The 55,720-nt window shown below is 70.3% G+C and carries 55 protein-coding genes and 1 pseudogene (1 of these 56 cut by a window edge); 20 read left to right on the forward strand and 36 right to left on the reverse strand.

Translation table 11 applies throughout. The features are described 5' to 3' along the window. The 8 genes from ACIBK6_RS32975 to ACIBK6_RS33010 form a co-directional block, all read right to left on the reverse strand. Nucleotides 1-1,029: the 5' portion of a CpaF family protein gene (locus ACIBK6_RS32975; RefSeq protein WP_399055528.1), read on the reverse strand. 537 nt of this gene lie to the left of the window's left edge; only the first 1,029 of its 1,566 coding nucleotides appear in the window; the start codon lies at nt 1,027-1,029; its stop codon lies off the left edge, out of view. Continuing rightward, nucleotides 1,026-1,847, reverse strand: coding sequence for a hypothetical protein (locus tag ACIBK6_RS32980; protein WP_399055530.1), 822 nt, complete (start codon nt 1,845-1,847; stop codon nt 1,026-1,028). Before ACIBK6_RS32980 ends, ACIBK6_RS32975 begins: the two co-directional genes overlap by 4 nt. After that, complete coding sequence (locus ACIBK6_RS32985; RefSeq protein ID WP_399055532.1) at nt 1,847-2,542, reverse strand: SAF domain-containing protein; 696 nt, start codon at nt 2,540-2,542, stop codon at nt 1,847-1,849. Before ACIBK6_RS32985 ends, ACIBK6_RS32980 begins: the two co-directional genes overlap by 1 nt. A gap of 19 nt (nt 2,543-2,561) precedes the next feature. Beyond that, nucleotides 2,562-3,512 carry an ATP-binding protein gene (locus ACIBK6_RS32990; protein ID WP_399055534.1) on the reverse strand — a complete coding sequence of 317 codons (951 nt, stop codon included), beginning with the start codon at nt 3,510-3,512 and terminating at the stop codon, nt 2,562-2,564. Then, nucleotides 3,506-4,084, reverse strand: coding sequence for a hypothetical protein (locus tag ACIBK6_RS32995; RefSeq protein WP_399055536.1), 579 nt, complete (start codon nt 4,082-4,084; stop codon nt 3,506-3,508). Before ACIBK6_RS32995 ends, ACIBK6_RS32990 begins: the two co-directional genes overlap by 7 nt. A 466-nt stretch (nt 4,085-4,550) precedes the next feature. Then, on the reverse strand, nt 4,551-5,075 hold the full coding sequence (locus ACIBK6_RS33000) for a hypothetical protein (protein WP_399055538.1): 525 nt from the start codon (nt 5,073-5,075) through the stop codon (nt 4,551-4,553). A 340-nt stretch (nt 5,076-5,415) separates the two neighbouring features. Then, nucleotides 5,416-6,378: an MBL fold metallo-hydrolase gene (locus tag ACIBK6_RS33005; RefSeq protein ID WP_399055540.1), complete on the reverse strand. Its 963-nt coding sequence runs from the start codon at nt 6,376-6,378 to the stop codon at nt 5,416-5,418. A gap of 67 nt (nt 6,379-6,445) precedes the next feature. Continuing rightward, entirely contained in the window at nt 6,446-7,318 is an 873-nt protein-coding gene (locus ACIBK6_RS33010; protein ID WP_399055542.1) for a helix-turn-helix domain-containing protein, read from the reverse strand. Between the two features lie 2 nt (nt 7,319-7,320). On the opposite strand from ACIBK6_RS33010, the gene ACIBK6_RS33015 reads away from it, so the two are divergent. The 3 genes from ACIBK6_RS33015 to ACIBK6_RS33025 all read left to right on the forward strand — a co-directional run bounded on the left by ACIBK6_RS33015 (nt 7,321) and on the right by ACIBK6_RS33025 (nt 10,552). Further along, entirely contained in the window at nt 7,321-8,289 is a 969-nt protein-coding gene (locus ACIBK6_RS33015) for a helix-turn-helix domain-containing protein (RefSeq protein ID WP_399055544.1), read from the forward strand. A gap of 39 nt (nt 8,290-8,328) precedes the next feature. Then, nucleotides 8,329-9,033 (forward strand): beta-ketoacyl-ACP reductase, encoded by a 705-nt coding sequence (locus ACIBK6_RS33020; protein WP_399055546.1) that lies wholly within the window; start codon nt 8,329-8,331, stop codon nt 9,031-9,033. A gap of 277 nt (nt 9,034-9,310) precedes the next feature. Beyond that, complete coding sequence (locus tag ACIBK6_RS33025) at nt 9,311-10,552, forward strand: hypothetical protein (RefSeq protein ID WP_399055548.1); 1,242 nt, start codon at nt 9,311-9,313, stop codon at nt 10,550-10,552. A 95-nt stretch (nt 10,553-10,647) separates the two neighbouring features. Here the strand turns inward: ACIBK6_RS33025 and ACIBK6_RS33030 are convergent, their stop codons facing one another. The 4 genes from ACIBK6_RS33030 to ACIBK6_RS33045 form a co-directional block, all read right to left on the reverse strand. Next, a complete protein-coding gene (locus ACIBK6_RS33030; protein ID WP_399055550.1) occupies nt 10,648-11,022 on the reverse strand; it encodes a hypothetical protein in 375 nt (124 codons plus the stop codon). Continuing rightward, nucleotides 11,015-11,959 (reverse strand): hypothetical protein, encoded by a 945-nt coding sequence (locus tag ACIBK6_RS33035; RefSeq protein WP_399055552.1) that lies wholly within the window; start codon nt 11,957-11,959, stop codon nt 11,015-11,017. The genes ACIBK6_RS33030 and ACIBK6_RS33035 overlap by 8 nt, the downstream gene beginning before the upstream one ends. A gap of 17 nt (nt 11,960-11,976) precedes the next feature. After that, nucleotides 11,977-12,675: an HNH endonuclease family protein gene (locus ACIBK6_RS33040; protein WP_399055553.1), complete on the reverse strand. Its 699-nt coding sequence runs from the start codon at nt 12,673-12,675 to the stop codon at nt 11,977-11,979. Between the two features lie 110 nt (nt 12,676-12,785). Beyond that, a complete protein-coding gene (locus ACIBK6_RS33045; RefSeq protein ID WP_399055555.1) occupies nt 12,786-13,403 on the reverse strand; it encodes a hypothetical protein in 618 nt (205 codons plus the stop codon). Nucleotides 13,404-13,830: 427 nt separating this feature from the next. On the opposite strand from ACIBK6_RS33045, the gene ACIBK6_RS33050 reads away from it, so the two are divergent. Continuing rightward, nucleotides 13,831-15,309 carry a hypothetical protein gene (locus tag ACIBK6_RS33050; RefSeq protein ID WP_399055557.1) on the forward strand — a complete coding sequence of 493 codons (1,479 nt, stop codon included), beginning with the start codon at nt 13,831-13,833 and terminating at the stop codon, nt 15,307-15,309. A gap of 424 nt (nt 15,310-15,733) precedes the next feature. On the opposite strand, the gene ACIBK6_RS33055 is transcribed toward ACIBK6_RS33050, so the two are convergent. Then, nucleotides 15,734-17,404 (reverse strand): DNA cytosine methyltransferase, encoded by a 1,671-nt coding sequence (locus ACIBK6_RS33055; RefSeq protein ID WP_399055559.1) that lies wholly within the window; start codon nt 17,402-17,404, stop codon nt 15,734-15,736. A gap of 336 nt (nt 17,405-17,740) precedes the next feature. On the opposite strand from ACIBK6_RS33055, the gene ACIBK6_RS33060 reads away from it, so the two are divergent. Further along, entirely contained in the window at nt 17,741-17,893 is a 153-nt protein-coding gene (locus ACIBK6_RS33060; RefSeq protein WP_399055561.1) for a hypothetical protein, read from the forward strand. A 104-nt stretch (nt 17,894-17,997) separates the two neighbouring features. On the opposite strand, the gene ACIBK6_RS33065 is transcribed toward ACIBK6_RS33060, so the two are convergent. The 3 genes from ACIBK6_RS33065 to ACIBK6_RS33075 all read right to left on the reverse strand — a co-directional run bounded on the left by ACIBK6_RS33065 (nt 17,998) and on the right by ACIBK6_RS33075 (nt 21,009). After that, the gene (locus ACIBK6_RS33065; RefSeq protein ID WP_399055563.1) at nt 17,998-18,591 is read right to left on the reverse strand and encodes a hypothetical protein; all 594 of its coding nucleotides are present in this window, start codon (nt 18,589-18,591) and stop codon (nt 17,998-18,000) included. A gap of 180 nt (nt 18,592-18,771) precedes the next feature. Beyond that, the gene (locus ACIBK6_RS33070; RefSeq protein WP_399055565.1) at nt 18,772-19,110 is read right to left on the reverse strand and encodes a hypothetical protein; all 339 of its coding nucleotides are present in this window, start codon (nt 19,108-19,110) and stop codon (nt 18,772-18,774) included. A 594-nt stretch (nt 19,111-19,704) separates the two neighbouring features. Further along, entirely contained in the window at nt 19,705-21,009 is a 1,305-nt protein-coding gene (locus ACIBK6_RS33075) for a helix-turn-helix domain-containing protein (protein WP_399055567.1), read from the reverse strand. A 215-nt stretch (nt 21,010-21,224) separates the two neighbouring features. Here ACIBK6_RS33075 and ACIBK6_RS33080 point away from each other — a divergent pair, with 215 nt between their 5' ends. The 7 genes from ACIBK6_RS33080 to ACIBK6_RS33110 all read left to right on the forward strand — a co-directional run bounded on the left by ACIBK6_RS33080 (nt 21,225) and on the right by ACIBK6_RS33110 (nt 28,598). Further along, on the forward strand, nt 21,225-23,126 hold the full coding sequence (locus tag ACIBK6_RS33080; RefSeq protein WP_399055569.1) for a nucleotidyltransferase domain-containing protein: 1,902 nt from the start codon (nt 21,225-21,227) through the stop codon (nt 23,124-23,126). Then, entirely contained in the window at nt 23,123-24,226 is a 1,104-nt protein-coding gene (locus ACIBK6_RS33085; RefSeq protein ID WP_399055571.1) for a hypothetical protein, read from the forward strand. Before ACIBK6_RS33080 ends, ACIBK6_RS33085 begins: the two co-directional genes overlap by 4 nt. Then, nucleotides 24,207-24,995 (forward strand): SDR family NAD(P)-dependent oxidoreductase, encoded by a 789-nt coding sequence (locus tag ACIBK6_RS33090; protein WP_399055573.1) that lies wholly within the window; start codon nt 24,207-24,209, stop codon nt 24,993-24,995. The genes ACIBK6_RS33085 and ACIBK6_RS33090 overlap by 20 nt, the downstream gene beginning before the upstream one ends. Nucleotides 24,996-25,027: 32 nt before the next feature. After that, nucleotides 25,028-25,471: an NUDIX domain-containing protein gene (locus ACIBK6_RS33095; protein WP_399055575.1), complete on the forward strand. Its 444-nt coding sequence runs from the start codon at nt 25,028-25,030 to the stop codon at nt 25,469-25,471. 711 nt (nt 25,472-26,182) lie between these two features. After that, nucleotides 26,183-27,676 (forward strand): hypothetical protein, encoded by a 1,494-nt coding sequence (locus tag ACIBK6_RS33100; RefSeq protein ID WP_399055577.1) that lies wholly within the window; start codon nt 26,183-26,185, stop codon nt 27,674-27,676. 70 nt (nt 27,677-27,746) lie between these two features. Next, nucleotides 27,747-28,220: a hypothetical protein gene (locus ACIBK6_RS33105; protein ID WP_399055579.1), complete on the forward strand. Its 474-nt coding sequence runs from the start codon at nt 27,747-27,749 to the stop codon at nt 28,218-28,220. A 3-nt stretch (nt 28,221-28,223) separates the two neighbouring features. Next, on the forward strand, nt 28,224-28,598 hold the full coding sequence (locus ACIBK6_RS33110) for a hypothetical protein (protein WP_399055581.1): 375 nt from the start codon (nt 28,224-28,226) through the stop codon (nt 28,596-28,598). 11 nt (nt 28,599-28,609) lie between these two features. Here ACIBK6_RS33110 and ACIBK6_RS33115 read toward each other — a convergent pair whose 3' ends face one another. The 12 genes from ACIBK6_RS33115 to ACIBK6_RS33170 form a co-directional block, all read right to left on the reverse strand. Continuing rightward, complete coding sequence (locus tag ACIBK6_RS33115; RefSeq protein ID WP_399055583.1) at nt 28,610-28,738, reverse strand: hypothetical protein; 129 nt, start codon at nt 28,736-28,738, stop codon at nt 28,610-28,612. A gap of 704 nt (nt 28,739-29,442) precedes the next feature. After that, a complete protein-coding gene (locus ACIBK6_RS33120; RefSeq protein WP_399055585.1) occupies nt 29,443-29,892 on the reverse strand; it encodes a hypothetical protein in 450 nt (149 codons plus the stop codon). 100 nt (nt 29,893-29,992) lie between these two features. Beyond that, nucleotides 29,993-30,898, reverse strand: a complete 906-nt coding sequence (locus ACIBK6_RS33125) for a hypothetical protein (protein ID WP_399055587.1) — start codon at nt 30,896-30,898, stop codon at nt 29,993-29,995. A 166-nt stretch (nt 30,899-31,064) separates the two neighbouring features. Continuing rightward, the gene (locus ACIBK6_RS33130) at nt 31,065-31,355 is read right to left on the reverse strand and encodes a hypothetical protein (RefSeq protein ID WP_399055589.1); all 291 of its coding nucleotides are present in this window, start codon (nt 31,353-31,355) and stop codon (nt 31,065-31,067) included. 774 nt (nt 31,356-32,129) lie between these two features. Then, nucleotides 32,130-33,248, reverse strand: a complete 1,119-nt coding sequence (locus ACIBK6_RS33135; RefSeq protein ID WP_399055591.1) for a helix-turn-helix domain-containing protein — start codon at nt 33,246-33,248, stop codon at nt 32,130-32,132. Nucleotides 33,249-33,486: 238 nt separating this feature from the next. After that, nucleotides 33,487-34,446, reverse strand: a complete 960-nt coding sequence (locus ACIBK6_RS33140; RefSeq protein ID WP_399055593.1) for a hypothetical protein — start codon at nt 34,444-34,446, stop codon at nt 33,487-33,489. Between the two features lie 125 nt (nt 34,447-34,571). Continuing rightward, entirely contained in the window at nt 34,572-34,928 is a 357-nt protein-coding gene (locus ACIBK6_RS33145; protein ID WP_399055595.1) for a hypothetical protein, read from the reverse strand. A 25-nt stretch (nt 34,929-34,953) separates the two neighbouring features. Beyond that, on the reverse strand, nt 34,954-35,361 hold the full coding sequence (locus ACIBK6_RS33150) for a hypothetical protein (protein ID WP_399055597.1): 408 nt from the start codon (nt 35,359-35,361) through the stop codon (nt 34,954-34,956). A gap of 49 nt (nt 35,362-35,410) precedes the next feature. Next, complete coding sequence (locus ACIBK6_RS33155) at nt 35,411-36,037, reverse strand: TetR/AcrR family transcriptional regulator (RefSeq protein WP_399055599.1); 627 nt, start codon at nt 36,035-36,037, stop codon at nt 35,411-35,413. Between the two features lie 123 nt (nt 36,038-36,160). Further along, entirely contained in the window at nt 36,161-36,622 is a 462-nt protein-coding gene (locus ACIBK6_RS33160; RefSeq protein ID WP_399055601.1) for a hypothetical protein, read from the reverse strand. An 18-nt stretch (nt 36,623-36,640) separates the two neighbouring features. After that, entirely contained in the window at nt 36,641-37,111 is a 471-nt protein-coding gene (locus ACIBK6_RS33165) for a hypothetical protein (RefSeq protein WP_399055603.1), read from the reverse strand. A 93-nt stretch (nt 37,112-37,204) separates the two neighbouring features. Then, nucleotides 37,205-38,968 carry a hypothetical protein gene (locus tag ACIBK6_RS33170; RefSeq protein ID WP_399055605.1) on the reverse strand — a complete coding sequence of 588 codons (1,764 nt, stop codon included), beginning with the start codon at nt 38,966-38,968 and terminating at the stop codon, nt 37,205-37,207. 1,379 nt (nt 38,969-40,347) lie between these two features. Between ACIBK6_RS33170 and ACIBK6_RS33175 the strand changes: the two genes are divergently transcribed. Next, complete coding sequence (locus ACIBK6_RS33175) at nt 40,348-40,491, forward strand: hypothetical protein (protein ID WP_399055607.1); 144 nt, start codon at nt 40,348-40,350, stop codon at nt 40,489-40,491. A gap of 13 nt (nt 40,492-40,504) precedes the next feature. Continuing rightward, nucleotides 40,505-41,374, forward strand: a complete 870-nt coding sequence (locus tag ACIBK6_RS33180; protein WP_399055610.1) for a methyltransferase domain-containing protein — start codon at nt 40,505-40,507, stop codon at nt 41,372-41,374. A gap of 473 nt (nt 41,375-41,847) precedes the next feature. On the opposite strand, the pseudogene ligA reads toward ACIBK6_RS33180, so the two are convergent. The 3 genes and pseudogenes from ligA to ACIBK6_RS33195 form a co-directional block, all read right to left on the reverse strand. Next, nucleotides 41,848-43,909: pseudogene (gene ligA / locus ACIBK6_RS33185) on the reverse strand (NAD-dependent DNA ligase LigA). A gap of 217 nt (nt 43,910-44,126) precedes the next feature. Further along, nucleotides 44,127-44,537, reverse strand: a complete 411-nt coding sequence (locus ACIBK6_RS33190) for a hypothetical protein (RefSeq protein ID WP_399055612.1) — start codon at nt 44,535-44,537, stop codon at nt 44,127-44,129. 13 nt (nt 44,538-44,550) lie between these two features. Further along, entirely contained in the window at nt 44,551-44,760 is a 210-nt protein-coding gene (locus tag ACIBK6_RS33195; protein WP_399055614.1) for a hypothetical protein, read from the reverse strand. Between the two features lie 62 nt (nt 44,761-44,822). Between ACIBK6_RS33195 and ACIBK6_RS33200 the strand changes: the two genes are divergently transcribed. Beyond that, a complete protein-coding gene (locus tag ACIBK6_RS33200; RefSeq protein ID WP_399055616.1) occupies nt 44,823-44,996 on the forward strand; it encodes a hypothetical protein in 174 nt (57 codons plus the stop codon). A 466-nt stretch (nt 44,997-45,462) separates the two neighbouring features. Here the strand turns inward: ACIBK6_RS33200 and ACIBK6_RS33205 are convergent, their stop codons facing one another. Beyond that, on the reverse strand, nt 45,463-46,020 hold the full coding sequence (locus tag ACIBK6_RS33205) for a hypothetical protein (protein ID WP_399055618.1): 558 nt from the start codon (nt 46,018-46,020) through the stop codon (nt 45,463-45,465). 137 nt (nt 46,021-46,157) lie between these two features. Beyond that, nucleotides 46,158-46,724, reverse strand: coding sequence for a hypothetical protein (locus tag ACIBK6_RS33210; protein ID WP_399055619.1), 567 nt, complete (start codon nt 46,722-46,724; stop codon nt 46,158-46,160). A gap of 1,092 nt (nt 46,725-47,816) precedes the next feature. Here ACIBK6_RS33210 and ACIBK6_RS33215 point away from each other — a divergent pair. From ACIBK6_RS33215 to ACIBK6_RS33225, 3 genes are all read left to right on the forward strand, one after another. After that, a complete protein-coding gene (locus ACIBK6_RS33215; protein ID WP_399055621.1) occupies nt 47,817-48,188 on the forward strand; it encodes a hypothetical protein in 372 nt (123 codons plus the stop codon). A 145-nt stretch (nt 48,189-48,333) separates the two neighbouring features. Further along, entirely contained in the window at nt 48,334-48,948 is a 615-nt protein-coding gene (locus ACIBK6_RS33220) for a hypothetical protein (protein ID WP_399055623.1), read from the forward strand. A 116-nt stretch (nt 48,949-49,064) separates the two neighbouring features. After that, entirely contained in the window at nt 49,065-49,379 is a 315-nt protein-coding gene (locus ACIBK6_RS33225) for a hypothetical protein (protein ID WP_399055625.1), read from the forward strand. Nucleotides 49,380-49,581: 202 nt separating this feature from the next. Here the strand turns inward: ACIBK6_RS33225 and ACIBK6_RS33230 are convergent, their stop codons facing one another. The 3 genes from ACIBK6_RS33230 to ACIBK6_RS33240 all read right to left on the reverse strand — a co-directional run bounded on the left by ACIBK6_RS33230 (nt 49,582) and on the right by ACIBK6_RS33240 (nt 54,122). Beyond that, entirely contained in the window at nt 49,582-50,640 is a 1,059-nt protein-coding gene (locus ACIBK6_RS33230) for a hypothetical protein (protein WP_399055627.1), read from the reverse strand. Continuing rightward, nucleotides 50,637-51,077, reverse strand: coding sequence for a hypothetical protein (locus tag ACIBK6_RS33235; protein ID WP_399055629.1), 441 nt, complete (start codon nt 51,075-51,077; stop codon nt 50,637-50,639). The genes ACIBK6_RS33230 and ACIBK6_RS33235 overlap by 4 nt, the downstream gene beginning before the upstream one ends. Before the next feature lie 96 nt (nt 51,078-51,173). Further along, nucleotides 51,174-54,122, reverse strand: coding sequence for a hypothetical protein (locus ACIBK6_RS33240; protein WP_399055630.1), 2,949 nt, complete (start codon nt 54,120-54,122; stop codon nt 51,174-51,176). Between the two features lie 206 nt (nt 54,123-54,328). Here ACIBK6_RS33240 and ACIBK6_RS33245 point away from each other — a divergent pair, with 206 nt between their 5' ends. Next, a complete protein-coding gene (locus ACIBK6_RS33245) occupies nt 54,329-54,973 on the forward strand; it encodes a hypothetical protein (protein ID WP_399055632.1) in 645 nt (214 codons plus the stop codon). A gap of 46 nt (nt 54,974-55,019) precedes the next feature. After that, nucleotides 55,020-55,637: a hypothetical protein gene (locus ACIBK6_RS33250; RefSeq protein ID WP_399055634.1), complete on the forward strand. Its 618-nt coding sequence runs from the start codon at nt 55,020-55,022 to the stop codon at nt 55,635-55,637. Nucleotides 55,638-55,720 lie beyond the last annotated feature (83 nt).

Below are 55,720 nucleotides of genomic sequence, written 5' to 3' on the forward strand. Positions count from 1 at the left end.
GAAGAGGTCGCTGAGGGTCAACTCGCCCTGGAGCTTGCCGTCCGCACCGCGCTCGCCGTTCGACTCGCGGCCCTCGTAGGCGACGACCTCGGGGCCCTCGGGGTCCTCGTGGAGGTAGAGCTCGTATTCGCTCTCCAGCGTGCCCACGCGCTCGGTGCGGGGGATTTCACGGGCCATCGCCCGCAGCAGAGACGTTTTTCCCACGCCCTGGGAGCCCACCACGACTACGTTTTTGCGGCCCTTGACCGCTGCGCGCAGGAAGTGGGCGAGCGTGGAGTCGATCGTGCCCCAGTGCACCAGGTCGTCCAGACCCTGCCCGCGGGTGCGGTGCCGGCGGATGACGATGTTCGGCCGCGGCGTGACCCAGGCGGAGGCGGCCAGGCGGGAGCCGTCGGCCAGGCGCATGTTCAGGTTGGGTGTCGCGGGGGTCAGCGCGCGCTCGCCCTGCCCCTGCATGCGCGCGATGTGATTGATGAGGTTGATCAGGTCGCGGTCGGTCTTCGCGATCGGGTCCCAGGAGCGAGTGGGGCGGTCGGCGTAGTCGACGCGCACCTCGTCCCCGTTGATGATGATGTTCTCGACGTTCGAGTCGTCCAGGAGCGGCTGGAGACGGCCGGCGCGGAACAGCTCGTCGAAGACGGCCTTCTGTACCGCCCGCTCTTGATCAGGTGTCAGGGGCGTCGCGCTCGCCGCGTACTTGGTCGCCCACTGCGAGACGACCTGCGTGATGATCGACTGCCCGCGCTGGCGGCGGTCCTGCTCGGTCATGGACGCATCTGCGCCCGCGGCCTCGCCGATCCGCATGCTGGCCTGGGACCGCAGCTCGGCGAGCACCTCGTGGCCGACCGGCAGCGTGCCCGGGCCAGCGGCGTCCGCGGTCTGCAAGGTGCTCTCCGTCAGCCTCGCCGGGGACACCCGCGAGGGCACCGGCTTGAGGACGGGGGCGGGAGCGGCCGGGGCCTCGTCCAGGGCGCGGGCGAAGAGCATCTCGAGGTTGGGGGCCGGGTTCTCGGGCCTGGTGTCGGTCATGATGCCCTCCCGGCAACCGTGGGTACGCCGGCCGGCTGCAGCTGGACGCGGCGCTTGGTGACGAGCTCGTTGATCGTTTGGTGGGCCGTCCGCGCCGAGCGCAGCAAGGTCCGCGGCATCCGCTTGTACGCCCCGTGCGTGAGGACATCGGCGGTGTCGGCATCCCACGCGAGCATCCCGACGACCGGCGTCTGCAGATGCTGCTGGACCTGGCTGGAGGTGAAGGAACCCTCCTCGATCAGCAGCAGTCCCAGCGCGTCGGCGCCGGTGCCGTGGTGTGCCAGCTCTTCCCGCAGGACGCGCACGGCGGGTGCCGCCGCCGCGATGGATGCCTGGGTGGTGCGCACCACCATCAGCACCGCGTCGGCGCGGTGCAGCAGCGGTGCCGGGTACCGGGTCGTGCTCAGCCGGGTCTCGGACTCCGTCACGAGGCGGCCCGCGTCGATGATCACGTCGTGCCCGGCCTGGTCCATCACGCTCAGCAGACGGGCGATCTGCCCCCAGGTGCGGGCGAGCGACGGTGCCTGCGTGGGGTCGGTGAGGCCCGGCAGGAGCAGCCGCTGCCCGCTGTGGTCCCGGTCGAGGCTGACGAAGTGCTGGGAGAACTCACGGGCGAGCGTGCCCTGTCGGTCCGCGGCGGCCAGACGGTGCAGGCCGACGGCCGCGCTGCCCTCTCCTCCCAGATAGCCGGTCCGCACCGTGCCGCCGGCCGGGTCGGCCTCCACCAGCAGGGACGGCTTCGGAGAGGCGAGAGCGAGCGCGAGCGCGGAGCAGGTGACGCCGCTGGACTTGCCCGACACGAGGGCGATGACCGCCATCAGCTGGCCTTCAGAACGAGGGTCACCGCGCCCTTGGCGGTCCAGGCGGCCAGCGAGGCGCTGTTGGTCCCAGCGACGGCCACATCAACGACGACCGCCCCGTTGGCGTCGGGCGCCGCGACGCCGGCGATGACGGCGGTGATGCTGTCGGGTGCCGCCTGCGTGGCGGACTTCGCCGCGCCGGCGTCGTCCTGCGGCGTGTGGACGAGCATCACCGTGTCACCGGAGTGCAGCTGCTGCGCGGGCAGTTGCCCCGGCTTGGCCAGGATGCCCACGGTGTCGCGGCCCCGGGCGACGGGGCTTCCGACGCGTACGGAGGCATCGGTGACGAGTGTGCCCTTGGGCAGGTCGGAGGCCGCGGTCTTGCCGACGATGTCGCTGCTGCGGCTGACGGGGACCGGGGCGAGCGCGGGGTCGGGTGCGACCTGTGCCACGACGAGATCGCCCTTCTTTACGGTCTCGCCCGCCTTGACGTCGTGGGCCAGGGCGATGACCGACACGCGGTTACCGGCTTCGTCGACCTGCCATACGGCGACAAGAGCCCCGACCGCCGCAAGCGCGAGCCCGGCTCCCACGACCACGGGACGGCGGCGCCGCCGCGGTGCCTCCTGCGTGATCGGGACGGGTCCGGCCGGCACCGTGGCCGCAGCACCGGCGCCCTTGCTTGACTTTCGAGTGGAGAAGGTCGTCGACATCGTCTTCGTGTTCCTCGTGCTAGTTGACGACCTGGAGCTCGCCGACGCGGGCCGTGGTCGAGGAGTTGCGGGTGGCGTCAGGGATCGTGCCGGTCTCGCCGTTGGTGGCAGTCCAGTTGACGGCCCAGGTGCTGGTGGCCGTGACCGTGTACTCGCCGACCTTGGTGTAGCGGTGGCCGCAGTCGGGGGAGTCGGCGTTGCCGAAGCTCTTCTGGTACGGCGTACCGGGCTTGGTGCAGGTCACGGTGGAGCCGTCGCCCATGGACCAGGCGATGTTCCTCACCGTGGCTGTCACGGTGACCGACAGGCCGCCGGCGGAGACGGTCATCGACTGCGGGCCCCAGGTCTGCGGTGACTGCGCGGTCCACAGCCATACGGGGAGCCCGACCAGGCCCTTGGCGTCGGCCGGGGGAGCCGAGCCAATCTGCGCTGCGTCCAGGCGCATGCGGTCGAACGCCTGCTGTGCGAGTTCAGCCGCCGTGGGGCCGGTATTGAGCGGGTTGGTCGGTTGCCAGCGAGCACCGCCGCCGTTGTGGCCGTTAGGCAGCTCTCCGTTGGTCTCGCCTAGGCAGACGAAGAAGTAGATGGCGCCGGTGGACTGGCCCTGCCAGACCGGGTCCGACTTCGGCGGCTGCGGGTCGGCAAGGCTGACGTAACACCCCTGGCTCTCGACGAACGTTCCGACGCCGTCGATGTGACAGGGCCACACGCCCCAGTGGGTGGCCCCCGTAGCGCACGTCTTCTCCGACGAGCCGCCGCCACCGCCACCACCGCCCGGCTTACCCGGCTTGCCCGGCTTATCGGAGGTGCCGGGGGTGCCGGGTACCTGGACACCGCCGCAGACGAAGTCGTTGTCGCAGTGGCCGACGTCCGTGCCACCGCCGTCCGCGTTGGCGGGCGTGGTCAGCACCAGCACGCTCAGCAGCGCTGCCACGACACCCAGAAACGCGGCTATGCGCCGTCTCAGCATGCGCGGTCCTGGCGCGTCAGCTCGACGACCTTCCACTCATCGCCGACGGTGCGTGCGGTGGCGCTGACGACGAAGCGGGTGAGCCGGCCCTTCGGCAGCTCGAGTTCCTTGCCGGTCTTGGCGTCCACGAGCGTCCACTTGGAGACGTCGACGCAGTCGGTGATGGTCGCCTTCTTCGGTGTCTCGTCCAGGCTCACCGCCGTGACTTGGGGCTTGATCTGCGGGGCGCCGCGCATAGCGCTGCCCTTGATCTTCATGTTCGCCACGTCGGCGAGAACCTTGGTGTAGGCCTGGTCGAAGCTGTACTTCTCCAGGCCGGTACCGCGGGCGTCGACCTTCTCGAACGCCTTGGCCTGGGCGTCCCAGTAGCTGCGGTACGTCTGCTCGACCGCCTTCTTCGCCTCCGCCTGCGGGTCGGCACTCTGCGATGTGCTCGGGCTTGCCGAGGCGGCAGGCTTCTTCTCGCCGCCCGAGCAGCCGGCAGACGTGACCGCGACGCCAAGAGCCGTGGCCGCGACCACCGTTCGGCGCAGCCAGCGGTTCGTGCCGGAAGCGGCGCTTGAGATCGACACTGCGTATCCCCCTTGTGAGTAGTGGTGACGGCTTGGATCGTAGGAAAACGGCGCGGGTCCCCAGCTCAGGACACGGCCGAAGCACGGTGGACACGAGAAGACTCCACGGCAGGGCGGACCGTCCGGCCCGCACCTGCCGAGCGCCGGCGCAGGCGCCGGGCGGCTGATGCGGGACGGATGGCGCATCCGATTCCGGGCTGTGGCGTCCGGCAGGCCGACGCACCAACGCGCGCCGGGACCTTTCCGGATATGCAGCCGACGTCCTTCTTCGTGGAGTCGGCGGTGGTCTGCAACAACGCGACACTCCCCCTCGCGGTCCAGGACCGTGCATCTCCCACAACGCAATCGGTCCGAGGCCGATTCTCGCCACGAAGATCAGAAGCAGCTAGGCCCGGTTTTTTCCGGTAGAGGGACTTCCGGTATATGCCATTGGCTCGGGCCGCTCCTGTTTACCTAGGTCACGGCCTCAGGGATGCACCAGCAAGGCCGGGCCCGAGGGCCTGAGTGCCTGCATGGCAGCCTCCCTGTCGCGGCCGGCGATGGCTGTAAGCCGCCGCTCGACGAAGAAGGTTGAGGGGTGGTCAGGGCCGAAAACCGATCGCAGCAACGTTCGGAGCGCGGTGCCGGTCCGGACCGCCTGGACCGAGTCGGAGACCGTGAGCCAGAAAGCCGCGGTGTTGCACGCCTGCCGGCGGACCTGACGGTGCTCACCGGTCAGCAGATGCTGCCACCCGGCGGCGGCCTGGGCCGAGACCTCCGTCGCGGCGACGGGACGGCCGGCGAGCTGCGCGCAGAAGGCGACGAGCTCAAGGGCGTGCAGGGTGTAGGGGTGCAAGGGGCCGTGGCTCTCGGCGAGTTCGCCGCTGATGGCCCGGGCCAGGGCCAGGGATTCCTCCCGCCGGCCGGCGCGTGCCGCCTGGCGGACCGCCTCGACGCGGGGAGTAAGGAACTCGGGGACGGGCGCGGGGACGGGCAGTGCGGCGGGGCTCATGGCTTCTCCCTGGAGCGAGAGCGAGGGGGCTTCGAGCGGATGCCGCCGCCGGGGGGCCGGCGGCGGCATCCGGAATCGAGTCCAGCAACGCAAGGCGTGCTGCTCGACCGCGCACGTCAACGGGCGTGGGAGTGCCCTCGGTGCCTGGGCGGCGCTCCCCCGTGCGTACACGACGCGCCGACAGATGCACTCCACCGCGGGGACCGGCCGCAGGGCAAGCCGGAACAGGCCGCCGCCAGTTCATATTTCAATGATCGGAATGGGTGCGGGGCTGCTGTTCCATTGGCCGGAATAGGCACAGCCCCCGACCGGCCGCACGCCGGGCAGCTCAATCCCCTGGTCACGCGGTAGACGAGCGCTCCCACGCGATACGCGCCGCATTGTTCATCAGCGCGACCATGTCCGGAGTCGCGGAGCCCCCGTCGAGGTGGCGGAACTCCGTGCCGAGGGTGATCGCCAGCCGCTCCGGGAGACCCAGACCGGGGTAGCGGTCCTCCTTGAGCAGGATGCGGACCGCCTCGATCGCGGTGCGGCCCTGGGCGTGCATCACGTCGGCCTGGTCGGCGAGGTCGTCCAGATAGGCGAGGTAGGTCCGTACTTCGGCGGGGGTCATGAGCGGTCCGTGGCCCGGCACGATCCATTCCGGGTCGAGCGCCAGGATCCGCTCGCAGGCGGCGGAGATGTTTTCCAGCGGACCTGCCCAGTGCGGAGGGTGGTCACCGGCGAAGAGGATGTCACCGGCGAACACCACGCGCTGCTCGGGCAGATGGACGATCAGGTCGCCCACCGTGTGTGCCGGGCCGACCTCGTGGAGCTCCACGGGTATCGAGCCGACCTCCAGGTCGTACCGCCCGGTGAACGTGATGGTCGGGGGCAGCACCTGTATGTCCGAGAAGTCGAACCGGGCGAAGTGCTGACGGAAGTACCAGCCCAGCGGCTGGCTGGGGTCAGTGTCACGGATCAGGACTTCGAGCTGCTGAGGCGTCGGCTCCACGCACTGGTGCTCCAGCGCGGCGTGGGTCGCCAGGACTTCGGCGCCGGGCAGTTGCTGCAGGCCCCAGGTGTGGTCGCCGTTGGCGTGGGTGACGGCTATGCGGTTCAGTTCCGCGTCGGGGCCGGCGGCCGCGCGGGCCGCGTCGAGGAAGGTGTCGGTCAGGGCCGGAGTGTAGGGGGTGTCGACGAGCAGAGTCTCACCCTGGGAGCTGACCAGGCCGCAGTTGGCCAGTCCCCAGGCCGCGTCCTGTCCGGGGAGCCAGGCGAAGACGCCGGGGGCGATCGGTTTCATCTCAGATGCAGGTGCCATGGGGATGAATTGTGCGGGTGGGCGGCGGTCCGGCGAAATCGGGTCCGCCGGACTCGCCGTTACCTCGTCAGCGCCAGGGCTCGAACACCAGGAAGAAGAACCGTGCCCCCGGGCTGCCGAACGGCTGCGCGGCGCACATGGTGACGTGGCCCAGCTGGGAGGCGGAGTGCCGCTCGCAGCATCGGTCCCGCTGGTCGGGGGAGCCCTGCGGGACGGTGAAGCCGGCGTGGCGCATGATGCGGGTGTCGCCGTCGGGGTGGACGTAGGCGAGGTTGTGGTTGCGGTAGATCGGCCCGGCAACGGGATCCTCGTTGACTTCCTCGTGGAGCCGCTGGAGGTCCTCGTTGTCGGGATGAGCGGCCAACGCCGTACGCAGCTGCGCTGCCACGGGCGCGGCCCAGCGCTTCTCCCAGTCGACCAGGTGGTGCTCGCGGGCGTCCTCGCGCAGCAGCATCCACCGCAACAGGTTCTGCTCGGGCAGCCGCGGCGTCCGGTCGTCCACCTGCGGGAACATCCGGACGAAGTCGTCGTTGGCGGCCAGGACGTTCCAAGCCACGTCATTGATGTAACAGGGCTGCCCGGTGACCTGGTTGACGGCCTTCTGCCAGGCGGGGGCGACGTTCGTCCCGGCCGTCGGGTCCATGGGGATGGGCGGCTCGTACCCGAGCGCGTACACGTAGAGCGCGGTGCGCTCCCGCTCCTCCATGCGCAGCACCGTGGCCACGGCGTCGAGGAACTCCCGGCTGGGCGCGGCCATGTCCCCGCGTTCGAGGACGGCGTAGGTGCGTTCCGTCACGAAAAGTGCCTGCGCCACCTGCGCCTGCGAGAGGCCGGCTGAGCGTCGGCCCCGCCCCGTGCGCTTGGGTATCCCGAACTCGGACGGGTCTATCTCCCCGCGCTTCAACTGCAGCAGTTGCTGCAGCGCCTCTTTGTTGTTCACCTTTGAACCTCTGCCCGTCGTGCCGTACATGGTCCGCCGCGTCGAAATACCGGAAGCGCCCGCTCCTGAAATTCGCGGACCGGAAAATTCAGAGCCTGGTCACCGCGATCTTGACCGGGAAGAATCGGCCGCCGGATCGAATTCGCGTTGTGGGAGACGCGACGGTCCCCGATCGCGAGGGGGAGTTCGCGTTGCTGCACCCTGTTACCGCCCCGCCCGAGAGCGGTACCGGCGGCGCCGTTGCGCGCACCATGGCGGTGCTCCGGGCGCTGATCCGGCTCGGCCCTGCCGAGCAGCCTCTTGCCGCGATCGCGGAGTGCGCGGAACTGCCCGCGGCCACTGTTCACCGGTATCTGCAAGCTCTGGTGCGGGACGGGGCTGTGGAACAGCGGGGGCCACGCGCTGCGTACGCGCTGGTCGACGCGCTGCACAATGCCCCCCACTCTGTCTCTGCGGCCCAACTCCCACCGGTGGACCGGCCCTCACCTGCGGTGAAGGCTGAGATCGTCACACTACAGTCGAGAACTGGCCAGCTCGTATTCGTTTACCGTCCGCATCTGATCGGCACTCCGAGGAGGGTCTGCGCAGACCGGGCATACGGTGCGCACGGCGAGGAGGTGCTCACAGCGCCTCAAAACCTGCTGCGCATCCTTGAGTCCGCACCGCTGGAGACCGACGCGGCGGGCCTCGCGATCCTCGCCTGTCTCGGCTCCGCGACCGGCACCAAGATCGATTTTTCGCGCATCCGTGAGGAAGGTCACGCGGTGGGGCCCTCCCCGCTGCCGGGCCGGACCATGATCGCGGCCCCCCTCTGGTACGGCTCGGCGGTTGCCGGTTCCGTCACGCTGCTGGCCAGCGACAGACAGATGCGAGGGGCCGTCACCCGTGCCCGGTACGCCACCGCGGTGATGGACGCCGCTGCGGCGATGAGCGGGCAGTTGACCCGTTCGGGAGTCCGCCGGGCCGGCTGATTGACTGCACAGCCACGAAGCAACAGAAAGGCACCATCTGTGTCCCGTTCAGTTCTGATCACCGGCGGCAACCGCGGCATAGGCCTGGCCATCGCCCGCCACCTCGCGGCCGCGGGCGACCGCGTCGCGGTGACCTACCGCTCGGGCGAGCCGCCGGAGGGCCTGTTCGCCGTCCAGTGCGACATCACCAGCACCGAGCAGGTCGACCTGGCCTTCAGGCAGGTCGAGGAGGAGCAGGGCCCTGTCGAGGTCCTCGTCGCCAACGCCGGCATCACCAAGGACCAGTTGCTGATGCGCATGAGCGAGGACGACTTCACCTCGGTCATCGACACCAACCTCACCGGAGCCTTCCGCCTCGCCAAGCGGGCCTCCCGCGGCATGCTCCGCGCCAAGAAGGGCCGCGTCATCCTGGTCTCCTCCGCCGTCGCCCTGCGCGGCGAGAGCGGCCAGGCCAACTACGCCGCCTCCAAGGCCGGTCTCGTCGGCTTCGCCCGCTCCATGGCACGCGAACTCGGCTCGCGCGGCATCACCTTCAACGTGGTCGCCCCCGGCCTCACCGAGACCTCGATGAGCGAGAAGCTCAGCGACGAGCAGCTCGCAAACCTCAAGAGCCAGATCCCCCTCGGCCGCCTCGCCCGGCCCGAGGAGATCGCGGCGACGGTCGCCTTCCTCGCCTCCGAGTCCGCCACCTACATCACCGGCGCCGTCGTCCCGGTCGACGGCGGAGCCGGCATGGGTCACTGACCACGGTGAACGGCTACCACGGGAGCCCGATGCACGAATGACCTGACAGCGGGGCAGTCCTTGCGAACTGCCCCGCGGCGACAAGCCACCAGGTGTGTCCAGCACCTCGGCCCGCCGCACTCTGCCACCACCGCGCGAGTGTCCAGCCCGCCCGGTGAAGAACCCGGTCCGAAGACCGGGCAACACCGCCCCTGACAGGGCGGATCACTTGGTTCCCGAAGAACCCGCCCCACCGAAGAGGGGCTGTCGCATGCCTGAAAGGAGGGCGTGCCTGCCCATGATGCAGCATGCCCGCGCGCTGGTCCATGACGTCTCCGTACCGCCGCGCCCCCCACACGCACAACACCGAACATCCCAGGCCACCCCTTTCAGCCCCGTTCGTGAGCATGCGGATCAGGCCGTCGGCACGACCGCCTCCCGCCGCATCCGGCGGCCCGACTTCCTGCGCGCCGCCACCTGGGCCATCACTGCCCGGCTCCATCCGAAGGCCGGCGCCACCACGTTGCGCGTCGCCCAGGACCTGGCCACCCGCCTGAACGCCGACGGGCACGTCGCCTACTGCCGCGACACGATGTTCAGACGCCTGGGCATCAGCCGCCGCACCCTGGAGCGGCACATCGCCGTGCTGCGCGAACTGGGCCTTCTCGTCTGGGCAGTTCACGGCTCCCGCGCCAACACCCGCCCCGCCGGAAGCGGCGCGTGGGCGGGCACCGCCACCATCTACGCGGCCGTCGTCCCCCGGGTCTGGGACGAAGCGGTCGGACACCGCGTGAGCGGCCACGGCTACCACGCCCGGCACATCGGCTTCACCGACCGCGGGCGCGAGCTGGCGATCGCGGAAGCCCGCCGCCGCGCCCGGCCGTCCACCGGGCGCCGTGACACCCCTTCCTGTAAGACCAACCACCAACGTCGTACAGCTGAGGTAGAGGGTAGGAAGAACAACACCGGCAGGACCCGCCGTACGCGACTCCGCCGCAGGCACGAAGTGCCGGAGCCCTACCGGGCCAGCCCCACGCAAGCCGCCGACGCCATCTCGCTCGCCGCCTGGGTACGCCCCCGGGTTCCCTGGACTCAGGGTGAGAGCCTGCGCCGCCTCGCCTTCGCCCTGCGGCCGTGGATCGCCACCGGCCTGTCCGCCGCGGACCTCGCCGCGGACCTGTCGGTCTGGCGCGTGCCCCAGCGGCCTGCCTCGCCGGCCGGCACGATCATGGCCCGCTGGCACGAGCTCGCCGACCAGGACCAGCCGCCGACGGAACCCGGCATCCACACACCAGCGGCACCCGGGGGTCCGCCCAACCGGGCCTTCCTCGACGCCATGGACGCCCTGAGCGATCGCCTGCGCAGTCTCTGCCCGCCCGCCGCGCCGGAACCCGACCCGCCCGGCTTCGTCATCCGCAACAAGATCCTCGCCTCGCTGGCCGAGGCCGACCGGGCTCACCGCGCCCGCACCGCTGAGCAGTGCGCCACCCTCGCCGAATGGGAGAGCATCTGCGCCGCCAGAGAGCGAGCCCCGTGGTGACCCCGCTCCGGCCCAGACCCTGCACCAACCACACGTCCCAGAACAGCACGCCGACAGCGAAGCCTTCCGACCGGAGCACGGCGGCACCTCTGCGTTCAAGAACCCGCCGCAGCAGCCGCGGCATCGACACCGGCCACGTTGTCCTCGACAGCATCCTGCGCTCCCTCGGCGCCGCGACGGTGCGTACGGAAGACCGCCCGGGCAGACCGGATCAGGGCGCGGCCCAGCCGCCACAGGCCGACCGCACCGCAGCAGACCGCCGCCAAGCTCGCACCCAGGCGCGCCGAAGTCTCCAACCACCCTGGCAGATGCAGGAACCCTACCGTCAGCGACGTGCCGATCAGGCTCAGGCTGAGAACCATGAGGACGCTGCTGTGCCCGATCACCCCCCAAGTACGCTTCAGCTCGGCGTAGGCCTCGGGATGGGCCTCGCGCCACGGCGCCGGCCGACCCAGCTCCTGTTCACTCATCTGTCTCTCCACTCCGTGCGTGCCGGTGTCCGCCCTCGGGGGCGCCGTCCAGGAGTTCCCGGGCATGACGCAGGCCTTGTCCCAGTTCCTCCAACTCCAGCCGTGCTTCCTCCAACAGAGCCCGGGGCAGGAGCCCTTCCGGCAGCGCGGCCCTGGCCGGAACCACGCTCGCGCGCTCGTCACGGATCGCCGCCTCCACCGCTTCCTCCTGCTGTTCCACCTCGGCGGCCTGGTCGGCCAAGAGCCCGAGCGACTGCGCGTAGCCGCAGAGGAGTTCACGGGCTTCCGGGTCGTCCGCCGCCACCGGGACCAACCCGGCCGCGTCCCACAACAGCCGCGGCAGCACCGCCGCCGCCCGCGCCAACTCGGGGCGCTCGCTCCGCTCGGCGAGGATCCGCAACCGCTGCTCGGCGGCCAGCAGCCGGAAGAACACAGGCCCGTACGGCTCGTCGCCTCCCACCACGCGCACGCGGCGCCGTGTGAGACGTCGGACAGCCGCGGGCAGTCCGGATGACACGGCCAGACCGACGGCGACGGCGCCGAGCAGGCCAAAGCCCGCCGGCAACAGGGATGACGCAGGGCCCAGAGCCGCGGCAGCGACGACGGCGAACACCGCAGTCCGGCCGACCGGGAGAGGACGCGGAAGCAAAAAGCCTCCCACCGTCCAGATGTACAGGGGCGGAGCCAGTCCCCACACCGTCCGGCACGCCCAGCGCCCCACCCGGCGCTGCGCCGGATCCAGGACACCCGCCTCACGCAGCACGCTCGCGGGGTGCGACCGGCCGGCGAAGGCGCCCCAGCGCAGCCACCCTCCCCGCGTACGCTCCCGTATCGCCAGCGCCTCGGGGGCGGCCAACTCCGTGTGCGAGGCATCCCGAAAGCGGGCCGCCGCACGGACGACGTGGGTCCACCGGTCCTGGTCTGCGTCGAACGGCATGGGCTGGGCAGGGGGCTTCATCGGTGGTCCGCACCGGCTCGGCCGGAGTCGGCACCCGGGCAAGATTCCAGCGCCGTGCGCAGGGCCGCCTTCTCCGCCGGTGCGACCGACAGCCGGTACTTGCTCTTCACCCGGATCTGCGCGCTCGCGTACCAGCAGTGGGTCTCAGGGCTGGGAGGCATCCACGCGGCAGCGTCCTTGGCTCCCTTGCCCGCGTTGGTCGGGCCGTCGGTCGCGATCAGGTTCTCGGGGTCGTTCGCGTAGTTCAGTCGCTGCTCGGCGGTCAGCTCCCGGGCCCCCGACTGCCAACCGAGTGCCAGGGGCACGATGTGGTCGATCTGCACGGCCAGCGAGGTCCGCGGGCCACGGTCGAAGGCGATGGTCCTGCCCGTGTACCGGTCGTGCAGCACGCCGGAGAGGACGGTGCAGCCATCCTTGGCCCGGACGGCGCCGTCCAAGTCGCGGGCCAGGATGTCCTGGCGGGTCGGGCAGGAGTTCCCCGACAGCTCGACGGAGCCCTCATCGCTCCACGCAGGCCCGAAGGCGTCACGGCTGTAGCCGGCAAGGGAGCTCTGCGGACGTACCACCAGGGTGTCCAGCTGGGCCAGCGCCGGCGCGGCTCCGACGCTGGTGACGGGGGCGGTGACGGGGCCGCAGGCGGAGACGGCCAGCGCGCCGGCGAGCACGAGGCCGGCAGCCAGGAGGCGAGGGGCCATGAGGAGGTCCTGTTCGTGTCGGAAGAAGTGCTGTCACTTGCTACAGGTGCGGCGTCGGCGGACGGTGTGACACTCCGCTCGAAAAAGCCGCTGAAGAACTCGTCGCCCGCTCACGGCTGGTCGCGGTACCAGGTGAGGAAGTTCTCGGCACGGGACTGGTCGAGGCGAATGGTCAGCTCACCGTCGTCGTCCAGGTCCTGGGTGGCGCCGATCGCCTGCCCGTCCGCGGTGGAGCCGAGCCAGCGGGCGCTCAAGGAGAGGAGGGGCCCGGCGGCCGGGCCCGCCGCGGTCAGCTTGAGGATGACGGTCAGCGCTTCGTCGTCGATGTCGAGGCCGACCTGGCTGCCGGGGACGGCAGAGCGCAGCCGGTCGAGGAGCTCCCGCTGGTCGGGGACAGCCACGCCGAAGGCGTCCGCGTTTGTCTGGGCCTGCGCGGTGCGCTCGTAGTAGCTGTGGATCAGTTTCTGTGCGGTGGCGCGCAGTTCGGGTTGGCTGATCTCTTCCAGTGAGCCCACGGTGCGGTCCTTCGTGCCGGAAGGCGTGAGGGGGTGGAAGCCGATCTCGCGCCGGGTTCCGTCACCGTCGAGGAGGGTGAGGATGGTCAGGTTGGCGACGGGGTGGAGGTTGATCGTCCACTGGTTCGGCAGGGGCTTGGGTGAAGTGCGCACGGGGGTCTCCAGGGTGGTGGTGTGCGTGTGGTCAGAGGCGGGTGCGATCAGGCGCGTCATGGCGCACTCGACGGCGGTTGACGTGGTCGGCGTAGGTGAGGTGCACGCGGATGCCGTTGCCGACGCCGGACGGGCTGTTGGGAGCGACGGGAAGCCTCTGTTAGAGGGCAGGAGGCACGTCGGTGGAGGAGTACGGGGGAGTGGCCGGTGCGCCGCCGGTCTGGCAGACAGAAGCAGATCGGCGGCGAGGCCGGCGTCCTGGTCCTCCGCTGCGTACTCGGCGGCGTAGGCAGGGCTTCGACGCCCCGGCAACAATCAGGAGATTACGCGAATTCATAGACTTAAGCAATCACTGAAGGGCATTGCTTAAGTCTATGAGTCTAGCTATGTTTGCGATGCGGCCCGCACGGGGCTCGCCCCCAACACTGCTGCCAGCAAGCTCAGTTGACCGGCGCTCGGCAGCGATCGGAAGGACATGATGTCTCGCATGCTCTCCATCGCCGAGCACAGGAGGCTGCTGCACGACGCGCTGTCCGCAGCGCTTGCCACCGACGCGCTCTCGCTCCCCGTCTCGATGATGTACACCCCGAACACCCACCGGGCCGCTCTGTACGCGGACAGCACCGTGGTGCGCGGATCGACGGGGCAGGGCAAGACCTTCTGGGCCCGGGCCCTGTCCGATCCGCAGCTGCGCGCGGTCGCCGCCCGGGAGTACCGCATGCCCAGGCTGGAGCGGACCGCACCGGTCACCGGCTTCGGCGACCGACCGGATGCCTTCCAGCCGTCCGCCGGGGAACTGCGTGCCCTGACCAGGTTGGGCGTGCAGCCAACTGCCTTGTGGAGCGCCGTCGCCCTGACCGCCCTGGGGGTACCCGACCTTGCTGCCCTGGCCACCTGGACCGAGCGCGTCGACTGGCTGGTCCGCAACCCCGGTGCCATCGAGCGCTCCCTGGCCGAGCTCGAAGCAGCCGCGCGTGCCGCCGACACCGTCCGGATCGTGCTGTTCGACGCCCTCGACCAGCTCCACCCCGACCGCGCCCTGGCCGAGCACCTCACCTCCGGCATGCTCAACCTCGCCCTCACCCTGTCCCGGCACACCACCCGGCTGCGCGCGAAGGTCTTCATCCGCCCGGACATGCTGGACGGAGCCCTGACCGGAGTCCCGCGCGCCGAACGCGCCTTCCTGACTGGGCGCGCCGCCGACCTCTCCTGGGGCAGGACCGACTACCTCGGCCGGATCGGCAGGACCGACCTGTACGGTCTGCTCTTCCACCTCTTGGGCAACCACGACAGCGCCGAGGCGGCAGCCTTCCGCGCGGCCTGGCCCACCTGGGGCCAGGCCAGGGACGGCCGGTTCCTCGCCCCCGCCGAGCTGGGATGTGACCCGAAGACGCAGCAGGAGGTCTTCTCCACCCTCGTCGGCCGGTTTATGGGCGACAACGCTCGCAAGGGCTTCACCTACTCCTACCTGTCCTGCTACCTCCAGGACGCATTGGGCACCGTGACGCCGCGCCCGTTCCTCACCGCGCTGGCCACCGCGCTGGAGAGCACCGGCCGCAACCACCCTGAGCACGACCGTCCGCTGCACTACGACGACCTTCGTCACGGCGCGAGCTGCGGCGCGCGGGCCGACGAACTCCACCAGGCGCTGCCGTGGGTCCGACTGGCCCTGGAACCGTTGGCCGGGCAGCAGCTCCCGATCTGGGAGGAAGAGGTCCTCGACCTGTGGAAGAACGCCGAGCTGGCCGACCAGCTCCAGGAGTTGGGAACACGTGCCGCTGCGGATGTCGGCCGCGTCAGGACCGGACCGTGTCACCCGAGCAGTTACCTGCTCCTGCTGGAGGAACTGATCGGTGCAGGCGTGGTGAACCGCCGTACCAGCGGCCAGCTCGACATGCCCGACGTCTACCGGATCGCCCACGGCCTGGGCCGCCGTGGCCTCCAGCGCGCCGCTCCGGCCGCGTAGCCCGACATCCTCCGCGCCCCGGCGCGACCGGCCCCGGCCGTGTCGCACCGGGGCTTCATTCTGCGCCCTGGACCACCAGCCCCACGGCACCGGTGAGGGGGGGTGTCTGCCTGGTCGGGGTAGTCACTCACGGGGGCGTTCCGGGGCCGCCCTGCGGCAGCGGCCGTGCCGGAACTGCTGCGTCCGTACGGGTACCGCTGTCCGGGACGACGCGGGTCACGGGGCCTTAGATCAGGGGCGAGATCGCGGCAGGGCAGTCGAGGTGCCTCGTGGTGCTGCGTCTTGCGTTCGTTCCTCCCCGGTTCCCCTGCCGCCCGCGCCCTGCCGAACACCCATGCTGCGCGGCCGACGTTGAGGCAACTGCCGGTGCACGCACGGCACGAGCACGATCCGCACCCGGCCGTGTAGGCGGCAGCTCACGGGCCTACGCTGCCAGGGCGGTCTCGTCCTGGTACTCGGGGCTGTGGAGGTAGAGGCCCTGCACGTAGGCCCGGGTCTGTGGTTCCCATTCCCGGCCGAGGATGTGGCCGATCCAGGCGGCCGACGCCATCGGGCAGACCGTGTCGGCGAGCAGCTGGGTCTTGTTGCGGATGCCTTTGCCGCTGCCGACGTGGGTCCAGGGATAGTCGGCACGGAACCCCACGGCGCGGCCGAGATCGCTGTGGGTATGGGTGAGACCGTCGGCCTCGCGCTTCCAGCCGTACGCGGTGCCGGTCACCGTCGTGCCTGGCTGGTCGGCGCTGAACGAACCGCCGCCCTTGGGCCGGCCGGTCTCGGGATTGATCCCGCGCACGCCACGGGTGTTGACCTTGTGCCCCTTCTCCCAGCCCATGCACGCGGCCCACGTGGTGGTCGGGATCGGAGTGCCGGGTCGGTAGCTGACGAAGGGGCGGGTGTAGCGCATGCACACCATGAACGTCCGGTTCCGGTTCGAGGCTGCCCCGTACTCTGCGGCCTCGATCAGGGTGAAGTCCGCGTACTCCCATCCGGCACCGTAGAACTCGGAGGCGATCGCCTCGACCACGTGCCGCGCGACCTTCGCCTTCAGTAGGTTCGATGACTGTTCCATGGCTACCCAGCGGACGTTGTTGTGCTTGGCTTGCAACGCCAGCGGCCAGATCACGGCTTCGGCCATGAGCCCGGTGCGCCCGTCTTCCAGTGCCGCCAGCGGGGCTCGGACCTCGTCCCAGGTGGCGCCGGTGGGCGGGGCGTATCCCTCCATGCCGTCGCCGGCGTCGTCCACGATGATGAACCCGGCTGCCGCCCCGGCCTCGCTGATCGCGTCCTCGACCAGCTGCATGGCCTCCTCTGCGAGTCCGGCCCGCTTGCCGCTGGGCGAGAGGGTCTGGCACGGCGGCGAAAGGATCACCGCGACCACGTAGCGCAGCGCCGGGTTCGCCGGGTCCAGGTCCGTGACCGAGGCGCAGATCCGTCGAAATCCCGCCGCCTGAGCCGTTGCGCACGCGGCCTCCGAGATGTCAACGCCGACCATGTCGACCGGCTCGCCCAGGACTTGGGCGATGCCCTCGCACCAACCGCCCGCGCCTGCGAACAGGTTCACGATCCTGATCGGCGCGCCCGGCTTCGGCGAGTACAGCCACTCCATCGGCCACGGCCCGGCGAGCTCAGCCCGCTCCGCGTCGCTCAATCCCGCGATGTAAGCGTCACGCTCGGTGTCGTCGAGCAGGTCGATATCGTCCACCGGCAGGCCCAGAGCGGCACGGACCTTCGCGACTGTCACCCGCGCCCGTTCGACGACCCAGTACGCCATGTGCGCCCGGGCCCAGATCGCTGTGCTCGCCTCTTCCAGTTCCAGGCGGTAGTCCCAGCCCTCGTCTTCGACCGCCCGAGGCAGGTGCCACCGCCGCGCCTGGTCGATGGCCTCGTACGCGGCTGCCACCGTGTCGGAGTGGGCCTCGGCCAGCGCAAGTGTGGCGGCGCGCCTGGCGGCGGCGCGCGCATGCAGTCGATCCGCCTCTGCGAGGGGGCACGGCGCGGCGACTGCCACGCCGCCGTCGCTGTCCATGGCTTCCGGGCCGCCGGGGTCGCTGACTGTGTCGTGCGCCGCTGCGGGGGTGGGGGAGGGAGTGTTCATCGTCCTGTGCCTCTGAGATTTCGGCCGCCCCGGTCGGGCCGGCGGGTAGGCCCGGCGCAGGGGTGGCCGGGCAACGGCCCGACCAGCGGTCAAGCCATGTGCAAAGTCATAGAATTAAGCAATGTCGAGGTGAATGGACCTCGCTGGACGCGGAGCGGGCTTCGTCCCGAAGGATCTGCTCCCCGAACGCCTTGACCGGGGAGGCCGCCTAGGGCCTCCAGGCCGGCGTTATTGATCGCACGGGCCCTCTCGCCGGCGCCATCGTGTACAGCGTCGAAGGCGTCGAGGCGCTCGACTCCGGCGGGAGCCGCTGTTGGAGACGTCCGATGCGCCGCGGTGCACCATGTCGTAGACCAGCTCGTCGACGCCCGTCTCGGACAGTCCCAGCTCTCCGGCCAATCGGACTGGGGCGGCAATACCCCGCGCATCCTCGTAGGACACGGCGAGGGTGTTGCTCTCGGCTGCGCGCTGGTCCTGCCACGCTGGTGAGGTCGGACACCGGGATGGCTGCCGTGGAGTTGCGAGAGAGGCCGGTGGCCTGCGGCCCCGGAGCGCTGCGGAGGCCACCTGGCGAACGAGGCTGCGGGTGGGCCTCAGGCGTCGTCGGACTCCTCGGCAGTGCTGAGGTCGAATCCGAGGGCGCGGAGGCGCTCCTTGATGGCCTCCACGATGTCGCCGCCCTCAAAATCGGGGCTGGTCATCGCGTCCAGGACGGCGTTCATGCCTGCCTCCGTGTCGGGCTCCGACTCCCCACGGCCGGTCGGCCGCCCGAACTCTCCGGCCAGGACGGCCATCACCGCGCCGAGCATCTGGACAAGTTCTTCGACGTGCCGGTCAGCGGCCCCGTCGTGATCGTCGTAGTCGTTGCCCAGAAGGGCCCCGTCGGGCCCCCTGAACGGGGCGAGGTCGGCCTCGTGGCGGGTGAGCATGGACGCGTGGGCGGTGATCAGCCCGTGCACCACGCTGCGGGACGACCCTCCGACCGGCCCAGGAGGCTCCGCCAGCTCGTGGCCGCGCAGCATCGCCGCGCACTGCAGCCATCCGGCGAGCTCCTGGACTCTCTCGCTGTAGAGGCGGTCCCACGGACCGAAGGGGAGAGTAGAGGCTGCTGAGAGTTCGGCCAGAGCCGCGGCGACGGCAGTGGAGTCGGCGTCGCCGGGGAAGCGGGCCAGGGCGGTGGTGCTCATCGGGTTCCCTCAGGGTGGGCGCAGCGTGTCGGCGCAGCGCGGGAATGGCAGTGGGTGGTGGTCCAGTTGGGTACGCCGGGGAAGAGGCGGCAGGGGTCCACGCCGATCTCCCCGCGTTCCAGGCACGCTTGGGGGTGCCGGGCCCGGTGCCGTGCGACCGGCACCGGGCCCGCAACTGGGCTACTGGTCGGCGCCGGTCACGTACAGACCGGAGACGCTGGGCAACTGCGACAGGATGGTGTAGAACTCCGACGGCCGGTACCTCCCCTTGCGCGCGGCCTTGCTGAGCCGGAGTGCCAGGTGTACCTCCACGTCGTCGATCTTGGGGTCCCGTGTGGCGATGTAGTCGCTGTCCAGGCTCGCGAACGTCACCGACTCGACAACCATGATCAGTTCCCCGAGGGCCATTCGGTCGCCCTTGCGGGGAAGGGGCAGGCTGCCGGTCTCCCAGGCGAAGGCCGCTTCGTAGTCGACCTCGCCGTCGTTGATGCCCAGGTCGAAGCTGACCTCTGCACGCATGATTGCTCTCTTTCTCCGTTGGTGCTGTGGCCGGGGCGCGCTGCGCCGGACGGCCGGGGGCGTGCTCCTCGCGGGACTCGCACCCGCGCCGGGTAGATGGGCTTGGGAAACGCGCTTCCCTGCCGGGGGTGTCAGCCCCTCGTTGAGGTTCCCCAACCCTGGGGCTTTTGGCGGGCCGGGGCCCGGTACATCCGCAACCGTCTCGTCATGACGCCGTTCCGTTTTACGGCCGCTCTTCCGCTGAGCTACAGGAGCAGGATGGGGCGGAACCCTTCACGTGATGAATACTACTCTGACTCATAAAATTAAGCAACATCTTTGATCTTTGCTTCACCGCTCGATCGGACAGCATGGTCGGCGAGTGTCAGGAAAGGGGCGACGGCCCGATCGGCCGGGTGACTTCGTCGGCCACCAGGGCGGCGGCGATCAAGAGAATCCGCCCCGGCATGCCGGATGTCGGTGATTGCCCTCGCCGACCCTGCCCACGATGGTGTCCCCGCTCGCGCTGAGGCGCTGCAGGTTGCGCCTGACGATCTCGGCGCGGCCCGCGATTTCCTCCCATCCGATCCGGAAGGCGGCGGGCTGCGGGCAAGGTCACGATCGCGCGGACCGTGCTGTGGCGGCCAGTTCGCGGACGCCACTGGTGTGGGGGTGGCGTTGGGTGAGGTCTGTGACGATGGCGCGGATGCTGGGGCGGTCGCGTACCTCGGAAGGGGCTGCACGGTGGGCGTCGAGCAGTGCGTGGGCGGTCTGCTCGGGCTTACCCCACTGCCAGTAGGCGCGGGCGAGGTCGGTGTGGAGGCGTCCGCGGCGTTCGGCGGTGGGGAACTGGGCGGCGCGCAAGTTCCGGCCGGCGTGGACGGCGGCTCCGGAGTCGCCGAGGGACCACAGAACGCCGACCTTGTAGAGGGTGACGGAGGCGGGTGTGACGGTGAACGACTGCGGTCCGGCGGCTGGTTCGGGCAGGAGCGCGGCAGCGCGTTCGGCTTCGCCGATCATCTCCAGGGCGCGGTCACGGTCTCCGGCTTCGGCGGCGGTGTAGGCGACGGTGCAGAGCATCTGCGCGAAGGTCGCGGCCTGGGCGGGTGTCGTCAGGCCGGTGGCTTCCACTTGGGCTGCGGCGTGGAGGGTGACTCGCTGGGCAATACTCGTACGTCCTTCATGGCGGAGGACGATGCTGAATGCGCGGGCCGAGGCGGCTGCGGCGAGGGAGGAGCCGGACAGGCGGGAGTAGGTGGTGGATCGGTCGGCGGTGATCCGGCTCGCTCCGTACCGTCCGATCTTCGACAACGCTTCGGTCGCCAGGTCGTAACAGGCAGCGAGCCGGGCGTAGTCGCTAGCTTCGCCGGACGCAGCGCAGGCCTCGGCGGTGGCCAGGAGGTTGGGCAGCATCTCGACGAGCCGGGCGTGGGCGCCGGCGTTGAAGAGCGCCTTGGCCGTGCGGTAGTCGGCTAAAAGGTTCGCCGGGGTCGGCACCGAGGACGGTTCGGGCAGCAGGGCGAGGGACTCGTCGAGGTTGTTCAGCATGGAGAGCGGCACGGCGAGGCCGGCAGCCAGCAGGGCCCGGCGTTTCATCGGATCCTCCTCTGGCTCGGCATGCCGCTCGGCGGTGGCAACTGTAGTGGCCTGGACGGGCGTCACGCCGAGAACCGCGGCAAGAACCCCCGGAGGGATGACGAGCGCGGCGGCGAAGGGCTTGAGCATGTCGAGGTCCGTCGCCGGGCGCTCTGCCGTCTCAAGCCGACTCACAGCAGAGGCGGAGTAGCCGGTGGCCTTGCCGAGGTCGATCTGCCGCCACCCGCGTTCGAGCCGGGCCCAGCGGATGAGTCCGCCGGTATTGCCCGCGGCGATGAGCGCGCGGGCGCGGGGGGAGTTCCAGTCCGGTACCTGTGCTCGCATGATCGCCCCCGGTAGCCGCCGGACATCAGCCTGCCAACGGTAGCCGGACCGTCACGTTCCGTCGAGGCCGTATGCGCAATGCGCAAACGGCGTGCGCGCGACGGTCCGCGCCTTCGGAAGCAGGACGCGGCGCGGTGTGCTGAGGACGGCCACGGCGGGCCGATTCTCCGTCCCGCCGTGCGGGGTCCCTTGGAGCTTCGTCGGAGGAGGTCACCATGACCATCATGCCCACCGGGTTACAGCAGCCCGTGTCGATCGCGCTCAGCGGTCCGGACAACACCGGGAAGACCAAGCAGATCGGGCTGTTGGCCCGCAGAATGGGCGCGGCCGCGTGCAGCGGCGGCCCGCTCGACCACCATGATCCGCGCTGGGAGCGGATCAAGGCCAGCGGAATGGGGACCTGGTGGTTCGCGGACGGTCCGGTTCAAGAGGTCGCGGAGGTGCTGGCTTGCTCCTACCTTCAGCGATCGCGCAGCACGGTGGCCGCGCCGGTGCGGCTCCTCGACCGGGGCATCCCGATGCTGGAGGCGTCGGTGGCCGCCACGGTGGCGGTCCGGGAGGAGCTGGCGCCGCAGGCCGCCGCCGACCGGGCGCGCGCTCTGCTCGCCCCGTACCTCACCGACCTCCGGGCGGCGGAGGCCGTCGAGCACTCCGTGGTCCTGCTGCACTGCCAGGATCCAGCGGAGGGGACGCGGCGAGCCCTGGCCCACGAGGCGAGCGTCACGGACGTCTACACCGCCTACCAGCGCCACCTCCACGACCAAGTCGCGCGGCTCGTCACCGACGGCCGGTTCACCGAGACGGTCATCGTCGGGGAGCGGCCCACCATCGCCGTGCAGGACGACCTGCGGCGCCGCCTCCACCCGGTCGCCCCCGGCATTCCGCCCCGGGCGCTGCCGGACGTGCACGTCGTGGCGCTCGGCGGGCTGTCCGAGAGCGGGAAGAGCGCGACCGGCGAGTACCTGCGCACCCACCACAGGCACGCCCGCCTCAAGATCGGCTACCTGATCGAGGACAGCGCCCGCCGATGCGGGATCACGGACCCGTACGCGCTCGGCGAGGTCGTACAGGCCGAGCTGATCGTGGACGCGCTCGACCGGTACTGCGCCGCCCACCACTTCCTGAACCGGGTCAGCATCGAGTCGCTGCACAGCGCCGCCTCCACCCGCGAGCTCGCGCGGATGCTCGGGGATCAGCTGACCGTCACCTACCTCAAGACGCCGTTCACCATCCGGGCCGCGCGCAGCGTCCCAGGCGCGGCCGACGTCGCCGAACGCGACAGGGCCAAGATCAGCCGGGGCGCGGACACGATCACCGAGTTCGCCGATGCGGTGATCGACAACGGTGGCAGCCGCCTTCAGCTGGAGCGGGCCCTGGACCGTCTCGTCCTGGCCGCGTGCTGGCCCGCCCGCCGTCCGCAGACCGTCCCACTGAACACGCTCGGGCTCCCGGTCCACCTGGAGGTGTATCTGTCCGCCGTCTTGGACCGGATGGCCGGCGAGCAGCCGCTGATCGATCTACTCGCCGTGACCGGCAGTGGTGCCCGTGGCAAGTATCAGCACGGCTGGAGCGACCTTGACGTCTTCGTCATCGCTGCCCCGGAGTCGCTGCCCGGCATCAGAGAGATCCTCGCCGACCTCGACGGCGAACTCGCCGGGGTCAAGCTCGGGCTGACGATCCTCACGCTGGGCGAGTGCGCCGCCGGCGCTGTCTCCTCGCGCCTGCTCCACGTCCTGGCGCTGCTCGGCAGCGGCGCCCTGCCCGCCCTGTGGTGCCGCCCCGACCTGACGATCCCGGCGCCCCCGGCCGCCGACGACGTCGACGCCAGCGTCCGCGACGGCATCCAGGCCGCCATCGAGATCCGCCGTCAACTCCTGCGCACCACCCTCGACCTGCGGGCGCTGTACAAGGTCACCGCACTGCTGGCCAAGATCCAGCTCCGATTCGCGGGCATCGAGAGCCCTGCCGACGACGAGGCCCTGGCCGCGCTCCTCGCCGACAGCCACCCACACCTCGACGGCCTGCTGCGGCAGGCACGTGCAGACCGCGGCCAGGCCGAAGTCCTGGCCCGTACGGTCCTGGACCGGTGGCTCGCGACGATGGACGCCCCCCGGTGAACGCGACCGCGCCCCGGCCGGTGTTCGACAAGCACACCACCGCCGAGCGGGCCGACGCCGAAGTCCGCGGCTGGCGCCACGTCCAAGAGCTGCTGCCCGTGCCCGCCTTCCTGGGCCGCCGCACCACGGCACCAGGCCACGTCGTCTCCTTCGAGGACGTCTTCACCAGCGGCCGGTGCGAGCTCCTTCTCGGCGACCTGATCGCCCTGGCGGACCGTGACCCCGCCATGCTGCCCCGGCTACTCAGCCTTGTCGACGGGATCTGCCACAGTCTGCACACGGCCGGAGCCACCGGCGCGACGGCCCCGCTCTCCCAGTGCCGGCCCGGCCTGTACGCCGACCGAATCCAGCGCGGCGGCCGACTCGACGCCTGGTACCTCCACCACGACCTCCCCCTCCCCCTGCCCGGCACCCGAGCCCGCCTCACGGTCCGCCAGCTGCGCCGCTACACCTTCACCGTCAACGGCCGCCCGCTCACCGTGGACCTGCCCACCATCATCGCCGCGGCCCGGCGCACGCTGACCCCAGCAAGCCGGTGGGCCACCGCGATCACTCAGGGCGACCCGACCGAGCCGAACATCGCCAACCCTCTGTGCTGGCTCGACTTCGAGCACGCCGGACGCAACGCTCTCGCCGGTGAGAGCGCCACCCTCCTCTGGTACCTCATGGCCCACGGCGGCTGGCTCGTCCCCCGGTACCAGCCCGACACCTACCAGCGCACCCTCCGCCTGGCCCTGGCCCCCCACACCGCCCCGCGCATCGAGCACTTGGCGCTGGACGAGGACGAGCAGCACATCGCCCTCCGCTACACGTGGAACGCTGGGCCCGGCCGCCACGCCGCTCTCACCCGCACCCTGCGCCACCTCGCAGCCGACTCGACCGGATTCTTCAACGAGGCACGGGCCTTCCTCACCCTGCGCATCCTCGGCGTCATCCCGCCCACGCTCCTCCGGCCCGACGACCTCCTCCTGGTCCTGGTCAAAGCGGCCGAGTGCCACGACCCGACCACCGAACTCACCGACCTGTTCAACCCCACCCCCGTCCCCCACCCCCACCGAGTCGAAGAACGGAGTAGCCACCATGTCCCTCACCGCTCTTGAACCCACCCCCACCCTGCGCACCCAGCCCCTCTCCGGGCGGACCGCCCTGGTCACCGGCGCGGCCACCGGCATCGGTGCCGACATCGCCCGCGCCCTCGCGGCCGCCGGAGCAGCCGTCGCCGTGTCTCACCTCGCGCAGGACCACGACGCCGACACCGTCCTGCAGTCCCTGGCCGGTCACGGCATCACCGTCCACGCCGACCTCACCGACCCCGACGAGGTCACCGCACTGAGCGACCGCGTCCGCGACCAGCTCGGCCCCGTCGACATCCTGGTCAACAACGCCGGTTCCTACCCCCGCGTCTCCTGGACGGACACCGACGAGGCAGCGTGGGCCTACGCTCTGGACGTGAACCTCAGCGCCCACTACCGCATGTGCCGGGCCGTCACCCCTGCGATGACGGCGCGGCGCTGGGGCCGGATCATCAACATCGGCAGCGTCAACGCCCTCGCCGGCCGCGCAGGGCTGACGGCCTACAGCGCTGCCAAGGCCGGGCTCCAGGGCCTCACCCGCTCCCTGGCTCGCGAACTCGGCCCGCACGGCGTGTGCGTCAACGCGGTCCTGCCCGGGGCCATCCAGGTGGACGCCGAGAACCGCCTCCCCATCGGCCAACGCACCGCCCCTGCGGAACAGATCCGTCGCCAGTGCATCCCCAGGCGCGGCCGCCCCGACGACATCGCTGCCGCCGTCACGTTCCTCGCGACTCCCGCAGCGTCCTTCATCACCGGCCAGTCGTTGAACGTCGACGGAGGCTGGCTCCTCACCTGATCTGCCCGCAGCCAAACCGAAAGGGCCATCCGATGAAGCAGCGCGTCCGCGCCGTACTGATCACCCCGAACAACACCATGCTCGCGATCAAGAGAATCCGCCCCGGCATTCCGGAGTACTGGGTCCTCCCCGGCGGCGGAGTCGAGTCCGACGACGAGAGCCTGGAGGCCGCACTGCACCGTGAGGTGTGGGAGGAAATCGCCGGCCGAGCCGAGATCGTCAGCCTCCTGCACACCCTAGAGTCCGAGGACGAACAGCAGTTCTTCTACCTCGCACGCATCACGGAATGGAACTTCGACGAGCGCAGCGGCCCGGAGTTCAGCCGGGACGACCGCGGCGAGTACGTGCTTGAGGAGGTACTGCTCACCGCTGCGGGCCTCGACGCAATCGACCTCAAGCCCGAGGAGATCACTGCCGAGATCCACAACGCCCTCAACAACGGCCGTCTGGAGAAGGTCGTCCCCGTCCAGAGCTAGGAGGCGAGCACGCCTCCATGATCCTGCGCGGAGTGACCACCTGCCGACCACCCGTCTCGCTCTCCTGGGCAGGGGGTTGGCCGTGCGCTGGCTCGATCTCCGCTGCGCTGTCCGCTTCTCCCGGCAGCAACCCCAGCTCGGACAGCTTCGCTCAGGAGCGTCAGGGCACCGGTGCTGTGGTGGGGACGCACCAGGGCAGCCGAGATGCGTTTTGGGGCGGCCAACGCCACGGAAGGATCCGTCATCGGCTCGACTGCGACATCCGTGGAGCCCTTGCCGCAGGGGCGCGGGCAGTGCGGTGGGGGCGATGGCCGTACGAGCGCCCCATCACTGGTCCGGTCCGCGGGTGTGCGTGCGGCTGGCGGGCCGGAACGCCTTGAATTCCGTGACGGCCATCTGGGTGACCCGCCGTGGTCCGAGTGGTCCCGGCCGGTCCGGCTCACCGTGCACGGCCCGCGCAGACCGCCCGCCGGGTGGGCGCGACCCTCAACACTGGCACGGACACCAAGGTCTGCCCGGATCGGTGTCCCGGCCCTGCCGAGTCTGGCGCGCTGATAGCGTGGCGGGCGGGCCGGACAAGGGTCCGGGACGATCCTCCGTCACCCGGCACGGCGGGGGGAATCGCCAAAGCGGGCACCGGTCCGTGTGATGGCGACCTCCGCATGTCTTCACCCTTCGACGCTGGCCGGGCAGTGTGCGAAAGGTGCCCTGATGGCAGCTCCCCTCGGAACCCAGCGCGCCCGGGCGCGGGCCCGGCTAACCGGCGAAACGCACGCCCAGGCCAGGCTCGACCTGACCGGCCCCGACGGTGTCCCGGACGCCGAACACCCGGAGCAGGCCGCACTCGAGGCGGCGATCCTCCGCGAGCTCCACGACGCCTACGACCGCAGCCACCGCCCTCTCGACGGCGGCGTGTACGGCATGACCCGGGTCCGGCCTTCGCGTGCCTCCCTGGTCCTCTACCTGGCCGATGGTCATTGGGATGGGGTGCTCGATCTGCTGCTCCCCGAGCCCGAAGCCGACCTCGATGTCGAGGGCGAGGGCGTCCTGCCCGTCGCCGGTATCCCGGGGCTGCGGTGCCGCGTCCTGGCCAAGGGCCGGATCGTTCTGTACCGGCCGAACACGGCCGCCAGCGTCCTGCTGCAACTGCCCGCCGACGATGCCGACGAGGCACGGCAGTGGATCGCCGAGCTGGGACGGGACGGCGACCCGATGCGCAACGCGACGACGTGGACGCCCGACGAGCGCGAGCAACTGCCGGCGTACGAGGCAGGGCTGGGGGACGTGACGGCGCGCAGCCGGGTGCTACGCCGCCTGCTCGCCTTCCGGAATCTGCCCGCGATCTCCCTCATCGGTGAAAGCGGCGAGGTGCCGTCCCTGGACGACTTCCGGCAGCTCCTCGCCGCCGGCGGAGAGGAGCTGCGGCCGGCCCCCGCCGCGCGTACCGGGCCGGTGCGGGCGCTGACGCGGCCGGTGGATCGGGCGCTGGTGCTGGCCGTGGTCGGCGGCCACGCCGCCGACGGGCGGGGGCGTGGCGGGGTGGGGCGCACCTGCGCGGCTGTGGGGCTCGCGCGTGAGCTCTCCAGCCGAGGCCTTCGGGTCCTGGTGGTCGACGCCGATCCTGCGGGCTTTGTGCGGCGGGCGTTCGCCGGCGGCCTTCCGGACGGAGTCCGGGTCGAGAGCGCGGTGGCCCACGGGGCGCCGGACACGGTACGGCTGCGCCAGCTGGCCCGTGAACCGCTGCACGACGTCGTCCTGCTCGACTCCGGCCCCTCCGAGCAGCGGACCATCGCCGAGGCGGCCGACCGCTGGATCGGCGTCGCGAGCCTGTGGCACCGCCCCGACCCGTGGGAGCTGCTCGTCGACGAGGTCACCGACGCGAACAGCCGCCGCCTGCCCGCAGGCTGGGACCGGCGGTGGCTGGCGGTGATGCGCGCGAACCGGTGGAAGGTGCGCTGGCGGCTGGCCCCGGGCGACTTCGAGGGCATGTTCGCGCCGTTCCCGGCAGCAGGGTGCGCGGGGATCGTGCTGCTTGGCGCACGGGAGCAGGCCGGCGCCCGTGCGCAGGACTACCTCGCCGGACTGCGTACCGTGCTCCCGGTGCTGACCCCGGCCGTCCCGTACATCACGGACGAGGAGGACGTCCGGGAGCAGCAGGCCGCCGGCGCTGCGTTCGAGCGGATCGCCGAGACCTTGTTCGGATGACGCCCTGCGGGCGGCCCGGGCTGCTCGGGAACGGCCCGGGCCGCCCGCCGAGCGCCGCTAGGCTGCAAGGGTGACTGATACCCAGGCCCTCGACGATCTTCTGCGGCGAGCCCTGCTCGCCTACAACGGCCGGGCGCTGCACGCTGGCGCCGAGGCCGGAGTACACGCTGCGGCGTTCCTGAACGAGGTGGCCGCCGACCTCCTTCCCCTCATGGACACCAGCGATGACCCGGCACAGCGCGAGTTCGTCGCGGAGGCGTACCGGTGCCTGACCATGGCGGCCGACAACCCGCTCGGGCAGTCGTGCCGCGAGCGGGAGGAGCTGGTGAACATCGCCTGCCACGGCCTCGCCCACGCCCTCCTCGCCGGTCCGCAGGGCCGGGCCGGCGAGGAGGAGGCGCACGGCCTCCTCGCCGAGCTGTGGACGCCGTCACTGCTGGCCTGGTCACAGATCTTTCCCGCCCGTCTGGACACCGTCTCCCCGCCATGCGCCTGCGGCGCGCTGGGCACCCGCCCGAACCTGGTCCACGCCGCGGGGAGCTGAACGGTGGACCGCTCCTTCCCGGAGATCTCCCCGCGCGGCTTCGCGGGCCTGGGCATCACGCTGCCCGCCCTCGCCGAGATCCGGATCGCCCTGACCGGCGGCCGCGACACCGCGAAGTTCCACGTGCCGCCCTCGGACCTGCGCCGCTACCACCACGGGACCTGCCAGTACTCGAAACCCGCCGACCAGGCCGCCACCTATCCGCTGCTCGAGGCGTTCGGCCGGGTCTGCAAGAAGTGCGCCATCGTCCTGCCGCCCGCCCCGGACGCTCTGTGGCGGGCAGCCGCGTTCGCGGCACGCCGCCGCGACGTCCGCCTCGCCCGCCCGCCCGCGCTGCGCAGTCATGCGATGCCGAACGGAAGGCCCTTGCCCCGCTGAGAAGCAGGCCATCACAGGTAGGCGCTGACCAAATCGGCGAACTCGTCGGAGCCGATGCTGCTCACCCCGAGCTGTTCCGCCTGCATGTACGTCCGGGCGGGCACCTCGGCCAGCTCGACAACGATCGCGCCGACGGTCACGCGGCGGTCTTGCTTGGCCTTTTCACTAACGACGACGATCCGGTACGTGCCCGCGCCCTCCGCCCGGGCTCTCTCCCAGCCAACCTCGTCGCGACCCGTCCGCGCAGGACATCGTGGCTCCGGCCGAGGCCGACATAGACGGCCTCGCCAAGGCAGCCCAGGGTCCGCAGCTTGACGGACGTGGGCAGCAGGCCGAGCGGGTCGCTGACGCCAGCGAGGAGAGCGCGACGCTCGGCGGTGTGACGTGCGTGGTGGAGGGGCCGGACTCACGGCGGCTCGCTGGGCCGCTCCGATCTGGTCGAAGCAGTCGTGTCAACGGCGCTGCCGTGGTGGGGATCGATAGTCTTCGTCTTCCCTCGTGGATCGGTCGGTGCCCGGCTGGGCTTCGGCCCACCGGGCGGGCAGGGTGGTGTTGCCACTCTCTTCGCGGCGCTGGTCTTCCAGGTCGGCGGCGCGGAGACGCGCTCGATGCCACTGCTCGGCTGCGTGTCCGCTGGGGCGCAGGCACCGCGTTCCGGGCCCGGTCTGGCATGTGGGGCAGGGCAGTGCTGCCGGGCAGGTGTCGCCGAGGTCTTTGCCGTCGCAGAAGGCGCAGGGCCGGCCCGCAGTTGGCAAGGCGCGCCCAGCGACGTCGACGAGGAGTCCGGCCTCGCGCCAGGCGCCGCCCTCGGCCCTGTTCGAGGGCGGCCTGAAGGGCTGGCGTCTCACGGTCCGCTTTCCCCGGGTGCCGGGTCCGCGCGTACGAAGGCGTCACCCTTGGGCCAGACCGCGGTGACCTTGTAGTGGGACAGGAGGTCCCGGGCGGCCTCGCCGGGTGTGGCAGTGAGCAGCAGTACGCGGCGGGGTTGGGGGAAGAACCTCTCGCAGTCGAAGAGCACTCCGAGCGCGGCGATGAGTGCGAGGTAGTGGGTGCGGTGGCAGGCCATCACCAGCTCTCCGGCGGTGACGTCGAAGAGGTCGGTGGACGCCAGTTCGGGATCGGTGACGACGCGGTGGCGCAGCACGCGGTGCCCCTTGGCCGCCAGGTGGGAGAGGTAGGCAGCTAGGACCGCGCTCTCGGAATGGTCGGCCTCCTCGTTGTTGGCCCGGCCGGGTTGGGGGCGGGCGGGATGGGAGGGGGCCAGGTGGGTGACATATGGCAGGTCGGCGGTCATGGTGCGGTACTCCGGAATTCGGTCGTGTGCGCAGCTGGGCGCGCGGTGCGGCGCAGTGCGAGGGGTGCCGGGCGGCAAGCCACTGGGGCGGGTACGGGGATCAGCGCGCGGGTTCGGTGCGGTCGAACTGGCGCTGGCCGGTCGGCCATACAACGGTCACCTGCTGCCGATGCAGGAACTCGGACAAGTCCCTGTCGGGCTGCGAGGGAAGCAGCAGGACCCGGGTCGGCTCCGGATCGAAGTAGCGGGCCAAGTCGTGCAGCTCCCCGACGGCCTCGCGCACGGTGGCGCGTGCCAGCGTGGCCCGGGCCACTACCAGCTCGTTGCGGGTCAGGTCGTACAGGTCGACGCCCAGTTCCGTGAAGGTCCCGGCGACCTTGATCCGGTAGCCGGTCAGATCCCCACGCCGCTCCCACCGCGCATGGTGCTCGTATTGCTGGAGCAGTCTGCTCGTGGCCTCGCGCGCCGGGCTCGGCTCCACGCGCCCGGGCGTGAGGCCTCCTGCCGGACAGGGCGCGGTCCGCTGGAGCACCGTGCGTCGGGCGACGGGTTCAGCCGTGGGCAGGCCCACCGGGGGGCCGTTCAGCGGCAGGAGCCGGAAGACGAGCGCCTTCCTGACGGCCTGGGGCCTGCGCAAGTCGAAGGGAGCATCAACCTGTACGAACGGCGTCTTGGGGTCCAGCCGGACCTGGCCCAGGTACTGGACCGGTCCCTCGTAAGGCTGGAGGAACACGCGCAGAGCCCGGTCGTCCTGTTCGTGCTCGACGACAGAGCGGTTGCCTTGCGACAGCTTCTGGTCCGTGCCGTCCAGCCCGCCCTCGCCTCCGAAGTGCAAGTGCTCTCCCGTCCAGCCGTCGAGCGAACTCGCCTCGGCGTCCGGGGTGATGAACAGGAAGACGTTCGGGCTCTTCTTCGACGGGCTGATGCGTGGATGGATGCGGCCGCCGTAGCAGGCGTGGAGAGCCGCACGGTCGATGTGCTGACCGGGAACGAGGTCCCAGGACATGGGAGTGCCTCCTCGGGGCGGTGTTGGTCTTGGTGTGCAGTACGGGTGCTGGCCCGCCGTCGCGAGGGGCGGGTGGTCAGCGGCGACGGCCCGAGGGAGTAGGGCCGGGCCTGCGTCCTCCTCGGTGGCATGCGGACCCGGCGGGGCGGTCGCCTCAGGGGTGGGGCTATGCGTAGTAGCTCGCCATAAGCCATTCCGGCTTGGCGGTGTGGGTACGCAGTTCCAGCATGGCCAGCGCCTGCGTCAGGATTGCGTCGTACTGCGAGGCGGCACTCATCGCTGCGGGGTCCAGGGTGAGCGGCCCATCCCCGGGTTCACGGACGACCGCAGCGAGGATGTGGCCTTCCTCCTCCCAGCCGAGCGAGTAGGTCCGAAGGAGCAGCGAGTTCAGGCCGGATGCTGCCAGCCGCTCCTCGGCCGCGGCGGCGAAGTGGTCGGGGTGGTTCTCCTCGCGCATCGCCCCGTCTCCCACGACACGCGAGGCATGTGCCATGACGCACCGTCGGTGTACCGGACCAGTTCGTTCGCCAGCCCGGCCCAGCTGTCGGCCGGGCCTCCCAGGCGGTACCCGTACATCAGGGCTTCGTGATTCTCGATGGCGCCCATGGTGTCCTCCGTGTTCGTGGTCTGGTGCGGTCGACGCTGCGTGGCAGCAGCGGGGGAGCCCGGGTTCAGGGCACCGCCTGGTGGGTGCACGCCCCCTTCGCTCCCGTGGGGGTCGGAGGGGGCTGGCCCGGCAGCTACTGCATGGCAGCTGTGCACCGGGGCTCGGCCAGCAACACCTCCACCCTAATCAAACTCATAGCATTAGGCAACCTTCTGAGGCTGGGGATGCGCCTCGACGCCGCCGACGCTGCCGGGCGTCGCTCAGTGCTTCAGCATCTCGTCCGGACCTTCAGCAAGGTGCTCCTTGCCTGGTGTTGATACAGGTCAGGGCGGTGTGTTCTGTCGTCAGGGCGCGGATGCTGAAGGACCGGATGAGCCCGGAACGAGACTCCGGCGGCGCGTTGCAAGCTTCAGCGGGGCAGGTCAGAGGCCTGCCCCGCTGAAGCACTGGATGAGTCCCGACAGCCAGGAACGGAAGAGGTGGAGATCTCGCGTCGATCGTCGTGATGCCGCCGCGAGGAGCCGCGCGACGGGCGCCGTGGCTCTGGACGTACGCGGTCGTCGCACGGTCTCGGCGGGCTAGGCGGTCGCGGCCCTTGGTGTCCAGGCATCGGACCGCCGGCCATCAGCGGGCCCCGCCGACCTGTCCGGGGCGGCGGATGAAGCGGTAGGCGGTGGCGCGGAACCACATCGGCTCGTCGACGGCCGGGTCCTGGCCGTCGCCGGGCGTCCGGTCCGCCTTCGCCAGCAACCCGTTGTACAGGTAGGTCCGCATGGACGACACCGTCGTGACCTTGCCGCGGCCGCGTGCTGTGCCGTCGATCGCGCCGATCTGCTGCAGGGTCAGCAGATCACTGTCCTCTCCCTTGGGGAGCTTCAGGTCCTCGCGCAGCGGTCCCGACGTCCCGACGTTTGGACGGGGAGCACGGGCGGCTGCTCCCAGTCGTCCGGGGCGGCGGATGAAGCGGTAGGCGGTGGCGCGGAACCACATCGGCTCGTCGACGGCCGGGTCCTGGCCGTCGCCGGGCGTCCGGTCCGCCTTCGCCAGCAGCTTCTGCGACTGGTAGTTCTTCAGCGTGCCCACGGTGGTGGCCTTGCCGCGGCCGCGCGCCTCGCCGTCGAGCTCGCCGATCTCCTGCAGGGTCAGCAGGTCGGTGTCCGCACCGGCCGGAAGGTCCAGGTCGAGCAAGGCACCGGCGTCCTCGTGCTGCGCCGGAGCCGGCGTGTTCCCGATGGACTCCTCTTGGGCGGTGGACGATGCACGGCGCGTGCGGCGCGGTCGGCTGATGTAGGCGTAGGCGGTCCCGCGGAACCACTTCGGCTCCATGACCGTCGGCTGCCGGCCGTCATCCGGCGTCCTGTCGGCCAGCGGGAGGATCCCCTTGGACGGGGACAGGTAGGTGCGCAGAGTGGTGACCGGCGTGGGAGGCCGGTTCAGGGCCCGCCCCTCGAGCTCGCCGATCTGGCTCAGCGTCAGGAGGTCGCGGGGACCCCCCTCGGGCAGATCCAGCGGATTCTTCTTGCCCTGCTGGGACTGGAACCAGGCGCCGAAACGGTGATCACGGACCCAGGCGTCGACGTCGTCCTCGTCGTAGATCTGCATGCCGCCCTGGCCCGAGGTGAAGAGGAAACCGGGGAACCCCTTCTCCCGAGCCCACTTGGCGGCCGTCGCACGGTCCACGCCGTACCGCGCCGCCATCTTGTCGAAGTGGGTGTGGTTGCGGTCTGTGCCCGCAGGGGTCATCGTGGTCGCTCCGTCCGTGGCCGGCAGAGCCGACGCGTCTGCCGGCCTGCCGCCGCGGGCGACCGGGTCCTTCATGGGGTGGCCGATGAATGCCTTCGCCGGCCCGTCTCGTGCTGGCCACGGCGTGCAGGGGCGCCTCGCCAGCGAGATTATCCAAACTCATAGACTTCCGCAACGACGCGGGAGGGTGATGCGTGGTGTCGCCCTTCGGCAAAGGCGCCAGGCGCCGTGACCCTCTTCAGCGGCCGAGGACTCCCTCGAAGGTGATCTTGGAGCTGCCCGCGTCGACGGCCTCCACCGTCACCGAGCCGCCGACGGCGGACTCCGGGACGCGGAAGGAGACGGTCTGCGTGGCGGTGCGGAACGGGGCGATCGCGGCGTCGCGGTATCCGTACACCGGACGGACGGTATCGGCCAGATGCAGGTCCTGGCCGGTAAGAATCCGCAGAGTGGTGCCCAGACCGGGCATCGGGGCGTCGGAGCGGTTGACCACGCTCAACTCCAGGCTCCCGGTGCGCGAGGCGCCCTCGCCGCTCACCGTCACCTTGCCCAGGCGTACGTGGTCGTTCCACTGCCCCAGGGGCGTGACCGACTGCCCGGCGGGGGAGCCTTGCGGCGCCCGCTCGTCGGGGGAGGCGGCGGCACTGCCCGGCAGGGCGCCTTCGAAGAACAGCAGCTCCGGCTGGGCCAGTCCCTCCTCGGTCGCTTCCACGGTCACCGTGACAGGCAGGCCCTGGGCCTGATCGGGAAGCACCAGCCGCAGGTCCCTGTCGACGGACCGGTTGGGACGCACTCGCTGCGGTCCGCCCGCGACCTCGCCGGCCGGGCGCCCGAGGGCCCCGTAGCGGGCGGTGACGGCCGTCTGCGGCGCGGTCGCAATCTGCGCCCGCTGATTGGCCACGCTCACCCGCGCCGTATAGGCGCTCGAGCCGGCCGGCACGCCCGGCACGGTCCCGGCCGGCAGACGCTCGAAGCTCTGCAGCGTTACCGTCCATGCCCCGTCGCCGACCGGCAGCGCGGTTCCCGGCTTCACGATGCCGTCCGGCAGCACCGTGGAGGGCGAGGGCCGAGTCGCCGGGGCGCCGCTCGTGGGCTGGCCGTCGGCCTTGGGATCGCTGCCAGAGCGGGCACAGCCGGAGATCAGGACCGCGCCGGCCAGGAGCACGGTCGGAAGGGTGTGGCGCAGGCGCACGGACATGGTTCCCCCTGTGTCAGGAACCGGATCTCGGTCGGGGGGATCATGCCAAAACGCGTCCGGCCGGGGCCGGACGCGCTGGTGGAGGTGTCTGGTTCAGGCCGCCCGCTGCCTGTGGGGCGGGCGGACTACAGCGTGATGGGGATGGGGACCAGGAAGTACTCCGTGTCGCCGACGCGGACGCGCAGAGGGTGTCCGGGCGAGAGGTTGAGCAGCCGATGGTGCACGGTTGCCGGGGAGTTGCGCACGGACAACGCGGGCTCCAGAGCGGTGCGGACGGCGGCGCGGGAGGTGTCGGACAGCGGGTGGCGCTCGGCGATCTCCGCGCATTCGTCGAGCTGGGCATCGGTCAGGTCGGGCCCGAGGCCCTTGCGGAGGGCTTCGACGGCGACGGCTGGGGCCAGAACTGCCCGGTTGTGGTCGCGGCATACGTGGCCGGGTGTGCCGTGGGGCTGGAAGTGACGGGCGGTGCCGATCGAGGTCATGGGGACTCCTGGGTGGAGGGCGGTGTCAGTGCTCGCGGATCGCCGCGGTTTCGGCGATGGTCAGGACCTGCGCGGGAAACATCGGGATGCCTTCGGTCACCACCCGGTACACGCGGTGGACTCCGTCGACCAGAAGGAGAGCCGGGGCGCCGTCGATTTCCATGGTGGCGACGATCACCGGCTGGTCGAGGTCGGTACGCATGGCGTGTTCGACGCTGAAGTGGAACTGGTCCGGGCCGAAGACCGGGCACCAGGGCTGACCGTCGTAGTCCGGCCCGAGCAGGCTCAGATGGTAGGCGGCTGCCCAGTTCACAACGGGGGTCTGCTCGACGGCCCGGGGGTGCGACAGCGGGAGCGGTCGGCGGCACGGCCGGACCCGCAGAGCGAGGGCGCGGATCGGGACGCCGAGGGCGAGAGAGGCTGGCCGGATCAAGGGATTCCCCCATGGTGGCTGCGGCCGGGCTGGCGGCGGAGCGTGGGTGCTAGTCGTCGGTCGCGGTTACGGCGGCGTGGACGACGCGGGCGAGCCCCCGGCGCCGCTGACGCTTGGTCAGCCCCCGGACGCTCCCGGCGGTCTCGTGACCGGCCGCAGCGGCCAGGCCGGTGACGAGGCTGTGAACCAGCTCCATGCGGACCTCGTCCGGCGTGGTCGGCTGGGTCGCCGCCGTCAGCGCCCGGGCGACGGGCTGGGTCGCCGCGTCGTACGCCTCGACGAAACGGGGCTCCCGCTCGGCCGCGACCGCGGTCAGCACGCGCATGACCGGGAGGTGAGCGCTCCACCCGTCGAGCACGGCGTCGACGAGCCGAGTTGCGCCCGGGAGACCGTCCGACGACCAGGACCCGTCCTCGAAGGCGTCGAGCGCCGTGTTCGTCTCCGCGACCAGGAGCCGAGACGCTTCGAGGACAACAGCCTCTACGTCGGCGAAGTACTGGTAGAAGGTGGCGGGCGAAGTGCGCACCGCCTGGGCGATATCCGTCGCCTTGACATCGCGGTAGGAGCGCGTGGCGAGGAGTTCCATCGTCGCGTCCATCAGCTTCTGGCGGGTCTGGAGCCCGCGCTGGCCGGGCGTGCGGCGAACGGAAGAACGGGCCACGACAGGGGTGGACACAGTCGTCTCCTGAGCTGGAGGGAGGAAGGGGAGTCGTCCGGGTCCGGGCGGTGCCGCCAGACCCGACGTGCAATCACATTACACATTGAAACCTGGATACGCAATTCTCCGGGGATGGGTGCCTCAGGAGTTCCCTTGCTCGACCTGTGCTCGTGCAGCATCGGCGGCTGCATCCCCAGACGTGGTGTGGAAGGTATCGACCCACCGCCCGAAGTGGAGCTCGTTGCCGTCCAGTTCGGCAGCAGCAGCGGCGTGCTCGCCGGGAAGGACACCGGCGACAAGCAGTGCATCGGCGCGGTCGTACCGCAGACCGAAGACGGTAAATACCTGTCCTTCGCCGGGCGGGTCAACCTGCGCAGGAGGGCCGGACGGGTCCAGGCTGAGGCAGGCGAACATCTCCTCGACGGCTCCGGCCAGCTCCGTGACGTTCGGCTGGCGACCTGGACCGGCATCGCGCAGGGAGCACCATGCGCGGAACAGGGAAGCGACGGCCGAGCCGCTCGTGGTGGTGGGGTCGAAGTGCAGCATCGCGGGTTCTCCAAGGACTTGGGGGAAGGGCGTGCGTGCCCGGCGGTCGTCGGACACGGTGAGACAAGGGGCCAGCTATGCCTCGGTCCGCCGCGCATTCGGGGCTCGGGCGGACATGCGGTGGGTGAAGGCATGCGCGCCGGTCAAGACGATCCCTGCGCCGAGGGCCAGGTAGTCGGCTGTCCGTCCGCGCAGGACTAGGGCGTCGCTGTTGCCGAGCAGCAACACGGTGCAGATGGCGATGGCCTCTGCCACCAGGACCGCGTCAAGACAGGCTGCGGCAGCGCCCCACCACCGGTGGGCGCGAGCCCTGCGGCCACCGGCCGCCTGGCACTGCTCCCGCCTGCTGATGGCGCTGCGGGCCCGGTCGAGGGCGAGGTGGCGCACCGCGTCGACAAGGATGCCGATCGGGGCGACGAATAGGCACATGACGGGTTGTTCCAGAAGGACGCCGCAGCCGGCGAGCAGCGCCACCAGGCCGTAGACGGTGTGCAGCGGCTGGCAGCGGCGGTACTGGTGCGTGCGGGGACGGAGGTCTTCGGACATGGCTCTCCTCGGCTGAAGATGATCGGGAGTTGGGCCCCGTGAGTGGGCCGCCCTCCCTTGGCCGGGCAGGGCTGCCCGGCCAAGGGAGGGCGGCTACGCGTCGGCGGCGGGCTGGGGCTTCGCCGAGGGGCGGACCCGGGCGCGGCGCAGCCGGTCGGACCACGGAGCGTCGGCGGGCCCCACGGGGTGCTCGGGGATGGTGATCTCGTAGTGCGGGCAGCTACCGGACTTCACCGCCTCAAGAGCGGCGTGCCGGTGGGGATTCGGGCACTGCTGGCGCTCGTGCTCGCCCCTCCAGTAGCGGACCGTCAGCGTGTGGCCGGATGCGCCGTCGCGGGGCTGGCTGGGCCGCTGCTCTCGGAAACGCTCGCCCGCGTCCGGGTCCACCCACCAGTTCTCGACCTGGCCGGAGTCGGAGATACCCCGCCGCCGCTCGGCATCGCGCTTACCGGGTTTGAGCTGGTGGACCTGGTGAGACAGGACCCGCACCGTGGACCGTTTGTGCTGGGTCAGCAGTTCCCACAGGGCGCGCACGTGGCGCGTCATCAACTCCTGGCAGCCCTGGCGCGCGAACCCGCTTTGGTACCGCTCAGGGTTGTCCGGGTCACGTAGCCGGGTCTCAGGCTCCAGGGTCTCCCCGGCGCGCGCCAACAAGGTGTCGTACGGCGAGAACGGCAGCTTCAGCAGCGACTCGTCACACGTCAGCGGGGTGACCCACGTCCAGGGAGCGTCATCGTGCGGAGGCTCCACCGGCTCCAGGGTCCGGTCGGGCCGTAGAAGGAACCAGCCCTCTTCCGACCGAGGCGACCACGGACCCCACACATAGCCGACAATGCGTCGGCCGGTGGGCAGTTCGAGGGGAGTGTCGAGGAACAGCATCCCGCGCGAGGCCGGGAGGTGGGCAGGATCGAACGGGGTCGTGGTCTTCTCCGCCCGCCGCACAACACGGCGCAGTGCCATCTGGCCGAGGGAGTCGTCGATCTGGAAGAGGCGGGCGGTGGAGGCCCGGTCGGCCTCCTGCCGCAGCTGCGTCGCCACGGCCGCCTCCAGGCCGTCCGGATGGCCGTAGGGCGCCAGCCGCTCGCGCTCCCTGCGGTACACCTTTGCTTTCACCAGGGCCCAGTCGAGGCTCTGGGTGTGGGCCTCCACGTACCGACGGCGCCAGATGCGGATGCGGTGCCGGTCGGGCGAGTCCCAGATTGCGGTGTCCGAGCGTGTCAGGGACCCGCCCGTCGGGGCGCCCGACTCAGAGCGCAGACCCAGCTCGCGGAACCGGCCGACTTCGGTGTCAACGTTGTTCACGACGCCGTCCGAGGTGTCCATGATCATCCGCTGGTGATCGTCATCCGGGTCAAGCACCCATTCCAGGCCCGCGAGCTGCGCCATGGCCGCACGCACGGTCTCCTGCTCCGTGGAAGTGACGAAGTCGGCGACGAGCGTCTGGACCGTGCTGGCGTATGCGTCGCCCGCCGCGAACCGCAGTAGGCGCTTGAGGAACGAGCCTCCTGAGCCGTGCTGGCTGCTGGACAACGCCAGCAGTTGATCTGCCACCCGTTGCTCACTCAACGCCGCGTTCGCCAAGTGGTCGTACATTTGCCGGAAGACGGCCATCTCCTCGTCCTCGCCGAGGATGGAGTTGATCGCATTCTGGACCCGAGCGAGCTCCGCTGGTACGGCCTCGGAGCTGACCGACGGCCGGACCAATTGGCCTGCGGCGGAGTGGAGTTCGCGGTAGAGCCGCAGCTGGAGTTCGGTGAGGATGAGGAGCTCGTCGCCTCTGACGGGGGTCCGCTTGGCAGCCGCAGCGACGTTTGTCAGCAGCTCAGAATTCGATAGGTCGGGCAGATGCGGGTACATGTCATCCCTACCTGGACACAGGGGACTTGGGGAGATTTCGCGGGTGCCGTGCACCAGGCGATAACTTGACAGTACATATTGAACCCGTAATACGCAACGCCAGTTGAAATTTGGCCCCTCCTGCGGTCCAGCGGCGGGGGCGTGGACACGCGCGCCCCCGCCACGACACCCACATCACCACGAGGCCACCATGGAGCGGCTGTTGAAGGCCGAGGGGATCACGCTGCCGATGAGAAGGGGCGGGGAGCGGCTACCTGGGGTGCAGAGAAGGGGGCAGGGGAGTCAGCGAGTCACACAGTGATGTCGGGAAAGCGGACTCGGTGCGCTGAACGGCCCGGCAGCCTCCCTCCGTGCTCTCGGTGATTGCCACCCATCCGGTGCTTTCTGCTCTGAAGAACCACCGGTCGCCCAGCCTGGTGGAACACTCAGATCCCGCCATGTCGCTGCAAGCAGCCCCAGTTCGCCAGGAGAAGTCCAGTACCAGCCACTTGCCGTCGCACTTCTGCGAGTCGGGGGATGAGTGCGTGGGCGCATTAGCTGCCATTAGCGCTTGGTCGTAGGAGGCGGTGTTGCAAGCTGCTGCCGGCGGGTGGCAGCCCAACGTCCCGCACAGCCGCAACGCGGGCGCCTTGGCGCCGTCGGCCGTGAAGTGTACGGAGCGGTTGACGATCACCTCCTGGTGGCCCAGAGGGCCGGGCAGGCGCACCTGTGCCGCGGCCGTACCCTCACCAGTGCACCCGGAACTCCTGTCCATTGACGGCGAAGAGTAGGTCACTTGGACCTGGACGACATCCTTCACAGGATCGGTGAGCACCGCCTTCAGGTCCCGTACGCAGGGGTGTTCGCCCTTGGGTACTTGGGTGTCGAGAATCAGCGTGCGGCCCTCGTCGGTGAGACGGGCCCCGGTGACCGTGCTCGGCATCATCGTGACCCAAGGGAGCCCGGTCGCTGTTCCCCCCTGACCGGCTACCTTCGTCCCGCATGCGCCGAGGAACAACACGGCCACAGCGCAGAGCAAGAGGCATGTTGTCCCTCTGTGCGTTCTTCCTGGTCTCACGATTTACAACCCCCCACATAGGCACTGAAGCTGTCCGGGCAAATTGAACCAGCCGCGCAGGAGTAACTGAGATGGCCACCGAAACCGCGGCGCCGCCTGAGGGGCTGCGTTGTCTCGGTGACGGTCTCGGATCAGCCCGGTCCGTCCGATCCCCTCTGGGCAAGCCTCGTCGCCGAGGCGCGGGTTCCTCATCGACAAGGACAACGCCGAAAACCGTGGGGTCAACGTCATTGCTCGGGTGTGGGCCTCTTGGCGCCCCGGGGGCACGGGTCGACACTCCTGTGTAGGGGACGGAGCATCGAGGCGGAAGGAGCTGAGGGCATTGGCACCGAAGACCAACGGCAGCAGCGGACAGCCCCCGCAGGAAGACGAGGGCGAGATCAAGGACACCGGCCAGCAGGACACCGGCAATGGAGCCGGCCAGGGCGACGACGACAAGATGGGTGGCGGAGCCCCCGGGGAGTAGGGAGTAGAGGGCCATGGCGACGGCGGCCGAACTGCGCAAGCAGTGTATGGAGATCATCGACACCTATCGGGGTGGGTACTTCAACGACCGGCCCTGGCTCCGTGAGGCGTTCGATGCCATTCCGCGCGAGCGGTTCACTCCAGACAGGGTGTGGTGGCACCTGCGTGACGACAGCGGCTGCTACCCGGTGCTCGACCGCCAGGTCCAGCCTGACGAGTGGCTGGAGGCCGTCTATACCCCCGATGCCCCGCTCATCACGCAGATCGCCGACGGCGCCGTGCGGATCGAGGATGGGCCGACCCGGTCCTCGGGCTTCACCTCGTCGATCTCGTGCCCGCTGGTGGTTGTGAGCATGTTGCACCACCTGGACCCGGAGCCGGGCGAGACGATCCTGGAGATCGGTACTGGCACCGGCTACAACACGGCACTGCTCGCCCGACGCATCGGCCCCGGCCAGCTCGTGACCATCGAGAACCAGCCCGCCCTCGCCGAGCGGGCGGAGCAGAACCTCCAGGCCCTCGGCGGAGACCAGCCGCTCGTCGTCACCGGGGACGGCGAGCAGGGGTATCCCGAGCGGGCCCCCTACGACCGCATCCTGTCCACCGTCGGTGTTCGCCAGGTCCCGCCCGCGTGGCTGCACCAGGTCCGGGCGGGGGGTGTGATCGTCACGCCGATCGCCACGCCGTTCGGCTGCGATGCCCTGGCAAAGCTGGTGTGCGACGGCGAGGGTGGCGCGAGCGGACGCCTGATCAAGCAGATCTACTTCATGAAGCTGCACGGTCAGCGCGAGCGGAGGCCGTGGTCCGAACTGGGTTGGCCTCGCTGGCCGGACTACCAGGTCGCGCTCTCCCCGGACGGCACCCAGCGCATTCGCACCGTGTAGCCGTGGCCGGGACCGGGACCGGCGGAATAGTGCCTTCCGGGGGCGAGCCGTTACAAGCCTCCCCGCTGGCTTGTCTCCCGGTCGCTCAGTTGGACGTGCGTCCGATGTGGGGCACGAGGATGCGGATGATTTCACTGCCTCAGCACGTGGACAGCTGGCCAGCGGCGGAGTGGAGTTCGCGGTAGAGCCGCAGCTGGAGCTCGGTGAGGATGAGGAGTTCGGCTCCCCTGACGGGGCCCGCTTCGCTGCCGCAGCGACGCTTGTCAGCAGCTCAGAATTCGATACGTCGGGCAGATGCGAGTACATGTCATCCCTACCTGGACACAGGGGACTTGGGGAGATTACGCGGGTGCCGTGCACCAGGCGATGAGACGACAGTGCATATTAAGACCAGAATAAGAAACATCACCTGGCCCCATCCTGCGGGCTGGTGGCGGGGGCGCGGATTCCCGCCCCCGCCACCAGCCTCCTCGTTAGGCCAGGTAATCGGCGATCATCTCCGCGAAGGCCTCCGGGGTGAGCACTTCGACGCCGAGCTCGGACGCCTTGACCGCCTTCGAACTGGGCTTGCCGCCAGCGGACGGCGCGGCGACGAGGATGGACGTCTTGGCGTTGACGCTGCTGCCCGCGCGCCCGCCGGCCTTCTCGATCAGGGCGTTCATCTCGGTCCGGCCCAGGCCGTCCAGGGGCCCGGTCATCTTGCCAGTGACCACCACGACCTTGGAGGCCAGCGGACCTGCGCCCTCAGCCGCCCGCGCTTCCTGTGGCTCGGTCATGTTGACGCCCGCGGCGATCAGCTTGTCGATGACCGGTGCCAGAGCGGCGACCTGCTCGACGATGACCGGGGCCTTCTCGGGACCGATGCCCTCGACGTCCTGCATCGCGGCGGCGTCGGCCTGACGGATGGCGTCCATGGTCCCGAAGTGCCGGGCAATGCGGCGGGACATGCTGCGCCCGGTTCCGAGCACGCCCAAGGCGCAGAAGACCCGGCTGAGGGGAAGTGCCTTGGCGGCCTCGATCTGCTCGGCGAGCTTGGTGGCCCGCTTGGCGCTTCCCGACGCCGCGCTGAGCTGCTCGGCGGTCAGGGTGAACAGATCGGCGACGTCGGTGACGTCACCGGAGGCGACCAGGGCCGCCACGTATGTCTTTCCGAGACCGTCGATGTCGAGCATCTCGCGTCCGGCGGCGTACCCGATCAGCGCCGGGAGCGCGCACGCGGCCCCCTGCGCACACCGCCACCGCTCCTGCGCCTTGTTGATCTCCCCGCCGCAGTTGGGGCAGACCTCGGGCAGCGGAACCTCCAGCGCTCCCTCCGGACGCAGCTGGACCACGGCCCCCTGCACGCGGGGGATAATGTCGCCGGCCTTGTAAACCGTCACCCTCTCCGATGTGGAGGTCACGGCGGCGGATATCGGCGGGGTTGTGAAGCGTGGCCCGGGTGATCGTAGAGCCGTCGATCTCGACCGGGTCGAGGATCGCGGTCGGAGCGAGGACCCCAGTGCGGCCGACCTCCCACACGGCGTCCCTCAGCACGGTCTGCCGTTCAATCGCCGCGAGCTTGACCGCGATGGCCCAGTGAGGGAAGCGGGAGCCGACCCCGGCCGCCGCCTGCTCTGCCGTGTCGTTCATCTTGACCACCACGCCGTCGATCCCGACGGGCAGTTCCGCACGCATGGCGGCGATCGCGTCCACCCGCTCCTGCGCTGCGGCGAGGTCGGTGACGACGTGGAGCCCGGCCGGGGAGTCCGCGGTGGTCTGGATACCGGCCGCGGCCACGGCCGCGAGGGTCTGCGCATGGGTCGCCCCGTCGGGCAGGTACGAGACCGCGTCCAACTCGACTGCGCCGTAGGCCCAGAACGTCATCTGGAGCCGGTACGGCCGGTCCTTCGCCCTGAGCGTGCCGGCCGTGCCGTTGCGGGGGTTGGCAAAGACCTGCGCGTTGTGGGCGGTGCGGACCTCGTTGGCCGTCTCGAATTGGTCCTGTGTGAAGGCGACTTCGCCGCGGACCTCGATGGTGGCCGGTACGGCCAGCTGCTCGGGGAGGCCGTCGATCTGACCGATGACGTGGCTGATGTCCTCGCCGTGACTGCCGTCCCCGCGGGTGATGATCTGCACGAGACGGCCGTCGCGGTACCGAGCGGCGACGGCGGCGCCGTCGATCTTCGGCTCGACGGTGAACCCGCCCTGCGGTGCGCTGCCCAGTCGGCGCTGAACCGACACACCCCAGGCCACCAGGCCCTCGGCGTCGAAGACGTTGTCCAGGCTCAGGAGACGGGTGGTGTGCGCGACGTCGCCGACGGGCGCCGCACCGTCGGCGACGAGCCCGGTGGGGGAGTCAGGGGACACCTGGCCGGGGTTCTCCTGCTCCCAGGCCTGTACGGACCGCCGGAGTTGATCGTACGAGGCGTCGTCCAGGGTGCTGTCGCCGTCGCCGTAGTAGGCCTGCGAGGCGTCGCGCAGGAGCTGGAGCGCGGTCTCGTACTCGGTGCGGCTGGACACGGTGGACTGCGCCTGATCGGCGGGAAGAGTCGTCATGGGGGTGATCCTCTCGTGGGGGTCTGACAATGGCGGGCAGAGGTTGAGCCTGCGCAGTCGGCGCACGAGGCGCCGGCCCCGCCTGTGGGTCGGGGAATGCCGCCCGTGAGGGGCGGCACCCGGGTTCTGAGGGGGCAGGCGCGGCCGTCGGTTCGCAGACTCGGGTAGCCGTCGGCCGTGCCCGCCGCAGTGGTTCGAGATCGGGGGGCGGGTGTTGCTAACGGCCGGAGCCGGGCGGTGTCCCGGCCTCGCCGTCCCAGGGCATGACGATCCGGCGCTCGGGCTCGACGGTCCAGGACACGTCCGGGAAGAGGCGGCGAATCTGGTCCTGCGACCAGGGCCAGACCACGTTCCAGGACGCCTCGGTGGGCTCGTTCACCGACTCATGGCATCCCTCGGCGCATGGTGCGCCCAGCGTTCCGAGCAGTTTCATCAGGTCTGCGAGCGACAGTTCTTCCGGGAGGTCTTCCCCGTACTCCGGGAAGGACTGGTAGGCGTGGGCCAGCTTCAACGCAAGGGTCTCCCCGTCCTCGTGATGGGCGTAGACGACGCGGACGACCGTGCCGCGGCCTTCTGGATCGGGCACCGTCGTGCAGACGGCGGGCGGGGGCGAGGTGGTGATGGCCATGACATCGCTCCGTTCACTGGGGGACATGTGTGGGCGGGGTGTACGAGAAGGGCCAGAACGCGGGCCGAGTCCGGGTGGGGTAGAGCACCGGCCGCGCCTTCTGCTCGGCGCTCGCCCGCTCGGCGCGCTCCTGGACGGCCTCCTCCAGGATCCGGGGGTGCTTCAGGGCGTCGCCGCAGGAGACGGTCACCTGCTGGCCGAGCCTCCACAGCTGGGCGTTCACGGCGCAGCACGCGGCGTTGAGGGGGTCGCGGTCGGAGCCACCAGCGGTATGCGGCGGGGTCGGTGCCGAAGAACCGCATCGTGGCGGCGGCGGCCCGGGCCATCGTGCCGGTCCCGGCGGCGGGTTCGAGGAACAGATCACCGGGTCTGCGGTCGGTGGAGAAGAAGATGTCGGCCATGTGGTTGGCGGAGGCGGCCGGGGTGAAGAACTCGCCGGTCGACTGCCGTTCGCTGTAGCTGCGCATCCGGGTGATGAGCAGGCCGAGGACATCGTCGGACTCGGCGCGGGCGGTGTCCGAGCAGTACTCCAGTAGCCCTGCGCGTACGAGGATCCGGGCGTAGTCGGCCAATCCGCGGATGTCGGTGTCGGTGGGGTGGGAGAGCCATTCGTGGAGCGGGCGGGCGGCCTCGGTCAGGTCCGGGTCGTACGTCCAGAACGAGTTCCAGCCTGCTCGAAGCGTGTCGACGAGCTGTTCGTCGTCGAGGGGGAGCAGGAGCGGGCCGTAGTCGGGGCCGTCCGGACGCGAGGGGGCGGCCAGGGCGAGTCCGGCCAGTGTGCCCACCGCGATGGCCCGGTCGCTGGAGCCTCCGCGGTTGGAAGTCCACCAGGCGTGCGCGGCGTCGGCGATGGTGTGGGCGTGGTCCCGCCCGCTTTCGGGCGCCATGGCGCGGCGCAGTCCGGCGGGCGGGATGCCGTACAGCGTCACCTCCCGCTCCTCGGCCCCCGCGCGGTGAGGCGGTCGAGCTCGGCGACGAAGGGCGGCAGGAGGGTCCGCTTGCTGCCCGGGCGCCGGGAGCCGAAGGGCCGCAGCGTGCCGGGGTGGCCGCTGGGCTGGAAGTCGCTGTCGATGATCCAGGTCCGGTCTCCGGGCATCCGGGACAGGCGGTAGGCCGCCTTGTTGAGCAGCGTGCTGTGCTCGAAGAGGAGGAGTTCGGCGTACCAGCCCGTGACGTCTCCGGCCTGGCGTTCGTCAAGAACCGGTACAACGCCGGTGTGTTCCTGGGTGGTGTCCTCGTCGGTGATCGTGGCGGTGAACGTCCTGGCGGCGCGCAGCGGGGCCAGGGCCCGTTCTGCGGCCTGGTGAGCTTCGGGGTACCCGATCGGATCGGCGACCAGGCATCGTCCGGCGAGAGCGAGCGGGTCGTGGGTCGCGGAGGCGGGGAGTTCGAGGGGAGCGAACTCTCGCACCAACGCGCCGTGTCCGAGGGTGGCGAGGTACCAGTACTCCTGGGTGCGGGTGCTGGGGATCACGGTGTCCATGGGTCCTTCCTGAGGCATCGGGCGGCGCTGCTGGCGGGATGGTCCTCGCCCAGCGGGTCAGTTCGCGGGCCGGAGCGGGAACCGGGGCCGCGGAAGTCCGCCGGGCAAAGGCCCGGTTCTTTGTCCCGGTGCGCGGCTCAGCTGCTCGCCGACTCGCCTTCCTCGGCCTTGAGGTCTTCGAAGTAGTCGCGGGCGCTGTCGACCATGCCGGGGATGTCGCACCCGAACGACTCGGCCGCGTCCAAGAGCGCCGCGAGCATCGCGGCCTCTCGTTCCGCCCCGGAGGCGGCGACGGCGCACACGGTCATGAGGCTGACGGGGTGTGCCTCGCTGCGCAGCTCCTCGGCGGCCTGGTGGAGCTCACGCGGGCTGACCCGTCCGTCCGCCAGGCAGAAGAGCTGAGCGACCAGATCGCCGATCACGCGGTCGGCGCTTTCCTGGTCGTCCACGACCCGGTCGTCAGGGATGTTGAAGGCGACCTGGGCCATAGCCTCGGCCGCCAGGATGCCGAGTCGAACGCGCTCGGCCCGCTCGGGCACGGGCAACAGGGTCGCGGGAGCCTGCTTGTTGTACGCCTTCAGAGCCTCGCTGGCCCATGCGGCGCGGTCCGCGTTGGTGTACTCGCGGACGGGATTCATGTTGATGTAAGACTCCAGCGCTGCGGTGATGAAGGCAGCCTCGTGCGCGGTGATGGGCTTATCCACGGTCGTTCCTCTGGGTGAGGTTCAAGATTGCGGTCAGTGAGAGCGAAGCCGTCGCTCGATCACGACCATTACAATACACATTGAAATAAGAATACGCAACACCTCAGGTTGGGTGATGGTCATCCGCCCACTTCGGGTAGGGATGCCGGGCATCGCTCGGTGCTTCAGCATCTCGTCCGGAACTTCAACAAGGAGACGCCTACTTGGCGTTGGCCCAGGTCAGGGAGGTGAGCCCTGCCGTCAGAGTGCGGATGCTGAAGGACTGGATGAGATGGAACGAGGCTTCGGCAGTGCGCTACGAAACTTCAGCGCGCAGGTCAGGGACCTGTCCCGCTGAAGTCCCGGATGACCCCCGACAAGGGAAGCGAGGGCATGCCGAAGGCCGTCCTCGACCGCTCTGCGCGGGTGCGCGCAGCGGTCGGCAGGTACCGCAGGTTTCCGGGGTGACGAACTGCGCGGGCGTCGATCGCCGGCAGGGCCTCGGCCAGCCAGCGAGCCGGTTCCTCATCCGGGCGCAGCGGTCGTGCCCCAAGAAGCTTGAGGCGGCGGACGACCCCGCCACTGCCTGCCTCTCGCCCGGTGGCCTTGGCCTTGGACCGCACGGGAGTCCCTGAACCGTAGGGTTTCGCGCACGAGTTGGCGGCGGTGGATCAGACGTCACCAGAGGCGTCCGGGCGGACGGAACCAGGCCCATCGCGCGCACCTCGCGTTCTGGCTCGCTACTCGTCCCAGGGGCGGGAAGGCACTCGGGGCCGCCGGCCGTCAGGATTTCGTCCAGGCGCTCCCAGAGCACAAGCACCGGGTGCTCCTCGGACAGCTCGCGAATGGCTTCCGCCATCAAGGCGTGGAGCTCGTGTTGATCGCGTCGCGTCGCGCCGCTGCCGGGGGCAACGTCTGGCTGTTTGACTGGCGTGCACATGAGCCAGGTAGCCGTCGTCCCCGCGGAGTCGGCAAGCCGACCGGGGGCAAGCCGCGGTGGCCCTGGCCTTGGGCGCCTGTGGCCCGACAACAAGATCCACTGTCAGTGCTGGGCGGCACCATGGCACCCATGACGAGGAAACCCGACCACCAGGCCGAGCGGCAGATCCCGGTATGGGCCGACACTGTCGGGCCCGGCTGGGCCGCCATCCTCGGCGGACCCACCAGGACCTCCTCGCGCTCGATCCGCACTACCGCATCGAATCGTTCAGCACGAAGCTCGGCGGCCTGCGCCTTCAAGTGGCCGACCGATTCCGTGAAGGCGAGTTCGACGGGGAATTCGCTGACCGGGTCGCCGCCTTGACCGACGCGGCGGAGAGCTTCTCGGAGCAGACCTGCGAGTTGTGCGGGGCGCCCGGACGCATCCGCTTTCGCGGCGAGGGACCGCAGATCTGGATGCAATCAAGCTGCGAGCAATGCCGCACCCGGCCCACGCATCCTGACCGGCACGACGTTCACCAATCCCGCCATCCCGCGAGTCCGTGAAGGCCGGCCGAGGAAGACTGGGACTGACTCCTCCCTGGCTCCCGCCTCATGCCCCGGGCCCGGCGGCTTCTTGAGAAGATCGCATCCCTGACCTCATGGAACTGCGCCGTGCGCACGTTCCCGACCAGTTCGAAAGAAGCACCGCGTGAGTGACTCCGTGCAGCAGTGGGACGACATACTGGCCGATCTCCTGGTGGAGTGCGGCCACTGCCACGGCCCCATGTCGCCGCTCCCGGCCGGGAGCGCAGAGCCGGCCTACGAGTGTCTGCAGAAGGCGCACGATATGTGCTCCCAGGCGACGATGCCTTCGCTGGAACTCGAGGACTACGTTGCCCACCAGGTGCTGGGCGAGATGGCCAAGCCCGCCGTCGCGGACGCGCTGACCCAGGCCCTGTTCACGATGGTCGAGACGGACCTGTCCACCCTGGGGGAGGACGTCACGGCCTGGGACGCTCGCGCCGACGTCCCCGCCGATGAGATCGAGCCCAGGCGCCGTGAACTGCATGCCGAGCGTCTCAACCTCAACCGCTTCATGGACGAGGACACCTTCAGCCCTCGCTGGCTGGCCGAATGGTGGGATCACCGTGCGGCCGAGGCGCCGCACCGCAAGCGGCAACTGTGTGCCTCGTTCTTCTCCCGGATTGAACTCCTTGCCGGGCCGGCCCCCGAGCCCGGCGCCCTCCACGACGACCGGGTCGTCCTGCACTGGAAGACCTGGGACGATCCGGCGGGCGGCACTGGGATCGAGGGCCCGCAGTGATCCCCTCCCCGCACCGGACCAAGGGAGGCGGCCCGTTGGTGGGGGCCCGCCGCACCGGCGAGATCGGGCCCTTCGGAGCGTACGGCAGAGACAACGACGAGGCACTGGAGCCGCACATGGCCATGGAATTGAAGACCACCGATGACCCTCGCTTCGTTGAGATCCACGACGAGCAGGGCTGGATAGGCCACATTCTGTACGTCGAGCCCGAAGAGGAGGGCGACACAGTCCAGGGCTGGAGCGCGGAACTGCGCGGGTTCCACTACGGACTTACGCGCAGCACCGACTTCTACGACACTGCGCCCGAAGCCTTCGCCGCCGCGGCGCCCCTGTACAAGGAACTCCTCGAAGTCCGGCGCACCGCCGAGCGTTTCCACCGCAACACCCCGGTCCGCACCATCAGCACACCCATGGGCGGACAGCCCCGCTGAGGGCGAATGGGCGCGAACCGTCGCCGGGTCAAGGAGTCGCTCCTCCAGCGGCGGCCACAGCGCGACTCCGCCATCACGCCACACCCGCCCGGCTCTCAAGACCCGTCGATGGGTTCTGAGCTGGGAGGGAGGGTGAGACCTGCAGCGACAGGGTGCGAATGGACGCGAAGGAGTGTTCGTCACCCAGCGTGGTCCACCGTGCTCAGGCTTGCGCGGCCGAACCCTCCCGCTCGCCGTGCGCGATCAGCAACTTGTCGCCAGAAGGCGAGGGTTGGGTGAAATCGCCGCGCGGGAAGCCCTCGATCCAGATGGGCCGGTGCTCGTCGACGCTGGCGTAGTACTGGTTGCGCCAGTGGCCGCGGACCCAGTGGCCGGCGGGCGTGCGGCCGTCGGCGGCGGCGCGGACTGCGGCGAGTTCGTGGGCGGCGGTCTCGGGGCGGCGCAGTGCGATGCGGCGGAAGCTCTCGGGGCGGATCTTCGCGTTCCGTGCGATGGCGCGCACCGACTGGTGGATCTTCGGCGAGTCCTCGCGGGTCAGGGGCTGTTCGGCGAGCGCGGACAGGGCTCTCAGGATGGAGACGCTGTGCGTACCCGCCTCCGCAGGCGCGTCCCACGGCACGAAGTAGGCGAGGTGAGGGAAGAGCCCAGTGAGTTGCACCGTTACGCCGTTGACGTCGTAGGTCCCGGATGGGTAGCGGATCCAGGTGAAGGCGTTGACGCCGTCATCCACGCACGCCCAGGTGATGGCGCTGACCGACGGCTGGTCCGGGCGCGACGATGCGAAGGCGGCTGCCGGGACGGGCTTGGCGAAGAACAGAAAGCCGATGGGGGCGAGGAACTCGTCGCGCCTTACGCACTGTTGGGGGAAGGTCTGGGCGGCAGCCGTCACCATGTCGCACATGGCCGCGTCCGCGTAGATGGTGTCGGCGTTCTGCCACGACTCCAGAGGGATCAGCTCGTCCGCGGTGAAGAGGGCCATCCGTTCCTCGAGCGAGGCGGACGGCCACTGCTCGGGCCACACTCCCGGCCCGTACTCCGGGAGCCCGTCGGCGGCCAGATAGCGAAGCCACTGCTCGGAGCCGAACCACCCTGTCAGCGCTGCCTTGAGGCGGATCGCATCGGCCGGCGTCACATTCTGGGCGGCCTGCGCGTGGAGCCGAGCACGGAACCCGGCGGCGCCGCCGGATGAGTCCGGTCGGGTTGCCCCCGAACGGCCCCTCTTCATCCGCTTCGTCCTGGTGATGGAGTGGCGCTGGGTCACGATGCGCCTTCCTCGCCTGCCGGGTCGTCCGGTGAGGTCGCCCGCCAGTCCTCCCGGGTCCTGCGGCCGAGGGCCTGCTCCACAGCGGCGACTTCGCCATGACCGTAGGCGGTGCGGATCCCGGAGATCGACATGCCGGAGGCGGCAGCGAGGTCGGCGAGCTTGTAGGGGCGCGGGCGGGCGAACTCCCGCCCATAGGCGACCAGTCGGCGGATCTCGTTCTCGGCCTGCGACTTGCGGTAGCGGGCCATGCCGATTGCTGACAGCAACGGCTCGTTCTCCTGCCAGTCTCCGTCGGCCGCGGCTTCGAGGTTGCGGATCAGCCCCTCCCGCTCGGCCTGGATGGAGTGGCAGACATCGTTGAAGACGTCGTCGGGCACGTCCCCGGGGGCGGGCATCGGGTGGCAGATCGCGGCGATGTCGGTGAATACGTTCATGCCGTACAGCATGCACCAAGAATTACGATGAGCGCAATGGATTGCGCTCATCGTAAATGGCCGAGGTGTCGGGATTGCCGTGGGACGCGGAGGGCGCTACGCGCGCGGCTCAGGGATGCGGTACACGCGCTGCCCGTTGATGGATCCGAGTGCGGCGTTGACGACGGTGGGCGGAATCCAGGCGTTGCGGTAGTGGCCATCCCAGTCAGCACGGGGGCCGATCCGGGCGCGGCGCCAGTGGCCGCGGCGCAGGTGCGGCGACACGCGGCGGCCTGTGCCAGACCCGGCACCCGACGCTGGGGCTTTGGTTTCGGCGGGGTCCGCGGAGCGGGTGAAGGAGAGGACGCGTACGCCGCCGAGGAGTCCTTGGCGCTCCTGGCGGGCGTTGGTCGCGGTGGGGCGACTGGTGGGAAGCGGCGTCGTTTCGGGGGTGGTCCACGAGGCCCAGGCCAGGGCGGCCGCCAGGTTGGTGATCGTGTTGGACAGCGTGGACAGGGAGCGCCAGCCGGGCAGGGCGGCACGGGTCATCGTGGTGCGGCTCGTGCCGGGGATGCGCAGCAGCCAGATCATCTCGTCGGCGAGGTGTCCGTCTTCGTCGGCGAGGAGGACGAGGCCGTCGACGAAGGCGCCGCGCGCGTAGGCGGCGTGCACGACGGGCACCGGGGGCGGGGGCGAAGCGAGGTTGATGGCCAGGCCCTGGCCGCGCGTCTCGGCGGCGGCGCACGCCTCGTCGACGGGGAGCCCGCTGGGTGCCATCTCGAGGGTGCTGGCGATGTACGGATGCCACAGGCCGCTGCGGGGCTGGAGATGCAGGGGCGCGCCGAGGGCCAGCAGGCAGGTGCGGAAGGGCAGTCGGATGTCGTCGAGCGCGTCGCCCTGGGGCGGGGTGCTGTCGGCGACGCCGGCGCAGGTGGCGGTGGGGATGTAGAAGGGGACCGCGTCAGCGGCGACGTGCCCGAGGGCGGTGACCTGGGCGCGCAGGGTACGGCTGGCGTAGCTGCGGGTGTCCAGGCCGATGCTTTCCTCGCGCAGTCCGTCGGCGGAGGCGGCCAGCGCGTCCTGGCCCAGGACCGCGCCGAGGGTCAGCGCGCGCAGCGCGATGGCGTCGCCGGGGGCGGCGGGTTCAGTGCGCTGCTGGGGGTCGCCCCAGCGTCCGCCGACCGCGAGTACGCGCATGTCCCGCTCGAAGACCGGTGTTGCGGCATCGTGCAGCTGGTCGACGGCGACGGCGGGGTCGTGGAACTCCTCGTTGATCAGGCGGAGGAGTTTGAGCGCGAGGGCCATCTGGCTGCCGATGGTCTCCGGGAGTCCGAAGGGTGTGGTCCCGGGCGGAGTCGGCTTGGTCATGACCAGGCCGCCTTCGGGGGTGGCGCTGTTCAGGTCAGCGTCGAGGATGTCGGAGAGCTGGCGCCAGATGACGGGACCGTGGATCTGCTCGGCGCGCGCGGTGTACATCGGCGTGGTCTGGCCGACGGCGAGCCTGCGCAGGGTGGCCGAGTCGTAGCTCTTCAGGGCACGGGCCATCCCGGCCGGTGTGCCGCAGAACTCCATCAGCCGCTGGGCGGCCTCGCGGTCATGCTCTTCGGCGCGCTGCATCTCCAGTCCGGCGCCCATGATGTGGCGGTCGGTGGGCTTGTCGCGCGGGCCGAGCGTGGGGAGGGGGTCACCGAGCCAGGTCAGCGGCTGCCCGTCGTGGACGAGCTGCAGATGGTCGTGGGAATTGACCAGGCCGTCTACGCGGGCCGCCGTCCAGTCGATACGCACCTGCACCAGGTCATCCGCGCCCAGCTGATCCAGTGGCCGCTCGTTCAGTGCGGTCGCGACGCAGTGCGGGCCGGCCAGCAGGGCCGCCGTGCGGTCGCGGGCCTCCTCCCAGCCGACTTCGAGGTATTGGGCGAGGGCGGACCAGGACACGGTGACCGTGGCGGCGCCCGTGTCGTACGACCGCTGCAGCAGACTGCTCAGGACGATCGCGCCGTCGATGCTGCCCTTGAGCTCGCTGGACGGGCCCGGGACGACGGGCGGGTGGGGATTGAGGTGCCACTGCGAGTTGGAATCGACCTGGATGAGGCCGAGGGTGACCAGGGCGCCCAGCAGACTACGCAGGGTTGATGCGTCGCGCGCTTGGGGAACCGTGCTCACCCACTGGCGGCGCAGCTCCGTGTCCTTCGGTGGTGCGTTGGAGACGGACTCTTCCATGAGCCAGGCGGAACTATCCCACCCGCCGTAGCGAGTGATGAACTCGGTGAGGGCCTCCTCGTTGCGGCCACGCACCCGCGGATCACCGCGGACACCAAGTCGTTCCAGCTCGGCCACCGTGCCCATGAGCCAGGTCGCGGCGCGTGGCAGGACGGCGCTCCATCCCGCGATGACGAACGGCTTGGTCCAGCGGTGGTGCTCCCAGCCGAACTTGTCGTCCGCCAGCTCCGGTGAACTGTGCGGCTCCGGCGGTGCGTCGGGCTCGTCCGCGGCCCACAGGCGCTGCGCTGGGCTGTCGTCAGGAGTCTCGGACGGGGCGGGCCAGTCGGCGACCAGCGCATTGCGGGCGGCGGCCAACTCCGTGGCCGACGAGGTGGCCAGCAGGCCGCGGCCGTCCTCGCCTCGGCGGACGGCTTCCTGGTTGTCGGCGTCCGTCACCACGAGCAGCGCGCCGTCGGCGAAGCAGTCCAGCAGATCGTCATCCCGCCACGGGTCGAACGCGACCGAGACCAGGTCCCTCCCGCTGGCCAGGGAGAAGACCGCGACGAGATACCCGCCGTCCTCGGCCGACCTGAAGTCCCAGCGGACCTGCGCATCCGTACGGCCGGCCGACTCAGGAAGCCACTCACCTTGAGCTTCCGGTGCGTCGAGGACCATCACCGCCAGGGGGTGCGGATCCCCGGCAAGCTGCATGACCCGGGCCTCGCGCAGAGCCGCGACATCCCCGGTGGGCGACCACCGGGGGTGGGCGGCGGCATACAGCAGTGGGGACGCCTCCGTGGCACCGCTGCGGCCGTCGTGCTTCTGCTTCTGTCGGTCCCGCTTCCCGCGGCTGGCCTTGCCCATGGCGTACGAGCATAGAGCTCCGCGAAGCCCGCCGAAGCATCGGAGCCTACGCACACGGGGCCCTTCAGCGGGAGGTTCCTCCCCGGACCCAGACCTCTGCCGACTCGATCGAGTCGAAGTCGTTTCACCGACGGGTTCAGCCGGGGCCCCGACCTACTGGGGCGGATCCAGCGTGGACCAGCTCGGGGTATAGATAGCCTCTCGTCATGGAGTTGGAGAGCAGCAGGTCCGTCCACCAGTGCCTGGGAAGCCCGTGGTGCCAGAGCGCCGAGTACCCGGATATCCCGAACGGGCCGTACACGCCGGAGGGACAGCCGGAGCGCGACCGCGCGGCGTGGGCGGAAGTCACGGCCGACACCGATCTACGCACCCTGCCGGATCGACTCCGTGAGGACTGGTCGCTGCGATGGCTGTTTGTCCAGGAGCGGCGTGTCGGCTACAGGACATCTCGGTACTTCAGTCTTGAGCCGTTCCAGCAGGGTGCTCCGCTCGGTCCACTCGCCACCGTGCAGGTCTATGCCTCAGACCCGGCCGGCGCGGAGTGCAACCCTCGGGCGATCGGCGGGTGGGGCGGTAGCCGGAAGTCCCACGGGCTGGGTTGCCAGCATGTGAAGTCGCTGGAACCGGGGTGGCATCAGCAGCTGACCCTAGAGGAGTTCCTTCCCCTCCTGCCGCTGCCGCATCACCTTGTGTCGTACGAGCCGTTCTCCCCGCAGGACCGAGCCTGGCACGAGCAGCGTGACCGGTGGTGTGTGAAGTGCGGCGGATACGAGATCCGTCGCTTCACGGACGAGCAGTGCGAGTACTACGCGGCTGCGGTCGAGGCGGCAAACGCGGCGGACGTCCAGTAACTCGCCGCGCGCCCTGAGCTCCTGACTTCGACCACCGGAGGTTGGCATGGACGGGAAAACGCTCGTCGACTTCTTCAACAAGCCGGGGCGCTATCCCCACAACAGCGTCCGAGGAGACAGCTCACTCGACCCGGTGCACGTCGGTGACCTCAAGAACGCCTGCGAGCGGGTGAGCCAGCTCGTCGAGCAGCTGCGGCTCGACGAGTTCTGTCTGCGGACGGAGAACTGGACCGGCCTGGTCGTGGTGTACGCGATGGACAACCCGGAGCCGCGGGGCCGGCTGCGCGCGGCCCTGGAGAAGGACGGCTTCGAGGTGACGGAGCGCCACAACGAGTACGGCACGTCCCTGGAGGTTCACCTCCAGGACCGCCATCTGACCCACACCAGGAACGACTTCGTCGTGAACACGATCGCCGAGGTCATGCCAGAGGCGGCGACCATCGCCGACCTCCAGGACGGCGTCACGCAGCGTCTCGGCCACCCGGTGCCAACGAGCCTCCTCCACACGCAGATCCGGATCTTCAACATGTCCCTGATGATGCGGCGGAAGGGCGTCCCGAGGCGGGCAGACTCGACGGTCCCCGAGGGGCTGGAGCGCCTGGTGACCGCTGCCTTCGAGAGCGACGTGATCCCGCCGCTGTGCACGCGGTTGCCGATCGAGTAGCTGGTGACGTCAGCTGCGATGTAGGCCAGTGCGGACGGCAGACAGGCTTGGCCGCGAGGTTCACGTCGATCCGGGCGAGGTCG

The sequence above is a fragment of the Streptomyces sp. NPDC050485 genome (assembly GCF_044458185.1).
Classification (GTDB): Bacteria; Actinomycetota; Actinomycetes; order Streptomycetales; family Streptomycetaceae; genus Streptomyces.

Excerpts from the sequence above, each read along its gene's own strand:
- ACIBK6_RS33090 (WP_399055573.1), top strand. The coding sequence starts at position 24,207 with ATGTCCCTCACCGCTCTTGAACCCACCCCCACCCTGCGCACCCAGCCC.
- ACIBK6_RS33095 (WP_399055575.1), top strand. The coding sequence starts at position 25,028 with ATGAAGCAGCGCGTCCGCGCCGTACTGATCACCCCGAACAACACCATG.
- ACIBK6_RS33030 (WP_399055550.1), bottom strand. The coding sequence starts at position 11,022 with ATGAGTGAACAGGAGCTGGGTCGGCCGGCGCCGTGGCGCGAGGCCCAT.
- ACIBK6_RS33205 (WP_399055618.1), bottom strand. The coding sequence starts at position 46,020 with ATGGACACCGTGATCCCCAGCACCCGCACCCAGGAGTACTGGTACCTC.
- ACIBK6_RS33165 (WP_399055603.1), bottom strand. The coding sequence starts at position 37,111 with ATGTCCGAAGACCTCCGTCCCCGCACGCACCAGTACCGCCGCTGCCAG.
- ACIBK6_RS33135 (WP_399055591.1), bottom strand. The coding sequence starts at position 33,248 with ATGACCCCTGCGGGCACAGACCGCAACCACACCCACTTCGACAAGATG.
- ACIBK6_RS32980 (WP_399055530.1), bottom strand. The coding sequence starts at position 1,847 with ATGGCGGTCATCGCCCTCGTGTCGGGCAAGTCCAGCGGCGTCACCTGC.
- ACIBK6_RS33250 (WP_399055634.1), top strand. The coding sequence starts at position 55,020 with ATGGACGGGAAAACGCTCGTCGACTTCTTCAACAAGCCGGGGCGCTAT.
- ACIBK6_RS33100 (WP_399055577.1), top strand. The coding sequence starts at position 26,183 with ATGGCAGCTCCCCTCGGAACCCAGCGCGCCCGGGCGCGGGCCCGGCTA.
- ACIBK6_RS33235 (WP_399055629.1), bottom strand. The coding sequence starts at position 51,077 with ATGAACGTATTCACCGACATCGCCGCGATCTGCCACCCGATGCCCGCC.
- ACIBK6_RS33140 (WP_399055593.1), bottom strand. The coding sequence starts at position 34,446 with ATGTCCGTGCGCCTGCGCCACACCCTTCCGACCGTGCTCCTGGCCGGC.
- ACIBK6_RS33145 (WP_399055595.1), bottom strand. The coding sequence starts at position 34,928 with ATGACCTCGATCGGCACCGCCCGTCACTTCCAGCCCCACGGCACACCC.
- ACIBK6_RS33120 (WP_399055585.1), bottom strand. The coding sequence starts at position 29,892 with ATGACCGCCGACCTGCCATATGTCACCCACCTGGCCCCCTCCCATCCC.
- ACIBK6_RS33125 (WP_399055587.1), bottom strand. The coding sequence starts at position 30,898 with ATGTCCTGGGACCTCGTTCCCGGTCAGCACATCGACCGTGCGGCTCTC.
- ACIBK6_RS33075 (WP_399055567.1), bottom strand. The coding sequence starts at position 21,009 with ATGCGAGCACAGGTACCGGACTGGAACTCCCCCCGCGCCCGCGCGCTC.
- ACIBK6_RS33065 (WP_399055563.1), bottom strand. The coding sequence starts at position 18,591 with ATGAGCACCACCGCCCTGGCCCGCTTCCCCGGCGACGCCGACTCCACT.
- ACIBK6_RS32990 (WP_399055534.1), bottom strand. The coding sequence starts at position 3,512 with ATGCTGAGACGGCGCATAGCCGCGTTTCTGGGTGTCGTGGCAGCGCTG.
- ACIBK6_RS33035 (WP_399055552.1), bottom strand. The coding sequence starts at position 11,959 with ATGCCGTTCGACGCAGACCAGGACCGGTGGACCCACGTCGTCCGTGCG.
- ACIBK6_RS33170 (WP_399055605.1), bottom strand. The coding sequence starts at position 38,968 with ATGTACCCGCATCTGCCCGACCTATCGAATTCTGAGCTGCTGACAAAC.
- ACIBK6_RS33040 (WP_399055553.1), bottom strand. The coding sequence starts at position 12,675 with ATGGCCCCTCGCCTCCTGGCTGCCGGCCTCGTGCTCGCCGGCGCGCTG.
- ACIBK6_RS33215 (WP_399055621.1), top strand. The coding sequence starts at position 47,817 with ATGGGCCGACACTGTCGGGCCCGGCTGGGCCGCCATCCTCGGCGGACC.
- ACIBK6_RS33130 (WP_399055589.1), bottom strand. The coding sequence starts at position 31,355 with ATGCGCGAGGAGAACCACCCCGACCACTTCGCCGCCGCGGCCGAGGAG.
- ACIBK6_RS33180 (WP_399055610.1), top strand. The coding sequence starts at position 40,505 with ATGGCGACGGCGGCCGAACTGCGCAAGCAGTGTATGGAGATCATCGAC.
- ACIBK6_RS33190 (WP_399055612.1), bottom strand. The coding sequence starts at position 44,537 with ATGGCCATCACCACCTCGCCCCCGCCCGCCGTCTGCACGACGGTGCCC.
- ACIBK6_RS33245 (WP_399055632.1), top strand. The coding sequence starts at position 54,329 with ATGGAGTTGGAGAGCAGCAGGTCCGTCCACCAGTGCCTGGGAAGCCCG.
- ACIBK6_RS32985 (WP_399055532.1), bottom strand. The coding sequence starts at position 2,542 with ATGTCGACGACCTTCTCCACTCGAAAGTCAAGCAAGGGCGCCGGTGCT.
- ACIBK6_RS33050 (WP_399055557.1), top strand. The coding sequence starts at position 13,831 with ATGCTCTCCATCGCCGAGCACAGGAGGCTGCTGCACGACGCGCTGTCC.
- ACIBK6_RS33025 (WP_399055548.1), top strand. The coding sequence starts at position 9,311 with ATGATGCAGCATGCCCGCGCGCTGGTCCATGACGTCTCCGTACCGCCG.
- ACIBK6_RS33005 (WP_399055540.1), bottom strand. The coding sequence starts at position 6,378 with ATGGCACCTGCATCTGAGATGAAACCGATCGCCCCCGGCGTCTTCGCC.
- ACIBK6_RS33055 (WP_399055559.1), bottom strand. The coding sequence starts at position 17,404 with ATGAACACTCCCTCCCCCACCCCCGCAGCGGCGCACGACACAGTCAGC.
- ACIBK6_RS33070 (WP_399055565.1), bottom strand. The coding sequence starts at position 19,110 with ATGCGTGCAGAGGTCAGCTTCGACCTGGGCATCAACGACGGCGAGGTC.
- ACIBK6_RS33240 (WP_399055630.1), bottom strand. The coding sequence starts at position 54,122 with ATGGGCAAGGCCAGCCGCGGGAAGCGGGACCGACAGAAGCAGAAGCAC.
- ACIBK6_RS33080 (WP_399055569.1), top strand. The coding sequence starts at position 21,225 with ATGACCATCATGCCCACCGGGTTACAGCAGCCCGTGTCGATCGCGCTC.
- ACIBK6_RS33000 (WP_399055538.1), bottom strand. The coding sequence starts at position 5,075 with ATGAGCCCCGCCGCACTGCCCGTCCCCGCGCCCGTCCCCGAGTTCCTT.
- ACIBK6_RS33045 (WP_399055555.1), bottom strand. The coding sequence starts at position 13,403 with ATGACGCGCCTGATCGCACCCGCCTCTGACCACACGCACACCACCACC.
- ACIBK6_RS33225 (WP_399055625.1), top strand. The coding sequence starts at position 49,065 with ATGGCCATGGAATTGAAGACCACCGATGACCCTCGCTTCGTTGAGATC.